Here is a 56849-nt window from a genome sequence, read left to right on the forward strand (position 1 = left end):
CCGCGGGCCCGCGCCGAGGTCGCCTCGGTGTGGGGTCTGCCGGAGCTGCCGCACCGCTTCGGCCGCGACACCGGCCAGATCGTCGAGGCCGCCGCCGCGGGCGAGCTGGCGGCCCTGGTCGTCGGCGGCGTCGAGGTCGCGGACCTGCCGGACCCGGCCCGCGCCCGCGAGGCGCTGGACGCGGTCGGCTTCCTGGTCAGCCTGGAGCAGCGGCCCAGCGAGGTCACCGACCGCGCCGACGTCGTCCTCCCGGTCGCCGCGGTCGCCGAGAAGACCGGCACCTTCCTCAACTGGGAGGGCAGGGCCCGGATGTTCGACGCGGCCATCAAGCCCGACCAGGCCACCAACCGGCACCAGCTCCCGGACGCCCGCGTCCTGACGATGCTGGCCGACGCGCTCGACGTCCGGCTCGGCCTGGCCGACGTGCGGGGCGCGCGCTCCGAACTCGACCGGCTCGCCGGGTGGGACGGCCCCTGGGGCAGCTCGCCGCTGGAGTCCGCCGGATCGCTGCCCCGCCCCGAGGCGGGCCAGGCGCTGCTGGCCGGACACCGGCTGCTGCTCGACCAGGGCCGCCTCCAGGACGGGGACGACGCGCTGGCCGGCACCCGGCACGCGGCCGTCGCCCGGCTGTCGGCCGCCACCGCCGCCGAGGCCGGTGTCACCGACGGCGACCCGCTGACGGTGACCGGGCCCGCGGGCGCGGTCACGCTGCCGCTGGTCGTCACCGCGATGCCCGACCGGGTGGTGTGGCTGCCGCTGAACTCCGCGGGCAACGGCGTCGCCTCCGACACCGGTGCCCGTACGGGCCAGGTCGTCTCCGTCGGCAGCGCCGCCGCGGTCACGCAAGAGGAGGGCACCCGATGAGCGCGCCACTGACCCAGCTCGCCGCCACCACGGAGAATCTCTCCTGGTTCGGCAACGACATCTGGTGGCTGATCATCCTCAAGGCGGTCTTCTGCTTCGCCTTCGCGATGCTGACCGTGCTCGTCGCCATCGTGTGGGAGCGCAAGGTCGTCGCGTGGATGCAGTTGCGCATCGGCCCGAACCGGCACGGCCCCTGGGGCATGCTCCAATCCCTCGCCGACGGCATCAAGCTGATGCTGAAGGAGGACATCGTCGTCAAGCGGGCCGACAAGGTGGTGTTCATCCTCGCGCCCGTCGTGGCGGCCATCCCGGCCTTCATGGCGTTCGCGGTGATCCCCTTCGGCCCGGCCGACAACGAGGTGTCGATCTTCGGCCAGCGCACCGCGCTCCAGCTCACCGACCTCCCGATCGGCCTGCTGTTCATCCTGGCCACCGCGTCGGTCGGCATCTACGGCATCGTCCTGGCGGGCTGGTCGTCCGGATCGACGTACCCGCTGCTCGGCGGCCTGCGCGCGTCCGCGCAGATGATCTCGTACGAGATCGCGATGGGCCTGTCCTTCGCGGCGATCTTCCTCTACTCCGGCTCCATGTCGACGTCGACGATCGTCGAGGCGCAGCACGACCGCTGGTACGCGATCCTGCTGCCCGTCTCGCTGATCATCTACATCATCGCGATGGTCGGCGAGACCAACCGCGCGCCGTTCGACATGCCGGAGTCCGAGGGCGACCTGGTCGGCGGCTTCAACACCGAGTACAGCTCGATCAAGTTCGCGCTGTTCATGCTCGCCGAGTACGTGAACATGGTGACGGTCTCCGCGGTCGCGACGACGCTCTTCCTCGGCGGCTGGCGCGCCCCCTGGCCGATCAGCACGGTCTGGATCGGCGCGAACCACGGCTGGTGGCCGATGCTCTGGTTCATCGTCAAGGTCCAGTTGCTGCTGTTCTTCTTCATCTGGCTGCGCGGCACCCTGCCCCGGGTCCGCTACGACCAGTTCATGAAGCTGGGCTGGAAGGTCCTCATCCCGGTCTCCATGGTCTGGCTGATGCTGGTCGCCGCGGTCCGCGCGATGCGCAACGAGGACTACGACTTCACGAAGATCGTCCTGTACATCGGCGGTGTGGTGATCGCGCTGCTGCTGATCTCGCTCATCGCGGACGTCTTCAGGGACCGCGAGGAGAAGAAGGCCGCCGTCCGCGGCGGCGGCGCGCTCGCGCCACCGGACCGCTTCGACCCGATGGCGGGCGGCTATCCCGTACCGCCGCTGCCGGGTCAGGAGGCGGAGCGGGTGCCGCGGCGCCCCAGCCGGGCGGCACAGCCCCAACTCGTGGGTGCCGCCAGCGCGTCCGGCGTGTCCGGCGCGGCGGAACCGGACGTCCAGGATGCCCCCGAGCAGGAGAAGAAGGAGGACGGCGATGCCTGAGTTCCTCGGCCCGGTCGCAGGCTTCGGCGTGACCTTCAAGGCCATGTTCAAGAAGCGGCTGACCGAGCAGTACCCCGAGTACAAGAAGCCCACCGCCCCGCGTTTCCACGGTCGCCACCAGCTCAACCGGCACCCGGACGGCCTGGAGAAGTGCGTCGGCTGCGAGCTGTGCGCGTGGGCCTGCCCGGCGGACGCCATCTACGTGGAGGGCGCGGACAACACCGAGGAGGAGCGCTACTCACCCGGTGAGCGCTACGGCCGCGTCTACCAGATCAACTACGCCCGCTGCATCCTGTGCGGCCTGTGCATCGAGGCGTGCCCGACGCGCGCGCTGACGATGACCAACGAGTACGAACTGGCCGACCGGACCCGCGAGTCGCTGATCTTCACCAAGGAACAGCTCCTGTCCGGTCTCGAGGAGGGCATGGTCGACTCGCCGCACTCGATCTTCCCCGGCATGGACGAGGGCGACTACTACCGCGGCGCGGTCACCGAGGCCGCGCCCGGCACCGTACGGCAGGTCGCGGTCTCCAAGGGCGAGAAGCCGGACGAGACGGTGCGGACCGACGGCGCCACCGCGGCGGACGCGCCCGACGCCCCCGAGACGGGCTTCACCAGGACCGACGCCGAGGGCGCCGCGGTCGCGCCCGCCCCCGGCGGCGGCACGCCCGCGGGAACGGGGGACGAGGCATGATCGCCGCGACCTCCCAGCTCGCCACCTCCCAGCTCGCCGCCGCCGCGTCGCAGACCTCCACCGGCGAGGCCGTCCAGTTCTGGATTCTGGGCACGGTCGCCGTGCTCGGCGCGCTCGGCACCGTCCTGATGAAGAAGTCCGTGCACAGCGCGCTGTCGCTGGCCGGGACGATGATCGTGCTCGCGATCTTCTACCTGGCGCAGGGCGCGTACTTCCTGGGCGTCGTGCAGATCGTCGTCTACACCGGCGCGATCATGATGCTCTTCCTCTTCGTCGTCATGCTGGTCGGCATCACCGCCGCCGACTCGCTGAAGGAGACGCTCAAGGGCCAGCGCTGGATGGCCGCGGCCTGCGGTCTCGGCTTCGGCATCCTGCTGATCGCCGGGATCGGCAACGCCTCGCTCGACACCTTCGCCGGTGTCGGCCAGGCCAACTCCGCGGGCAACGTGCCGGGTCTGGCCCGGCTGATCTTCACCAAGTACGTGTGGTCCTTCGAGATCACCGGCGCGCTGCTGATCACCGCGGCCATCGGCGCGATGGTGCTCACGCACCGCGAGCGCACCGAGGAGCGGCGCACCCAGCGCGAGCTGTCCGAGGCGCGCGTGCGCGGCGGCGTACAGGTCACCCCGCTGCCCGCGCCCGGCACCTACGCCCGGCACAACGCGGTGGACATCCCCGCGCTGCTGCCCGACGGTTCCATCTCGGAGCTGTCGGTCAGCGCCACGCTGCGGGCCCGCGGCCAGATCCGTGACGTGTCCGCCGACGCCCTGCACCGGCTCGCCGAGCTGGACCAGCGCACCGAGGAGTACCTGGAGCGCGAGCCGGAGCGTACGGCGGTGGAGCGCAAGGCCGAACGGGCCGAGCGCGAGACCGTACGCGAGGCCGACCGGGAAGCCGCACGAGAGGCCGACCGGGCTTCCGACCGGGCCGAGGAGGGTGCCAAGTGAATCCGGCCAACTACCTGTACCTGTCGGCGCTGCTGTTCACCATCGGCGCGGCGGGCGTACTGATCCGGCGCAACGCGATCGTGGTCTTCATGTGCATCGAGCTGATGCTGAACGCCTGCAACCTGGCGTTCGTCACCTTCTCGCGGCTGCACGGCAACCTCGACGGCCAGGTGATCGCGTTCTTCACGATGGTGGTCGCCGCCGCGGAAGTCGTGGTCGGCCTGGCGATCATCGTGTCGATCTTCCGCTCCCGCCACTCGGCTTCGGTCGACGACGCCAATCTCATGAAGCTGTAGAGGGGCTGCGACAGTGGAGAACCTGATCGGACTGCTCGTCGCGGCGCCGCTGCTGGGCGCGGGCATCCTGCTGACCGGAGGCCGGCGGCTCGACCGCTTCGGCCACCTGCTCGGCACGCTGCTCGCCCTGGCGTCGTTCGCGCTCGGCGTGGTGCTGTTCGCCAACATGCTGGGCAAGGACGCCGACGCGCGTGGCCTGCACTCGCACCTGTTCACCTGGGTGCCGGTCGGCGGTTTCCGCGCCGATGTCGGCTTCCAGCTCGACCAGTTGTCGATGACGTTCGTGCTGCTGATCACCGGTGTGGGCACGCTGATCCACATCTACTCGATCGGCTACATGGAGCACGACGAGCGCCGCCGCCGCTTCTTCGGCTACCTCAACCTGTTCCTCGCGGCGATGCTGCTGCTGGTGCTGGCCGACAACTACTTCCTGCTGTACGCCGGTTGGGAGGGCGTCGGCCTCGCCTCGTACCTGCTGATCGGTTTCTGGCAGCACAAGCCGAGCGCGGCGACCGCGGCGAAGAAGGCGTTCCTGGTCAACCGGGTCGGCGACATCGGCCTGTCGGTGGCCATCATGCTGATGTTCACCACCTTCGGCTCGTTCGCCTTCGCGGACATCCTGCCGCGGGCCGCCGACGCCTCGACCACGCAGCACGCCACGATCACCGGCATCGGCTTCATGCTGCTGCTGGCCGCGTGCGGCAAGTCGGCCCAGGTGCCGCTCCAGTCCTGGCTCGGCGACGCGATGGAGGGCCCGACCCCGGTCTCGGCCCTGATCCACGCCGCGACCATGGTGACCGCGGGCGTCTACCTGATCACCCGCTCCGGCGCGATCTTCAACGCGGCGCCCGACGCGCAGACCGCCGTCGTCACCGTCGGCGCGGTCACGCTGCTGTTCGGTGCGATCGTCGGTTGCGCGAAGGACGACATCAAGAAGGCGCTCGCCGGATCGACGATGTCGCAGATCGGCTACATGATCATGGCGGCCGGGCTCGGCCCGATCGGCTACGTCTTCGCGATCATGCACCTGGTCACGCACGGCTTCTTCAAGGCCGGGCTGTTCCTGGGCGCCGGTTCGGTCATGCACGGCATGAACGACGAGGTCGACATGCGGCGTTACGGCGGCCTGCGCACGTACATGCCGGTCACCTTCGTCACCTTCGGTCTCGGCTACCTGGCGATCATCGGCTTCCCCGGCCTGTCCGGCTTCTTCTCCAAGGACAAGATCATCGAGGCGGCCTTCGCCAAGGGCGGCGCCGAGGGCTGGATTCTCGGCTGCTGCGCCCTGCTGGGCGCCGCGATCACGGCCTTCTACATGACGCGCGTGATGCTGATGACCTTCTTCGGCGAGAAGCGCTGGGTGCCGGACGCCGAGGGCCACGAGCCGCACCCGCACGAGTCGCCCAAGTCGATGACCATCCCGATGATCATCCTGGCCTTCGGCTCGGTCCTGGCCGGTGGCCTGTTCAGCATCAACTCCTCCTTCGTGAAGTGGCTGGAGCCGGTCACCGGGCACGCCGAGGGCGACTCGCCGATCAGCGCGGGCACCGTCACCGGCGGCACGATGGTGGCGCTGGTCATCGGCGTCGGCATCGCCTGGATGCTGTACGGCCGCAGGTCCGTCCCCGCCGTCGCGCCGCGCGGCTCGCTGCTGACCCGGGCGGCCCGCCGCGACCTGCTCCAGGACGACTTCAACCACGTCGTCCTCGTCCGCGGCGGCGAGCACCTCACCCGCTCGCTGGTCTACCTCGACCACTCCCTGGTCGACGGCGTCGTCAACGGCACGGCCGCCTCGGTCGGCGGCCTCTCCGGCCGCCTCCGCAAGCTCCAGAACGGCTACGTACGGTCGTACGCCGTCTCGATGCTCGGCGGCTCCGCGGTGCTGGTCGCCGCGACTCTTCTCATGAGGGCGGTCTGATAGCTCATGTCCTTTCCCCTCCTCACGGTCACCGCCGCGCTGCCCGCGGTAGGCGCTGTCGTCACCGCGGCCGTGCCCGCGGCGAAGAGGACCGCCGCCAAGTACACGGCGCTGGTCTTCTCGCTGGGCACGCTCGGTCTGGCCATCGCCGCGCTGGTCCGCTTCGATCCGGGCGGCGACCGCTATCAGCTCACCGAGTCGCACGCCTGGATCAAGAACTTCGGGCTCCGCTACGACCTGGGCGTGGACGGCATCGCCGTCGCCCTGATCGCCCTGACCGCGCTGCTGATCCCCTTCGTGATGCTGGCCGGCTGGCACGACGCCGAGCCTCTGGAGACCGCGGCTCCCAGCGGCTCCGCCGCGGGCAACCCCCACCTCAAGTGGCGTCCCACGCAGGGCTTCTTCGCGCTGATCCTGCTGGTCGAGGCCATGGTGGTGCTCTCCTTCGAGGCCACCGACGTCTTCCTCTTCTACATCTTCTTCGAAGCCATGCTCATCCCGATGTACTTCCTCATCGGCGGCTTCGGCGACCGGGCGCACGCGGCCGGTGAGGAAGAGGCGGCACGGCAGCGGTCGTACGCGGCGGTCAAGTTCCTGCTGTACAACCTGGCGGGCGGCCTGATCATGCTCGCCGCGGTGATCGGCCTGTACGCGGTCACCGCCAAGCAGCTCGGCACCGGCACCTTCTCGCTCCAGGAGATCCTGGCCGCGCGCGGTTCCGGGAAGCTGCACATCGAGACGTCCACCGAGCGCTGGCTGTTCCTCGGCTTCTTCTTCGCCTTCGCGGTGAAGGCGCCGCTGTGGCCGCTGCACACCTGGCTGCCGAACGCGATGGGCGAGTCCACCGCGCCGGTCGCCGTACTGATCACCGCGGTCGTTGACAAGGTCGGCACCTTCGCGATGCTGCGCTACTGCCTCCAGCTCTTCCCCGAGGCGTCCAAGTGGGCGACCCCGGTGATCCTGGTCCTGGCCGTGATCGGCATCGTCTACGGCGCGCTGCTCGCCGTCGGCCAGCGGGACATCAAGCGGCTGATCGCGTACGCCTCGATCTCGCACTTCGGCTTCATCATCCTGGGCATCTTCGCGATGACCACCCAGGGGCAGAGCGGCGCCGCGCTGTACATGGTCAACCACGGCATCTCGACGGCCGCGCTGATGCTGGTCGCGGGCTTCCTGATCACCCGGCGCGGCTCGCGGCTCATCGCCGACTTCGGCGGTGTGCAGAAGGTGGCGCCGGTACTGGCGGGCACCTTCCTGATCGGCGGCCTCGCCACCTTGTCGCTGCCGGGCCTGGCGCCCTTCGTCAGCGAATTCCTCGTACTGGTCGGCACGTTCAGCCGCTACCCGGTGCTCGGCATCATCGCCACGCTGGGCATCGTGCTCGCCGCGCTGTACGTGCTGGTGCTCTACCAGCGCACGATGACCGGCCCGGTCAAGGCCGGGATCGAGGGCATGTCCGACCTGAAGGTACGTGAACTGGTCGTCGTGGCACCGCTGATCGCGCTGCTGCTCTTCCTGGGCGTGTACCCGAAGCCGGTGACCGACATCCTCAACCCGTCGGTCAAGCACACGCTCTCCGACGTGCACAAGACCGATCCCAAGCCCGCGCTGGAGGCGAAGAAGTGAGCGCAGCAGACAAGGGAGCCGTAGGTGTGGGCGCCGTCCACAGCTTGTGGACGACGGCCGCTCCGGTCGCCGACAAGATCCCGAAGCCGGACATCGAGTACGCCCAGCTCTCGCCGGTGCTGATCGTCTTCGGCGTGGCGATGGTGGGCATCCTCCTTGAGGCGTTCCTGCCGCGCCGCTCCCGTTACACCGCGCAGCTCGTCCTCGCCGTGGTCGGTCTCGCGGCGGCCTTCGCCGCCGTGGTCGCGCTCGCCGAGAAGGGGTACGGCACCACGAAGGCGCATGTCGCCGCGATGGGCGCGGTCGCCGTGGACGGTCCCGCGCTCTTCCTCCAGGGCACGATCCTGCTGGTGGCGATCGTGGCCGTCTTCACCTTCGCCGAACGGCGCCTGGACCCGAAGGCGCACGGCAACAACGTCGACTCCTTCGCGGCCCAGGGCTCCGCCGTCCCCGGCGGCGAGCAGGAGAAGGCCGCGGTCAAGGCCGGTTTCACCACCACCGAGGTCTTCCCGCTGCTGCTCTTCGCGGTCGGCGGCATGCTGGTCTTCCCGGCGGCGAACGACCTGCTGACGCTCTTCGTCGCCCTCGAGGTCTTCTCGCTGCCGCTGTACATCCTGTGCGCGCTGGCCCGCCGCAACCGCCTGCTGTCGCAGGAAGCCGCCGTCAAGTACTTCCTGCTCGGCGCCTTCTCCTCGGCCTTCCTGCTCTTCGGGATCGCCCTGCTCTACGGCTACTCGGGCACGGTCACCTACGGCGGCATCGCCTCGGTCATCGACGGCACCGCCCCGATGACCCCGGCGCTCGCCAACAGCACCGGCAATGACGCGCTGCTCCTGATCGGCTTCGCGATGGTCGCGGTCGGCCTGCTCTTCAAGGTCGGCGCCGTCCCGTTCCACATGTGGACCCCGGACGTCTACCAGGGCGCGCCGACCCCGGTCACCGGCTTCATGGCCGCCGCCACCAAGGTCGCCGCCTTCGGCGCGCTGCTGCGGCTGCTGTACGTCGTCCTGCCCGGACTGCGCTGGGACTGGCGGCCCGTCATGTGGGGCGTCGCCATCCTCACGATGCTGGCGGGCGCGATCATCGCCGTCACCCAGACCGATGTGAAGCGGCTGCTGGCCTACTCCTCGGTCGCCCACGCCGGGTTCATCCTGGCGGGCGTGATCGCCACCGACAAGGAGGGCGTCTCCTCCGTCCTGTTCTACCTCGCCGCGTACTCCTTCGTGACCCTCGGCGCCTTCGCCGTCGTCACGCTGGTGCGCGACGCGGGCGGCGAGGCCACGCACCTGTCGCGGTGGGCCGGTCTCGGGCGGCGCTCGCCGCTGGTCGCGGCCGTCTTCGCCGTGTTCCTGCTGGCCTTCGCGGGCATCCCGCTGACGTCCGGTTTCGCGGGGAAGTTCGCGGTGTTCAAGGCCGCGGCGCAGGGCGGTGCGATGCCGCTGGTCATCGTCGGCGTCATCTCGTCGGCCATCGCGGCCTTCTTCTACATCCGCGTGATCGTGCTGATGTTCTTCAGCGAGCCGAAGGCGGACGGTCCGTCCGTCGCGGTGCCGAGCCCGCTGACGTCCACCGCCATCGCCATAGGGGTGGCCGTCACGATCGTGCTGGGTCTGGCCCCCCAGTACTTCCTGGATCTCGCCGACAAGGCGGGCGTGTTCGTCCGCTGACCGTCTCCTCGCCGCCGCCGCGCCCCCGGGTGCCCCCTCAAGGGGCCCCGGGGGCGCGGCGCGTGGGGGGCGTGAGGGCGCGGCGCGTGCGCGGCGGGCGGCCGTGACGGGGCACGTCGGCGACGGCCAGCACGGCGGTGTGGGGGAGGGCCAGGAGCCCCTCGGGGGTCGTGAACTCCGCGGCCAGGCGGTCGAATTCGGCGCGGACGGCCGCGACGACGGACGGCGGCTGGGCGGTGAGGAGCTGGCCGACCGAGGCGATGCCCGCGGCGGGCCCCGACCACCAGGTGTCGGGGTCGACGCGGTGGTCCCAGGCGAGCGTGCGGGCCGTCGCGCCCGGGAGGCGGGCGTCGGCGAAGAGCCCGGCCAGGCCCGCTGCGGTGCTGGGGAAGTCCTCGTCGGGCGCGAGCGTGGGGAAGTCGGGCGGCCGGGGGACCCCGGCGGCGGCCACGGCGCGGCCGAGCAGGGACTGGCCGGGCGCGGGCGGGTAGCCCCAGACGGTGACCGCGATACGGCCGCCGGGGCGGGTGACGCGGCGCAGTTCGGCCAGGGCGGCGCGTGGCCGCCCCACGTGGTTGAGGACGAAGTTGCCGATGACCGCGTCGAATTCCCCGTCGGGGAAGGGGAGTTGCGGCAGCGTGGCGAGCCGTACGTCCGCTCCCGGCAGCGCCCGCGCGGCGGCGGCCACCATGGAGGGCTCGGCGTCCACCGCCGTGACCTCGGCCCCGCGAGCCAGGGCCGCCGCCGCGACCGTCCCCGTACCGGCGCCCACGTCGAGCACCCGGCCCCCGGCCGTTGCCCCGGTGGCGTCCAGGGCGATGTCCAGGGCGGCGTCCAGCAACTCCGGCACCGGGTGGGCGCACAGCAGGCCGAAGCTGCGCGCGTAGGCGTCGGCCTTCCCGCCCCAGGCCCGGCGCTCGGAGGCGTCGAAGGAGCCGGAGGGGGCGGGGGTGTCGGAGGAGGCTGGGGTGCCGGACGGGCCGGGCGAGCCCTGAGCCTGCGTCACGTCCACTCCTCCCGGTCCACCAGCGCGGTGGCCAACTGCCGTACGCCCGCCGCGACCCGCTCCCCTTCGCCCGACTCCAGCAGCCGCAGGACGGGGACGCCGCTGAAGCAGGAGAGCAGGAGGTGGGCCAGGAGACCGGGATCGAAGGCGGGGGGAGCGTCGGGGCGGGCCTCGCGCAGGAGCGCGCTGAGGTGGGCGTGCCAGAAGCCGTAGACGGGGTGCGCGTCGCCCACTTCCGCCTCCGACTCGCACTGCCCGCCGCGCGGGGCGACGGCCGCCGCGTGGCCGAGGGCGGCCATGAGGCCCTTGTTGCGGGCGATGACGGCGGAGACGGCGTCCAGGAAGGCCAGCAGGCGCTCGCGGGGCGGCGCGCCGGGGCCGAGCGGCGGCGGCCCCGAGGTCACGTCCTCGTGCAGCGCGAGCGCGCGGTCCTCCATCAGGGCCCGCATGAGCCCGGCGCGGTTGCCGAAGCGGTGGAAGACGGTGCCCTTGCCGACGCCGGCCGCCTCCGCGACCCGCTCCATGGAGATCTCCTCCGGCCGGTGCGCGGCCAGCAGTTCCTCGGTGGCCCGCAGGATCGCGCGCCGGTTGCGGGCCGCGTCGGCCCGTTCGGGACGCGGCGCGGGCGGCTGGCCCTCTGTCATGGCACGGCTCCGTCCGGCATAGGCAAGGCGTAGGGCAGGGGCAAGACAGGCATGGACAATTGGACCGACGGTCCAGTACGGTCGCATCAACTTGACCGGCGGTCCACTTTAGTCGGGTGCCGAGTCGATCCCTGAGGAGATCCATCATGCGACGTGTCCGGTATCACGAGTACGGCGGCCCCGACGTTCTCACGCTGGAGGAGGCCGAGACCCCGGTGCCCGGCCCCGGCGAGGTGCTGATCAGGGCCGAGGCGATCGGCGCGAATTTCATCGACACCCGATTCCGGCGCGGCGCCCCCGAGGGCTCGATCTTCCACCGCCCGCTGCCCGGCGTCCTCACCGGCGACGTCGTCGGCACGGTCGAGGCCGTGGGCCCCGGCGCCGACCCCGGCCTGCTCGGCCGCCGCGTCGCCGCCCTGGCCGAGGACGCCTTCGCCGACTACGTGACCGCCGACGCCGCCTGGCTCGTGCCCGTCCCCCCCGGCCTCGCCCCCGGCCCCGCCAGCATGCTCCCGCTGGCCGTCCCGGTCGCCCTCGGCGCGCTGCGTGCGGGCCGCCTCGCGGCGGGCGAGACCGTCCTCGTCCACGCCGCCGCGGGCGGCATCGGGCACATCGCCGTACAACTCGCCAGGTTCCTCGGCGCGGGCACCGTCATCGGCACGGCGGGCGGCCCCGCCAAACTGGACTTCGTCCGCGACCACGGCGCCGACGCCGCCGTCGACTACACCGCCCCCGACTGGCCGGACCAGGTCAGGAAAGCGGCCCCCAACGGCGCCGTCGACGTCGTCCTGGACTCCGTCGGCGGCGACACCCTGCGCCGCGGCATCGACCTCCTGGCCCCCTACGGCCGGGCCGTCGTCTACGGCGCGGCCGGCGGCGAGCTGAACGCCGTCCCGGTCACCGACCTGTTCGCCCTCAAGTCCGTCACCGGCTTCTCACTCCTCGCCTGGCGCGCCGCCGACCCCGCCGCCGCCGAGGCCGACCTCCACGAGGCCGCCGCCCTCGCCGCCTCCGGCCGCCTCCGCACCGCCGTCCACGCCACCTTCCCCCTCTCCGAGGCCCCCGCCGCCCACCACACCCTCGACACCCGCACCAACCTCGGCCGCGTCCTCCTCCTGCCGTAGCGGAAGGCGCGCGTCCCGTGCAGACCGGCCGCCTTGAGCAGTCGGCCCCCGGGGCCCGCGGTGGTCCGGGGGACCCGGGGGACGGGGCGGGGTCAGTTGGGGACGGCGAGGAGGAGGGCGAAGCGGGACTGGGGGTCGGTCCACCAGTGGCGGACGGTGAAGCCGCCTTCGTGGAGTTCGGCCGTGAGGGAGTCGCGGCGGAATTTGCAGGAGATCTCGGTGCGCAGGTGCTCGCCGGGGGTGAAGCCGGTGGTGAGGTCGAGGTCGGGGATCTTGACGGTCTGGGCGGTACGGGAGCGCAGGTGCATCTCGATCCGCTCGTGGTCGGTGTTCCACAGGGCGACGTGGTCGAAGGCGTCGGGGTCGAAGTCGGCGCCGAGTTCGCGGTTGAGCACGTGCAGGACGTTCTTGTTGAACTCGGCGGTGATGCCCTGCGAGTCGTCGTAGGCGCGGACCAGGACGTCCGGGTCCTTGACCAGGTCGGCGCCGAGGAGCAGGACGTCGTCGCTGGTGAGGGAGAGGGACAGCGTCCGGTAGAAGGCGCGGCGCTGGGCCGCGTCGAAGTTGCCGATGGTGCTGCCGAGGAAGGCCAGCAGGCGCGGGCCCGGCTCGTCGGACAGCGCGAGACCGCTCTCGAAGTCGGCGACGGTCGCGGCGACGCGCAGCCCCGGGTAGTCGCGGACGATCGCCTCACCGGCCTCTTCGAGCGCGGACGCGCTGACGTCCAGCGGCGCGTAGCGCGACAGCGTGCCGCCCGAGGTCAGCGCGTCGAGCAGCAGCCGCGTCTTGCGGGAGGAGCCCGAGCCCAGCTCGATCAGGGTCGCGGCCCGGGTGAGCTGCGCGATCTCGGGGGCCCTGCGGGTCAGGATCTCCTGCTCGGCGCGCGTCGGGTAGTACTCCGGCAGCCGCGTGATCTGCTCGAAGAGATCGCTGCCGCGCTTGTCGTAGAACCACTTGGGCGGCAGGGTGCGCGGCGCGGTGGTGAGCCCGCCGAGCACGTCGGCGCGCAGTGAGGTCGTGAAGTAGTCGGCGGGCAGCCGGTCGTCGAGGGTGAAGCGGCTGCCACCCGTGCGGCTCTCGTCCATGCTGCTCTCCTCCATAAGGTGCGGGTGCGGGTCCTCGCGTGTGCGGTCCTTGCCCCGGGCGTCCTCGCGGTCGGTACGGACAGGGGTCGGCGGGCGCAGCGGGATGATCCGTACGCCCTCGGTGGTCGCCAACAGCAGCGACCGGTCCGGGACTTCGTGCCAGTCGCCCGGAGCGTCGTCCGGCTCCGAGGCGACGAGCACGGACCCCCCGGAGGCCACGGCCTCCGCGGACCCCGGCACATCGCGGCCGGTACGGAACCACAGCGTGTCCCCGTACGCCGTGGCCGCGATCGTCCGGCCGTCCGTGAGCAGCAGATTGAGCCGCGCGGTCGGCCGGGCGGCGGCGACCTCACGGACGACGGAGGCGAGCGCCCCGCCCGGCGGCTGGCCCTGCCGCAGCCGCCGGGTGAGCAGCGCCCACACCAGCGCCGAGTCGCTGTGGGACGCGAGGCCCAGCAGTTCGGCGGAGGTCAGATCGGTGGGCAGCCGCTCCCAGTCGGCGACGGCGCCGTTGTGGCTGAACAGCCAGCGGCCGTCACGGAAGGGCGCGGCGGCCGACTCGTCCTGCGTGGTGCCCGCGGTCGCGGACCGTACCGCCGCCAGGACGGCGCCGGCCCGGATCGTCCGGGCCAGCTCGGTGAAGTTGGCGTCCGACCAGACGGGTACGGCCCGCCGGTAACGGGCGGGGAGCGGAAAGCCCTCGTCACCCTCCTCGGGCGAGGGCTCCAGCGGGTACCAACCCACGCCGAAACCATCCGCGTTCACCGTGCCGTGCCGTTGGAGCCGCGGCTGCCACGACTGCTCGTACAGTCCGCGCGACGGCTCGGTGAGCAGCCGGGCCAGCGTCAACGGCGGCCCGACGTACGCGAGATGACGGCACATCAGCCGCGCCCGGCTTCCGGGGACGCGGACGCGGACGGGGACGCGGACGGAGACGTGGACGCCGACCCGGACGCCGACCCGGACCCTGCCCCGGCCCCCGGCCCCGAGCCGTCCCGCGCCGTCCTGAACCCGGAGAAGATCTGCCGCCGGATCGGATAGTCCCAGTTGCGGAACGTCCCGCGCGCCGCCACCTGGTCCGCGCCGAACGACCCGCCGCGCAGCACCTTGTAGTCGGGACCGAAGAAGACGTCGGAATACTCCTTGTACGGGAACGCCTCGAAGCCCGGGTACGGCGCGAAGTCCGAGGACGTCCACTCCCATACGTCGCCCAGGAGTTGACGCGCGCCGCAGGGCGCCGCACCGGCCGGGTAACTGCCCGCGGGCGCGGGCCGCAGGTGCGTCTGGCCGAGATTGGCGTGCTCGGGACCGGGATCGGCGTCACCCCACGGGTAGCGCAGCGAGCGCCCGGTCGCCGGGTCGTGCCGCGCCGCCTTCTCCCACTCCTCCTCGGTCGGCAGCCGCCGCCCCGCCCAGCGGGCGTACGCGTCGGCCTCGTACCAACACACGTGCACGACCGGCTCGTTGACCCGTACGGGCTCGGTCCGGCCGAAGACGCGCCGGGTCCAGACGGAGGCGCCGTCGTCGTACGACCAGAAGAGCGGCGCTTCGAGGCCCGCGTCCTGGACGTGCCGCCAGCCCTCCTCGGTCCACCAGCGGGCGTCCTGGTAGCCGCCCGCCGCGATGAAGGCGAGGTAGTCGCCGTTGGTGACCGGCACGGTGTCCAGCCAGAAGGCGGCGACGTCCACGGTGTGCTGGGGGCGCTCGTTGTCCAGCGCCCACGGCTCGGTGCTGGTGCCCATCGTGAACGGGCCGCCGGGGACGAGGACTTCGGCGGGCAGCACGGCCGCGTCCGCGGGCGCCTGCGGAGGCTCGGGGGCCTCCAGGACGGCCGGGCCGCTGCGGAGCTGATGGGTGGCGAGCATCGTCTCGTCGTGCTGCTGCTCGTGCTGGGCGAGCATCCCGAAGACGAAGCCGTCCGCGAGCAGCCGTTCCGCCCGCTCCCGCTTCAGGGACGGCGAGTCGTTGGGCGAGGTGTCGACGGCGTCCAGTACGTCGACGGTCTCGGCGCGTACCTCCGCCACGTACGCCCTGGCCTCGTCGGGGCCGAGCAGCGGCAGCGCGGGACGGTCGGCGCGCGGGTGCTGGAAGGCGTCGTAGAGCTGGTCGAGGTCGGGCCGCAGGCCCGGCCTGCCGCCGGCCTCACGGACCAGCCACAGCTCTTCCTGGTTGCCGATGTGCGCCAGGTCCCAGACCAGCGGGGACATCAGCGGGGAGTGCTGCGCGGCCAGATCCGCGTCGTCCACGCAGTCGGTGAGGGCCATGGTCCTGCGCCGGGCGGTCTCCAGCGCGGCGAGCGCCCGCGCCTTGACATCAAAGCCGCCGGAGCCGCCGGAGCCGCCGGAGCCGCCGGAGCCACCGGAGCCACCGGAAGTCCCGGACCCGCCGGAAGCCCCGGACCCACCGGACCCGTCAGCACCGCCCGAAGCACGCGCAGCGCCCGCAGCGCCCGATGCAGAGCCAGGCGTGGCGGAAGCGGCCGAAGTGCTGGATGCGCCAGAAGTGAGGGAAGTGCCGGGTGAGGCACTGTTTTCGGCCGTGTTCCGGCCGTCGGTACGAGGGTTTGTCACGACATGCCTTCCGGAGGGTCAGACGCGGCGCAGCGCGTCCAACTGGTCGTGGGCGGGACATCGTCCGCGTTCTGGATAGCGTTCGGCGAAGTCGGCGACGGCCAGCCGCAGGGCCGCCGGGGCGTCGGTACGCGCCAGCGCACCGGCCGCGGCGTCGAAACAGGCCCGTACGGCCTCGCCGATGACGGGGTCGGCGGGGCCGACCCGCGCGGCGCGCCGCCACATCTCCTCGGACGGCATCGGATCGCCGTCCTCGCAGAGCGGCTCGGTGGCCGCGTGGGCGGCCTCGGCGGCGACGGGGTCGTCCAGCAGTGTCGCCGTCAGCACGGTCGGGACGATCCAGTCGTCGCCGTCCTGCGCGTCGGTCATCCGCAGCTCCAGCCAGCCGCGCGGGCGGACCGGCGGGAAGAGCGTGCTGAGGTGGTAGTCGAGGTCGTCCACGGTCGGCGCCCGCACGCCCGGCGCGCCCCGCAGCCATGCGCGGAAGGTCAGGTCGCCCGGCACCGACCAGTCGGGCTGGGCGGCGTCCCAGACGCCGCTGCTGTCGGTGGGCCCCTCGCGTACGCACAGCAGGCGCGCGTCGAGGGCGTACCGCGTCCACGCGGTACGGGGGTCCTCGTCGTGCCCCGGCTGCCGGGTGCGGCTGGGGTCCATCCGGCTCCAGACCGCCTGCCGGGTGGAGACCCAGCCGGTCGGCTTACCGCCCTGGACCGGCGAATTCGCGAAGGCCGCGACCAGGACCGGGCCGATCCGGTGCGCCAGCTCCCAGCGGAAGCGGTAGCCGGAGGTGCCCGCGGAGTCGTCGCCCGCGTCGAGGTTCACCTGAAGGGCGGCGGTGCGCCGCATCATCGTGCGGCCCCACGGGCCGTCGCGGTCGAAGAAGCTCTCCATGGCCCGGTAGCGGGGATGGTCGAGCACGCGGGGAGGGTCGCGGAACGGGTCGAGCCCGCGTCCCACGAGGACGAGTCCCGCCTCGTCGGTCGCCTGTCGCAGTGCCGCGAGATCGGCGGCCATGGAGTCGACGCAGGCGGCGAGGGTGTCGGCGGGCCGGGAGCTGAGCTCCACCTGGCCGCCCGGCTCACGGGTGAGCCTGCTGCCGCTGGGCAGCCCGCCCGGCTGTTCGACGGGCGCGAGGGCCGCGTCCAGCCGGTCGACGGATATCAGGGACAGCGGATCGGAGCGGTCGTGGACCAGCCACTCCAATTCCACACCGGTGCGTGCGGGCGGACCCGTTTTGAAGCAGACCCCGCGCACGTGGGCCTCCGCCTCGTCTTCCCGCAGGTCGGCTGCCATCGATCCACCTCCTCTCTTTCCTTGGGGGGTTTCCCCGGGGATTACCCGTGGGGTCTACCCCGAAGCGAGGACATGTCACCTGTTGCTGCCGCGAGTGTAGTTGACCATGTTGCGGGACCGTCTTACGTAATGGTGAACGTTCTTCGGTCAACCGCCCGAATCGGCCATCATCCCTTCCGGGCGGTCTTTACGTCGCTAAAACCGGCATTACGGATCATAACCGGCCCGGTCGGAGACGGCCTGGTGTAGTGCCGGAGCGGGGGTAGCCGAGGGGCAGGGACGGGGAAAGCCGAGGGGCAGAGCGGGGGAAGCCGCGCCGCCGGAGTGAGGAATCGGTGCGGCCGGAGCGGGGAACCCGTGAGGAAGCCGCGGCGAATACGGGGCGAATCCGGGGGGAATTCCGGAACCTCGCTTCCGGTACGCCGCGACCCCGCTTCCAGGGCGATGCCCCGGCGGTGATCCACAGCCGACCGGCTACGCTGCCCGTGTAGACAGTGCCGCCCCTCAGACCCCGCCAGAAGCCAGATCAGCGACAGGAGTACCCCTCGTGACCGTCGTCGGGCCCTTCGGGCTGAGCGTGTGGGACGAGGCCCTCGAGGCCGACGTCCAGGCCGGTCTCTCGGCCGTCGAAGAGGGCCTGCTGGAGGCCACCAAGAGTGATGTCCCGTTCATCACCGACGCCGCGCGCCACCTCCTCAAGGCGGGAGGCAAGCGCTTCCGGCCACTCCTGGTGATGCTCGGGGCCCAGTTCGGCGACCCGCACGCGCCCCGGGTGGTCCCCGCGGCCGTCGTGGTCGAGCTGACCCACCTGGCCACGCTCTACCACGACGACATCATGGACGAGGCCGAGGTGCGCCGCGGCGTGCCCAGCGCCAACGCCCGCTGGGGCAACTCCGTCGCCATCCTGACCGGCGACTTCCTCTTCTCCCGCGCCTCGCACATCCTGGCCGACCTCGGCCCCGAGGCCGTACGCGTCCAGGCGGAGTCCTTCGAGCGGCTGGTCACCGGCCAGATCCTGGAGACGGTCGGACCGCGCGACGGCCGCGACCCGATCGACCACTACCTGGACGTCCTCGCGGGCAAGACCAGTTCGCTGATGGCCGTGTCCGGGCGGTTCGGCGCGATGATGTCCGGCGCGGACGAGACGGTCGTGCACACCCTCACCCAGTACGGCGAGCGGATCGGCCTGGCCTTCCAGCTCGCCGACGACCTCCTCGACATCACCAGCGACAGCCACGAGTCCGGCAAGACCCCGGGCACCGACCTGCGCGAGGGCATCGCCACGCTGCCGATCCTGCACGTACGCCGTCTGTACCAGCAGGCCGCGGGCGGCGTCTCGGCCACCGACCGCCGCCTCAACCAGCTCCTCGACGGCGACCTCACCGACGACGCCCTGCACGGCGAGGCCCTGAGCCTCCTGCGCGGCCACCCCGCGCTCGAACAGGCCCGCCGTGACACCCTCCGGTACGCCGACGAGGCGCGCGCCGCCCTCGCGCCGCTGCCGGAGTGCACGGCGAAGCTGGCGCTGGCGGCGCTGTGCGACATCGTGGTGCACCGGGCGGGCTAGCCCCCGCGTCGGGCTCCCGCGTGGGGCCCCGGCGTCGGGCCCCCGCGTCGGGCTGCATCGGCGACGTGTACCGGCCGGTGAGGTCGGTATCGCCGGCGTCCCCTAGGTGGCGCCCTGCGCCGACCCGAGTACGGCGTCGGGGTCTGTCATCCCGGGGACGTACACAGGGTTGCATCCGTCGGCTGATGTGGCGGGTTGGCCGTTTTGGTGTGATGGAGACGTCCACTTCACGGCGGACCGGGCGACAATGGCCCGGGGAGCGGACGAGTGCGAGGCAGTGAACCGCCGCGACGACGGAGGTAGAGACGCGATGGCACGGATCCAACCGGCACAGTTTCCGGAGCACCCGGAATCGGACGAGCCCGGCAGGGGGCGGGGACGCAAGGCCATGCGGTACGCGGTGCCCGTCGCGGTGGCGGGGGTGGCGGCGGCGACCATCAGCCTCGTACCCGCGCTCGCGGACACCGGCAGCCCGTCGCTGCCCACGCTGACGGCGGAGCAGTTGCTCACGAAGATCGCGGCGTCCGACACCCAGACGGTGTCGGGCTCGGTGAAGGTCAGTACGGACCTCGGGCTGCCCGACGTCCTGTCCGGCGGCGCGGCGAGCAGCCTGTTCGGCGGCGCCGCGAGCGCCGCGGGCCCGTCCGGCAAGGACGGCAAGGACGGGAAGGGCTCGGCCGCGGCCCCGCAGGCCCAGCTCACCCAGCTCCTGGCCGGTTCGCACACCCTGCACGTGGCGGCGGACGGCCCCGACCGGCAGAAGGTCTCGATCATCGAGCCCACCGCCGAGTACAGCCTGATCCACAACGGCACCGAGGTCTGGGGCTACGACAGCGGGTCCAACGAGGCGTATCACGCGACCGCCCCGGCCGACCCCAAGGGCGGCGCCGACAGCAGGGCCCGGTCCCAGGACTTCCCGGCCACCCCGCAGGCCGCCGCCCAGCAGGTGCTCAAGGCCGCCGACGGTACGGCCTCGGTCACCGTGGACGGCACCGCGCGCGTCGCGGGCCACAGCGCGTACCAACTCCTGGTCACCCCGCAGCACGCGGACAAGACCACGGTCGGCGCGATCCGTATCGCCGTCGACTCCAAGACCGGCGTCCCGCTGAAGTTCACGCTCTCGCCCAAGGGCGGCGGCAAGGCCATCGTGGACATCGGCTTCACGAAGGTGAGCTTCGGCAAGCCGTCCGCGTCGACCTTCACCTTCACCCCGCCCAAGGGCACGAAGGTCACCGAGGCCGGCAAGGAGTCCGACGCCGTCGCCAAGGGCCAGAAGGGGTTTGACGGTGTCACCGGCCTGCCCGGCTTCGACGGTGTCAACGGCACCGGTCACACCTCCGGCGCCGAGCCCACCGTCATCGGCAAGGGCTGGGACTCCATCGCCGTCATCACGTCGCCCGGCGGCCTGCCCTCCGGCGCCGACAAGAACGCGCACGGCAAGGGCGGCGGCGACGCCCAGTCCCTGCTCAACAGCTTCGGCCGGCACGTCACCGGTGACTTCGGCTCCGGCACCGTCTTCCACACCCGCCTGGTCAACGCCCTCCTGACCGACAAGGGCACCCTGTACGTCGGCGCGGTGACGCAGTCCGCGCTGACGGACGCGGCGAACGCGTCGAACGCGGCGAAGTAGCGTCGCTCGCACGCCAGTCGGTGGGTGCCCGTCCCTGTCCGGGGGGGCACCCACCGGGCGCGGGCGGAAGCGGGTCCGGGCTCAGGCCCGGAGCCGGGAGTTCCGGCCGGGCGCGGCGTGCGCCGTACACTTCCCAGTCCCCGTCGCAGAGGAGCGCGATGCAGCAGCCGCAGGCCGCCGGGCCGAACGGGCCGAACGGGTCGAGCGCGTACGACGCGGTGACCGTGCCCGCGGCGGACGCCGCCGACGTGGTGATCGAGACGCGCGGCCTCGCGAAGCGGTACCGCGGCACGCTCGCCGTGGACGGCCTGGACCTGCGGGTGCCGCGTGGCAGCGTCTTCGGTTTCCTGGGCCCCAACGGCTCGGGGAAGACGACGACGATCCGGATGCTGATGGGCCTGATCGCGCCGACGGCGGGCACGGCGCGGGTGCTGGGCCGCCCGATGCCGGGCGCACAGCGCACGGTGCTGCCCAAGGTGGGCGCGCTGATCGAGGGCCCGGCCCTCTACGGCTTCCTGTCCGGCCGGGACAATCTGCTGCGGTACGACGCGGCCGACCCGACGGCCGACCCGCGTACGCGCCGGGCCAGGGTGGGCTCCGCGCTGGACCGGGTCGGGCTCACGGCGGCGGGCCCGAAGAAGGCGAAGGCGTACTCGCTGGGCATGAAGCAGCGGCTCGGACTGGCCGCCGCCCTGCTCCAGCCGCGCGAGCTGCTGGTCCTCGACGAGCCCACGAACGGGCTCGATCCGCAGGGCATGCGCGAAATCCGCTCCCTGGTAAGGGAGCTGGCCGCCGACGGCACCACCGTCTTCCTCTCCTCGCACCTGCTGGACGAGATCGAGCAGGTCTGTACGCACGCGGCCGTCATGGCGCGCGGCCGGCTCCTCACGCAGGGGCCGGTGGCCGACCTCGCGGCCGGTACGCGCGGGCGGCTCGTCGTCACCACACCGGACCCGGCGGAGGCGGCCCGCGTACTCACCGACCAGGGCGTCGGCGCCCTCCTCACCGACGGCCAACGCGTCAGCGGCGAACTGCCCCCCGACCCGCCGGACCTCGCCGACCTCAACGCCGCGCTGGTCGCCGCGGGCGTCCGCGTGCGCGGCTTCGGCCTCGAACGCGCCTCCCTGGAGGACGCGTTCGTCGCCCTGACAGGAGAGGGCTTCGATGTCGCGGGCTGAAACGGAGCCGGCCGCTTCGAGCGCCGACCAGAACCGGCCTGCGGCCGGGCCGCTACCTGAGCCGACCCCCGCCCCGGGCCCGGCCGCCCCGGAGGCCGCATCGCCCCCGGAGCCCGCCGCCCGGCCCTCCGGGCCCGCCACCGATCCCCCCGGGACCGAAGCCGGAGCCGCCGCGGGCACCGTGGCCACCGAGCCGCCGTCCGGGCCGCGTACGCCCCGGCTGCTCTGGAGCTTCGGGCTGTTCCGGTCGGAGCTGGTCACCGTGTTCCGGCGGTGGCGGACGCTGGCGCTGTTCGCGGTGCTGGCGGGGGTGCCGCTGCTGGTCGGCGTGGCGGTGCGGATCGAGACGCGTAACGGGGGGTCGCTCGGCGGGGGCGGGGGGCCGGACGGGAACGGCAACGGCCCGGCGTTCATCGAGCAGGTGAGCAACAACGGCCTGTTCCTGACGTTCGCCGCCCTGGCGGCCACGCTCCCGTTCTTCCTCCCGATGGCGATCGGGGTGATCGCGGGCGACTCGATCGCGGGCGAGGCCAGCGGCGGCACGCTGCGCTATCTGCTGGTGGCCCCGGCGGGCCGCACCCGCCTGCTGCTCGCCAAGTACGCGTCCGTGCTGGCCTTCTGCCTGGCGGCCACCCTGGTGGTCGCCGTCTCGGCGCTGATCGTCGGCTTCGCGCTCTTCCCGGTCGGAGACGTCACGCTGCTGTCGGGCACGACGATCTCCCTCTCGGACGGCATGCTGCGCTGCCTGCTGATCGCGGTCCTGGTCGCGGCCTCCCTGGTCGGCATCGGCGCGCTGGGCCTGTTCATCTCGACCCTCACCGACAGCGGCATCGGCGCCATGGCCGCCACCGTCGGCCTGCTCATCACCGTCCAGATCATCGACAACATCCCCCAGCTCCACGCCTTCCAGCCCTACCTCTTCCCCCACTACTGGCTCAGCTTCGCCGACATCCTCCGCGACCCCGTCACCTGGACCGGCATCGCCAAGAACCTCGGCCTCCAGGCCCTCTACGCCGCCGTCTTCGGCTCGGCCGCCTGGGCCCGCTTCACCACCCGCGACGTGACGGCCTAGGACAGGCCCCTAGCGCCCGTCAGGCGGGCGTACGCTGCCGGTATGGAGACCGGGGTCGGCGGGGGGCTGGGGGAAGGCGTGGACGTGCTGGCCGGGTTCCTGGCCGGGCGGCCGGCCGTGGTGCTCAGCGGGGCGGGGCTGTCGACGGAGTCGGGGATTCCGGACTACCGCGGGGTGACGGGGCGGCGGCGGACGTCGGCGCCGATGACGTATCAGGAGTTCGTCGGGGAAGAGGCGGCCAGGCGCCGGTACTGGGCGCGCAGCCACCTCGGGTGGCGGACGATCGCGCGGGCGCTGCCGAACGACGGGCACCGGGCGGTGGCGCGGCTCGTGCGGGCGGGCGCGGTGACCGGGGTGATCACGCAGAATGTGGACGGGCTGCACGCGGCGGCCGGTACGGCGGAGGCGATCGACCTGCACGGCAGGCTGGACCGGGTGGTGTGCCTGGACTGCGGCGACCTCAGCGACCGTACGCGGCTGGACGAGCGCCTGGACGCGGCGAACCCCGGCTTCCGCGCCACCGCCGTCGCCCACGCCAACGCGGACGGCGACGCCGAACTCCCGGCGGGGAGCACCGAGCGGTTCCGGCTCGTGCCCTGCGAGGTCTGCGGCACCGGCACGCTCAAGCCGGACGTGGTCTTCTTCGGCGAGAACGTGCCGCCCGAGCGGGTCCACCGCGCCTTCGCCCTGGTCGACGCCGCCCCCGCCCTGCTCGTCCTGGGCTCGTCCCTCACCGTGATGTCGGGGCTGCGCTTCGTCCGCCGCGCCGCCCGCCAGGGCACCCCGGTGGCGATCGTCAACCAGGGCCCCACCAGGGGCGACGACCTGGCCGCGCTCACCCTCGACCTGCCCCTCGGCCCCACCCTCAGCGCCCTGACGGAGGCGCTGGGCGCGGCGGCCGTCTGAGCGGCGGGAGAAGGACATGGGCACCTGGCACGTCGGTCCCTTCGACAACGACACCGCGTGGGACCTCAGCGACACCCTCGACGAGGCGAGCCCCGACGCGCGCCCCGGCATCGTCCGCGACGCCCTCGTCCGCGTGATCGACACGACGGGCGACCTCGACGCGGACATCTCCGAAGAGGCCGTGGCCGCCGCCGCTCTGGTCGCCGCCCAGTGCCCCGGCGGTGAGCCCATCGACCCCGACTACGGGCCGAAGCAGCCGCTCGCGGACCTCACACCGCTGCGCGCCACGGCCCTCAGGGCCCTGGACCGGGTCGTCACCGACCCCTCCGAACTGCTGGAGCTCTGGGACGAGCCCCCTGACGGCCCCTGGCGGGCGACCATCACCCGCCTCCAGCACACGCTCACCCCTCAAGCGCCCACCTGATGCCGCAACCCGGCCCGCTCAGCGGCCCCCAGTGCTGGTCATCGACACCGACGGCTCGGGCACCGACCCGGCCGACCGGGGCCACCGCCTCCTGGGAGCCCTGCCAGGGGAACAGCGGTGACCACCCATCTGCGGGCGCCCGCAGCCCCGTTGGTGACGGCGCACGCCAAACGCGTCGTCGCCGATACCGGGGTCCTGAACCATCCGTACTTCCGCACGCTGGTCGACGGCAGCATGCCGTTGGCCCGCCGACATGGCGAAGGCCCCCGGTGGCGACTCCGGGGGCCTTCGCGTGGCGCGTGGTGCCTTAGTGAGCGAACTCGCCGTTTCGCGTACCCGCGAGGAAGGCGGTCCACTCGGTGGGCGTGAAGTAGAGGCTCGGACCGGCCGGGTCCTTGCTGTCCCGCACGGCCCGCCCTCCGCCGGCCGTGGCGGCGACCTCCACGCAGTTGTTTTCCGCCCCGGAGTACGAGGACTTCCGGAAGGGCCCTATTACCTTAGGGGTCACTTTGTGTCGTCCTTGCTTCTCTGTAGTGCGCCTCGGATGAGCCGCGCGCTTGCATCCGGGGCCAGTGCTGCCGATCGTAGTTGATCAAATGCGAGAGCGTAAGCGGTCAAATCCTCGGCGGCTTCCAGGATGGAGGCCCCCCGGAGATTGTCCAACGTGACTGCCTCGACCACGGGTTCGCTGTCGAAGGAGAAGCTCGAAAACGCGGCGGGCATTGACGCCTTGACTCCGGCTGAAATCGATAGCACCTGTAGCGTCACGTTCTGCCTTTGGCCGACCTCAAGAATATGGGCCAATTGCTGTTGGTAGACCTCGGGTTTGACGATCGAGTGGATGATCACCGGTTCCCAGATGATGACCGTGTAGTTCGCCGAGCCCTCGACCTCGTCGATTTTTACCTGACGGTCCTGCCGCACCTTGACGAGCTGCGAGACCCGCTCCGGGTCGATGAAGTGCGGAGCACTTGTGATCACCGCCTCCGCGTACGCGGGGACTTGGAGCAGTCCGGGGATCAGGTTGGGCTGCCACTCGCGGATGTACGTCGCGTCATCCTCAAGCGAGATGTGGTCCAAGTAGTCCGCGCGTAGGTGCGCAGCATGCTCCAGCCACCAACCGCGCCGGTTCGACCCCTTGGCCAACTCTTCGAGCCGAGAACGCACTTCGGGATCGGTCACGCCGTACGCGTCGAGGAGCAGGCGCAGTTCGATGACGCGGGTGCTGATGTGGCCGGTTTCGATGCGGCTGATCTTGCTGGCGCTGACCGCGATCACCTCGGCGGCCTGTGGTTGATCGAGCTGAGCTGCGGTTCTGTACTTTTTCAGGGCCGACCCGAGTCGCCTGCTGCGCACGGTCGGCCGTCCCCCTGCGGGCATGGGTCGGCTCCCTCCTCGGCACGCCCGGTCACGTACCGGGCACAACTCTAGGGCCACGCGACGCCGTTGACGCACCGGATTGCACGCGTGCGCCTGTTCTGGTTGCGGCGCAGCCAATTCCGCGCCTACTCTCGTACTACGCGCTACTTCGCACCGCGATGCGGCGCGGTGCTTGGCGCTGCCAAGTACGTACCGATTCCCGTCGCGTGGGTGCCGCGCCCCGCGACGGGTGGCGAGGACCCCCGTGCGGCGCCACTCCCCGTGGGCGCCCGGGTGAGTCCTCCGTCGGGGCCCCCGACGTGGCGACAAGGGGGCCCCGACGTCAATGGGATTCGGCGACGAGGGAAGGCACGGCCATGCACCGAGAACCACCTGGACAGTCCGACGAATCGGCGGGCGAGCCGCCCGGTGCCGAATCCCGAACGGTCGCCCGGTTGTGGCCGCGTACGCCGCGTTCGGTGGGGCGGGCGCGGCACGAACTGGAAACGGCCCTCAAGGGCTGGGGACTGGAAGACCTCACGGATTCCGCCGTGTTGATCCTGTCGGAGTTATTCACGAACGCCGTCGTGCACGCGCGGGTCGCCGGGCGCGATGTGCAGACGCGGTACGTGCGGACGCCGGGCGGTGTGCGGATCGAGGTGCACGACGCGGGGGACGGGCGGCCCGAGCCACGGGTCGCGGCGGAGAGCGACGAGGACGGGCGCGGGCTCGCGCTGGTCAACGCGGTCGCGGGACCCGGGCATTGGGGCGTCGGGGAGCGGGACGGCGTCGGGAAGATGGTCTGGGCGGAGTGCGGCCTCGGGCGGTGACGCGCGGGTGAACGTGACCGCGCCCGCCGGGAACCGTACCGGCGGGCGCGGAGCCGTACACGAAGGCAGGGGTCAGCGGCGGCGCTTCCGCGCGCGGGTGGCGGTCACCGCGAGGGCCCCGGCGGCGACGAGGCCGCCCGCGACCATGGCGAGGGGACCGTCGGCGCCCGAGGCGGCCAGTTCGGGGCCGGTCTGCTGCGGCTGCGGGTGGTTGGCCGGGGGAGCGGGGTGCGGCCTGGGCGGCGTGGGCGTCGGCTTCGGCCTGGTGACGTCCACGCTCACCTTCACGAACTTCGGCTGCCCGTCCTTCGCCGTCACCTTGTAGATGAAGGAGTCCTTGCCCGTGTAGCCCTTGCCGGGCGTGTAGACGAGGTGGTCTCCCTCGACCGCGACCTTTCCGTGGTCCGGCGGCTCGGGGACGGTGACCGGGGTGTGGGGCGCGCGGTCGGGGGTGACCGGGACCCGGACCGGGCCGCCGTTCCCGGGGACGGTCACCGGCGGCGCGGGCTCGGGCGTACAGCCGATCCGGAAGTCGGCGCCGCGCACGTCACCGCCCGAGGTGTCGGCGTTACGGCTGGTCGCGCCGGTCGCCGTGTACCCAGCGGGCGCCGGCAGCACGACCCGGAAGCGGCCGGTGGCCACGCCGGAGAAGGAGTACGCGCCGTCGGCGTCGACGGCCGCCGCCACCGGCTGGCCCGCGCTGTCGAGCACGGCGGCGCCGGTCGCGGTGCGCAGCCGTACCGACGTGCCGGGCGGGATGCCGCAGTCCGAGGCGACCGTGCCGCTGATGTCGGCGTCCGGGGCGGCCATCCAGATCTGGTAGACCGGCGATCCGCTGAGCACGCTGTAGGTGAAGGAGACCGAGGTCACCGGGGCCGTCGGGCGGAACCAGCCGGAGGCGCCGTTGGTGTCGAGCACGTTGCCGCGCAGCGTCGAGGTCGCGGGGTCCCAGGTGGGCACGTCGGTGTTCGGGCCGGAGCCGCACGAGGACGGCTTCGGCGTGCCCACGCAGTAGTTGAAGGTCGACTGGAAGCCGAGCTGCGCCGCCGTCAGCCGTACACCGCCCGCGCCGGTCGCGCTGATCCGCACCTGGTCGGCGTCGATGTCGCCGAGGGTGAAGCCCCAGCCGACCGGGGTGGCGGCGGCGAAGGTGACGGTGGTGAGGGACGGCCGGCCGTTGGTGCCGCCGGTCGAGGGGCGCAGGGCGAGGTAGTTCTGCCCGCGCGAGCTGCCGTACTCGGCGCCGAAGGGGGTGGAGCCGTTGAGGAAGGTCGAGGTGCCGCCGGGGGTGGACGGCGAGCTGCTGTCGGTGCTGAAGGTGGCGTCGGGGAAGCCGGTCACGGGCACGTGCAGCACCTCGGGACTCCAGCTCCCGTAGGCGGAGCCCGCCGCCACGGCCGGGCTCGCGGCCAGCGGGATCATGACGGCGGCCGTGGCCGCCGCGGCCAGCCCCCGGGCCGTTCTCGTGGTGAGTCTGTTGGCCGGCATGCGCACGACGCGTTCTCCTGCACTTCGGGCGGCCCGGCGCCTGACCGCCGGACGAGTACGTCCTTCGCATGACCGATCGTCAGATCACCCAATCGGCGGCGGTGTCCGTGTCACCCGAGTGGATGTCGGCGCTCGCCCGTACGGCTCAGCCGGGCAGCGGGGAGTCGGTCGCCTCCGGGGACTCCACGACCGCCGGGACCTGGCGCGCTGCGCGCGCTTCCGTACGCCCGCGGTGTGCGCCCCTGATCGCGTCCCAGGTGAGCAGGACGAGCGCCGCCCACACCATCAGGAAACCGGCCCAGCGCTCGGGGGGCATCTCCTCGTGGAAGTGGAGCACGCCGATCAGGAACTGGAAGACCGGCGTCAGATACTGCATGAGGCCGATGGTGGACAGCGGGAGCCGGGTCGCCGCCATGCCGAAACAGACCAGCGGCCCCGCCGTGACCAGACCGCAGGCGGCCAGCAGGGCGGCGTGGCCGGGGCCGTGGTGGGTGAAGGTCGAGTCGCCGCGCGCGCCGAGCACGACGAGGAAGACCAGCGCGGGCAGGAACTGCACCGAGGTCTCGGCGGCCAGCGACTCCAGGCCGCCCATGTTGATCTGCTTCTTCGCCAGGCCGTAGACGCCGAAGGAGAAGGCGAGCGAGAGGGCGATCCACGGCAGCCGCCCGTATCCGACGGTGAGGACGACGACGGCCAGCGCGCCGACGCCGACCGCCGCCCACTGCACCGGGCGCAGCCGCTCGTGCAGGACGAGGACGCCGAGCGCGATGGTGACCAGCGGGTTGATGAAGTAGCCGAGTGAAGCCTCCACCACATGGCCCGCGTTGACGGCCCAGATGTACAGGCCCCAGTTGACGGAGACGAAGACGGCGGCGACGGCGATCAGGCCGAGCCGCCCGGGCTGCCTGACCAGTTCGGATATCCACGCCCAGCGGCGCATCGCCAGCAGGATCACGGCGACCACCACCAGCGCCCACACCATCCGGTGGGCCAGGATCTCCAGCGCTCCCGCCGGTTCGAGCAGCGGCCAGAACAGCGGGAACAGGCCCCACATGCCGTAGGCCGCGAAGCCGTAGACCAGTCCCGCGCGCCGCTCGTTCATCCCGACCCCTTCCCGTACCGCCCCGGCCGTACGACCCGCCGTCGGCGCGCGACGTGACGACGGTAGCGGCAGCCGCCCCGACCTGTCATGTCCGTTCCGCTCCACGGTCATGACAGGCCGGTGGCCGGGGCCGGGCGGCACCGCCTTACGGCAGGAGGGCGGTGAGGCGGCGGCCGAGGACCGGGGCCAGCGCGTCGGCGTACGTCTCGGACATGTGGCTGTCGTCGCGGTAGACCAGGGTGTCGCCCGCGAGCACCGGGCAGGTGCCGTCCGTGGCGCACAGCCAGGGCGCGGGGTCGATCACGGCGGCCCCGGCCGCCGTCGCCGCCGCCCGTACCGCGCCCTGCCGCGCCGGGTCCCGGAGCGCGTCGGGCAGCCGGCTCGCGCAGTGGCCGAGCCGCAGCGGGTGGGCCGCCGCGCACTCGACGGCGTCGGAGGCGGGCCAGGGGGTGTCGAGCAGGGCGGCGACCCGCGCGCCCGAGGCCGAGAGCGCGGTGAAGGTGGCGCGGAAGCCGTCCGTCCACTGCTGTACGGGATCGGCGGCCGGGTGCAGCGGGCGGCCCGCGTCCGAGGACGAGACGAGGACGAGACCGGGGCGGAGCGCGGCGATCCGGGCGACCGCCGCGCGGCGCCAGGTGTCGCAGACGGCGGGGCCGCCCTGGTAAACGGTCGTCACCGTCGCGGCGTTGCACGACGCCTTCGTCAACGACACCAGTTTCCAGTGCCGTTCGCGCGCCAGCCGGTCGAGCGCGGGGAACCACTGGGCGGCGTGCGAGTCGCCGAAGAGGACGACGGTGGTGGCCGCGGACGGGTCGCCGTAGACGCACGGGGGTGTGCTCGTACGCGCGTAGCCCGCGTGGCAGCCGTCCCGGTAGACCGCCGAGCGCACCGGCTTGACCTCGGCCAGGGGCGGGGTGAGATTGCTCGGCAGGCTCGGACCCGAGGTCCGCAGGAGCTGCCCGAGCCGCAGCGCGGGGTCGCGCGCCGCCGTCAGCTCCCGCCGCAGGTCGGGCGCGGGTCTGCCGGAGTCGACCGCGGGCGGGAAGTGGGCGGCGGTCAGCACGGCCACCGCGGCGCCCGCCGACAGGCCGCCGCCGAGCCGCAGCGCCAGGGCCGGACGGCGGCGGAAGGCGGCGTGGAACCGTATCGGGTTCTCCACCAGCCGCAGCGTCGCCCAGGCCAGTGCCAGCGCGACCGCGCACAGGGCCAGGGCGAGACCGGTGGAGGGCGCGGTGTTCAGCGCCGCGGGTCCGATGACCAGCAGGGGCCAGTGCCACAGGTACCAGCCGTAGGAGAGGCCGCCGAGCCGGGCGACCGGCCGCCGGGCGAGCAGGAGTCGGGCGCCGTAGCGGGCGGGGGAGGGGGTGTGGGTGCGGGTCCGGGAGCGGTCGGGGGCGTGGGCCGGGGAGGGGCCGGGGGATCGGCCGCCCGCGAGGACGAGGAGGGTGCCGACGACCGGCAGGAGCGCGTAACGGCCGGGGAAGGGCGTGGCGTCGTCGTACGTCAGCGCGGCCACGACGATGCCGGTCAGGCCCGCCCAGCTCAGGGCCGCCGCGAGGGGGGCTCGGATGTCCAGCCGGTGCGCGCCCAGGGCGAGCAGCGCGCCCGCGCCCAGCTCCCAGAAGCGGGCGGGGGAGCCGAAGTAGGCCCAGGAGGGGGAGGAGCGGGTGAGGGCGAGACTCAGCGCGAAGGAGGCCGCGCAGAGGGCGGTGAGGGCCAGGGCCGCCGGGAGCGCGGGGCGGCGGCGCCACCGCAGGCACAGGACGAGCAGCAGCGGCCAGAGCAGATAGAACTGCTCCTCCACCGCCAGCGACCAGAAGTGCTGGAAGGGGGAGGGCGGCTCGCTCGCGCCGAGGTAGTCCGTACCGGCGGCGGCCAGCCGGAAGTTGACGGCGTAGAGCGCGCTGCCGAGCGCGTCCCCCGCGTACTGCGCGAAGCGGATCTTCGACAGGAAGAGCCGGCAGCCCGCGAGCGTGCCGAGCACGACGAGGGTCGCGGCGGGCAGCAGGCGCACCGCGCGGCGGGCGTAGAAGTCCCTGACCGATATGCGGCCGGTGGCGCGGGACTCGCGGGTCAGCAGCGAGGTGATCAGGAAGCCCGAGACGACGAAGAAGACGTCGACGCCGACGTATCCGCCCGCGACCGCGCCGACGCCCGCGTGCGCGAGGACGACGAGGGTGACCGCGACGGCGCGCAGCCCCTGGATGTCCAGGCGCGGCGGGTCCCGCGGGTGCGGCGGTGCGGTGGCCGTGGTCACGGTGGGGTCCTCGGGGCGCTGCGTCGAGGCCGCCCCGCCGTCTGTTCACGAGGACGCGCCGTCCCGCGAAGACAAGCAACGCTCCGGGGCGGGGGCGTGAACGGGGGAGGTCCCCGGCCGGAACAGCCGGGGACCTCTGTCGTGTGCGGGGGTGGTGCAGGCCGGGGTCAGGTCGTGGTCACGCCGGGTCAGGCCGTGGTCACGCCTTGGGCGTGTCCTTGGGCGTGTCCTTGAGGGTGGCGGCCAGGGTCTCGCGGATCGGGGTCGTGGGGCGGCCGATCAGCCGGGACAGCTCGCCGTTGGTGCGCGCGAGCAGGCCGCGCTCGATGGCGTGGTCCACGTCGACCAGGATGGCCGCGAAGTCCGCCGGGACGCCCGCGCCTTCGAGGATCGACTGGCGCGTCTCGGCCGGGACGTTCTTGTACGTGATCTCCCTGCCGGTCAGCTCGGCGACCAGCGCCGCGTACTCGGCGAAGCTCCACGCCGTGTCGCCGCTCAGCTCGTACGCCGTGTTCTCGTGGCCCTCACCGGTCAGGACGGCGGCGGCCGCGGCGGCGTAGTCGGCGCGGGCCGCGCTCGCGACCCGGCCGTCGCCCGCGTTGCCGATGACGGCGCCGTGCTCCAGGACCGGGGCCAGATTCTCGGTCTGGACCTCGCTGTACCAGCCGTTGCGCAGGAACACGTAGGGCAGGCCCGAGGCCAGGATGTACGTCTCGGTCGCCTTGTGCTCGTCCGCCAGCTTCAGGTCGGCGTCCGGGCCGCCGAGGATGCCGGTGTACGCCAGCAGCGCCACGCCCGAGGCCGCCGCCGCGTCCACGACGGCGCTGTGCTGCGCGATGCGGCGGCCGACCTCGCTGCCCGAGATCAGCAGGACCTTGTCGCCCGCGTGGAAGGCGTCCTTCAGCGTCTCGGGGTGGTTGTAGTCCGCGATCCGCAGCTCCACGCCGCGCTCCGCCAGGTCGGCGGCCTTGGCCTCGTCCCGCACGACGGCGGCCACGTCCGTGGCCGGGACCTGCTTGAGCAGCTCGTCGATGACGAGGTGGCCGAGGTGCCCGGTGGCTCCTGTGACGACGATGCTCATGTCTTTTTGCTCCCTGTTTGCGGTGGTCCGGTGTCTTCGGCTCCACCGTACGCCGGGCACTAACTCTTGGAAAGTACCCACCTTGAAGTAAGGTACCGACATGGACGTAAGTTGCCCCGAGCGGCTCATTCTCGAACACGTCACCTCCCGGTGGGGGGTTCTTGTCCTGTGCGAGCTGCTCGACGGGGCGGTGCTGCGCTTCAGTGAGCTGCGGCGGGCCGTCGGCGGGGTCAGCGAGAAGATGCTCACCCAGACGCTGCGCACGCTGGAGCGGGACGGCTTCGTCCTTCGCCGGGCTCTGCCCGTCATCCCGCCGCACGTCACCTACTCCCTCACCCCTCTCGGCCGTGAGGCCGCCGGTCAGGTCCGCGCCCTCTCCGTCTGGACGGCTGCCGCCGTCCCCGCCGTCCTCTCCGCCCGCACCGCCTACGACGCCGCCCACTCCCCGGTCGGCTCGCCGACCCTCTAAGACTCGCCGGGGCCCTGCCCGGCCCGCCCCCCACCGGGCTTTCAGCCCGAACACAACCGCGTCTGCCCCGCTGGGGCCGGTTTTTTGGCGGTGCCACGGTCGTGGCTGGTCGCGCAGTTCCCCGCGCCCCTGAAGACGGGCCCTTGCGTGGCGTGAACGCACCGGGGGGGGTGGGCCGGTTTTTTGGCGGTGCCACCGTCGTGGCTGGTCGCGCAGTTCCCCGCGCCCCTGAAGTCGGGCCCTTGCGTGGGGTGAACGCACCGGGGGGGGTGGGCCGGTTTTTTGGCGGTGCCACCGTCGTGGCTGAGCGCGCAGTTCCCCGCGCCCCTGAAGACGGGCCCTTGGGTGGGGGGTGGTGTCACGTGGTGCCAGGGTGGTGTCAGGGAGGGGGTTGCGGGTGGTGCCATGATGGTGCCACTATGGCGTCATGGACCTGACGCCGTATGTCGAGAATCTGCGCCGCGAGCTGGCGGTGGCCGCCGAAGCCGGAGGCGAAGAAGCGAGGGAGCTGGCGGAGCGCCTGACGGCACCGCTGGAGTCGGCGACGCGGTTGACGATGCTGAATGTGCTGTCGGCGGCGATGGACGAGATCACGCGGGACCTGGCACCGGGCTCGGTGGACGTCCGGCTCCGGGGCCTGGACCCGGACTTCGTGGTGACGCGGCCGTACGCGCAGGAGGAGGCCCCGGCACAGGCGCAGGCCCCGGCGCCGCCCGCGCCGGTCGAGGGTGACGACGGCAGCACCGCCAGGGTGAATCTGCGACTGCCGGGCCACCTCAAGGCGCGGGCCGAGGAGGCCGCGACCAGGGAGGGCCTGTCGGTCAACGCCTGGCTGGTGCGAGCCGTCTCGGCGGCGGTCGGCGACGGCGGCGGCCAGCCGCGTACGACGGAGAAGACCCGTACCACCAGAACCGTCGGACAGAGCTTCAAGGGCTGGGTCCGCTAGCCGCGAAGCGCGAAAAGCACGAGAAGCCCACCGCCTCCCACCTGCGGAGACGTCACAACGACCCAAGAGGACGGGACAACCATGCCTTCTTTCACCCCCTTCGACACCCCGGAACCCATCTCGGTGACGAGCACCGTGGAAGCCGGATCGATCCAGTTCACGGCCGAGGACCGCCTCGACACCCTCGTGGAGGTACGGCCCCGCGACCCGAAGCGGGACCAGGACGTCAAGGCGGCCGAGCAGACCGAAGTGCGCTACTCCGGCGGCCTGTTGACCATCAGGACCCCCAAGGGCCGCCGCCTCATCGGGCCTTCGGGCGCCGTGGACGTGGCGGTCGAACTGCCCACGGGCTCGGCGGTCGAGGTGACCGGCGCGTGGGCCCAGGTGCACGGCGAGGGCAGGCTCGGCGAGGTGCGGGTGAAGGTCTCGGTGGGCGACGTGCGGTTCGACACGACCGGGCCGCTCAATCTGGCCGTGTCGCACGGCAGCGTCACCGTGGACCGGGTCGAGGGCCCGGCCGAGATCGCCACCAGCTCCGGGAGCCTGCGGATCGGCACGGTCGACGGGACCGCCGTGCTGAAGAACTCCAACGGCACCACGACCCTCGCCGCCGTCACCGGCGAACTGCGGGTCAGCGGCACCAACGGCGGCATCGACATCGCCCGCGCCGAGGCGTCGGTCACCGGCACCACGTCCAACGGCCACCTGCGCGTCGCCGAAGTCGTACGCGGCGAGGTCCAGTTGGAGACCTCCAACGGCCCCATCGAGGTCGGCGTCCGCGAGGGCACCGCCGCCTGGCTCGACGTCAGCTCCAGCCACGGGCAGGTGCGCAACAGGCTCCCCGCCTCCGAGGCCCCCGGCCAGAGCGAGGACACCGTCTCGGTCCGCGCCAGGACCAACTGGGGCAACATCGAGATCCTCCGCGCGCGCGGCTGACCCGCCCGCCCTCCCTCGCCACGTACGGCCCGACGCACCGGGCCACTTCACCGCGCACCGCGCGCCCCCCACCCCGCTCCTCTCACCACGCCCCGAAACGGGAGAGCTCCATGCCTTCTTCTGTCATGCCCATGCCCAGAAATGCTCAGGGTGCCGACCCGCGCCCGCCCGCCGTCTCCACCGCCGACCTGCGCAAGTCCTACGGCGACAAGACCGTCCTCGACGGCATCGACCTGCGCATCCCGGCGGGCACCGTCTTCGCGCTGCTCGGCCCCAACGGCGCGGGCAAGACCACCACCGTGCAGATCCTGTCCACCCTCATCTCCGCCGACGGCGGCCACGCCCAGGTCGCGGGCCACGACGTGGCCGGCTCACCGGACGGCGTCCGCGCCGCGATCGGCGTCACCGGACAGTTCGCCGCGCTCGACAACCTGCTCACCGCCGAGGAGAACCTGCTCCTCATGGCCGACCTGCTGCACCTCGGCAGGGCCGAAGGGCGGGCGCGGGCCCAGGAGTTGCTGGCCCGCTTCGACATCGCCGACGTCGCCAAGCAGCGCGCCGCGCTCTTCTCCGGCGGCATGCGGCGCCGCCTGGACCTGGCCATGACGCTGGTCGGCGACCCGAAGGTGATCTTCCTGGACGAGCCGACGACCGGCCTCGACCCGCGCAGCCGCCGCACGATGTGGGACACCGTGCGGTCACTGGTCGCGAGCGGCGTCACCGTCTTCCTCACCACGCAGTACCTGGAGGAGGCCGACCAGTTGGCCGACCGTGTCGCCGTGCTCGACGGCGGCCGGATCGTCGCCGAGGGCACCCCCGACGAGCTGAAGGCGCGTATCCCCGGCAGCCACGTACGCCTGCGGTTCACCGACCCCGAGGAGTACGAACGGGCCGCCGCCGCCGTCCCCGGCGCGGTCCGCGACGACGGGGAGCTGGCCCTGCGCGTGGCGGGCGACGCCGGACTCGACGCGCTGCGCTCGCTGCTCGACCGGCTCGACGCCGCCGGCGTGCGTACCGCCGACTTCTCCGTGCACACCCCCGACCTGGACGACGTCTTCCTCGCCCTGACCGGCGACGGTTCCGCCCCTCACCCCAAGGAGACCTCGCGATGAGCAGCACCCTCACCTACGCCGTGCGCGACTCGACGACGATGCTGCGGCGCAATCTGAAGCACGCGATCCGCTACCCGGCGGTCGGCTTCGGCACGGCCGCGATGCCCATCCTCATGCTGCTGCTGTTCGTGTACGCCTTCGGCGGGTCGATCGGCGCCGGACTCGGGGCGGGCGGCGGCCGGAGCGTGTACCTGGAGTACCTGACGCCCGGCATCCTGATCATGGCGGTGGCCGCCGGGGCCATGTCCACGTCGATCGCGGTCTGCACCGACATGACCGAGGGCATCATCAACCGCTTCCGCACGATGAACATCTCACGGGCCTCGTTCATGACCGGCCATGTCCTCGGCAGCGTCATCCAGACCATGACCAGCCTCGTGCTGGTCATAGGCGTGGCGCTCGCGGTCGGCTTCCGGCCCGACGCGAGCCCGCTGGAGTGGCTGGCGGCGGCCGGGCTGCTCGCCGCCGTCGCCTTCGCGGTGACCTGGCTGTCGGCGGCGCTCGGCCTGATCTCCAAGACGGTCGAGTCGGCGAGCAACAAGCCGCTGCTCGTCCAGTTCCTGCCGTTCCTGGGCTCGGCCTTCGTACCGGCCGACTCGATGTCCCCCGGTCTGCGCTGGTTCGCCGAGTACCAGCCGTTCACGCCGATGACCGAGACCCTGCGGGGGCTGCTGACCGGCTCGGCGATCGGCCACGACGCCTGGATCTCGCTCGCCTGGTGCGCCGGTATCGGCCTGGCCGGGTACCTCTGGTCGCGCTCGCTGTTCAACAGCGGGACCACGCGGTGAGCACGGGAGAGACGGACGAGGGCGGGGCGCGCACCGATGAGGGTGCGCGCCCCGCCCTTGTGCGGTCCCGTGCCTCAGCCGACGACGGTCCAGGTGTCCCGCCCGGTCAGCAGCCCGGCGAGGTCGCCCTTGCCCTGCTGCACCACGGCCTTTTCGAGCTGGTCCGACATCTCCGTGTCGTACACCGGGCGCGTCACGTCCCGCAGCACACCGATCGGCGTGTGGTGGAGCGTGTCGGCGTCCGCCAGCCGCGACAGCGCGAAAGCGGTCGTCGGGGACTGGGTGTGCGCGTCGTGGACGAGCACTCCCGCGCTGCCCTCCACGGTCACGTCGATCACCTTCAGGTCACCGGTCGCCGGGTCGCGTACGACGCCCTTCGAACCGAGTCCGTCCTCGGCGGGGGCGCCGAAGCGGATCGGCTGCCCCTGCTCCAGCCGGATCACGGCGTCCTGCGCGGTCTCGCGCTCCTTCAGGACGTCGAAGGCGCCGTCGTTGAAGATGTTGCAGTTCTGGTAGATCTCCACCAGCGCCGTGCCCTCGTGCTCGGCCGCCGCCCGCAGCACCGACTGGAGGTGCTTGCGGTCGGAGTCGATCGTGCGGGCCACGAAGGACGCCTCGGCGCCGATCGCCAGCGACACCGGGTTGAAGGGCGCGTCCAGCGAACCCATCGGCGTCGACTTGGTGATCTTGCCGACCTCGGAGGTGGGGCTGTACTGACCCTTGGTGAGCCCGTAGATCCGGTTGTTGAACAGCAGGATCTTCAGGTTCACATTGCGCCGCAGCGCGTGGATCAGGTGATTGCCGCCGATGGAGAGCGCGTCGCCGTCACCGGTGACGACCCACACGCTCAGGTCGCGGCGCGAGGCGGCGAGCCCCGTCGCGATGGCCGGGGCGCGGCCGTGGATGGAGTGCATGCCGTAGGTGTTCATGTAGTACGGGAAGCGGGACGAGCACCCGATCCCGGACACGAACACCACGTTCTCGCGGGCCAGGCCCAGCTCCGGCATGAAGGACTGGACGGCGGCCAGGATCGCGTAGTCCCCGCAGCCCGGGCACCAGCGCACCTCCTGGTCCGACTTGAAGTCCTTCATGGACTGCTTCGCCTCGGCCTTGGGCACCAGCGACAGCGCCTCAATCATTCGCACTCTCCTCCACGAGGGCCTTCGCGAGCTGTTCCGACTTGAACGGCAACCCGGTGACCTGCGTGTACGAACGGGCGTCGACCAGATACTTGGCGCGCAGCAGGTGGGCGAGCTGGCCGAGGTTCATCTCGGGCACCACGACCTTGTCGTACGCCCGCAGGACCTCACCGAGGTTGGCCGGGAAGGGGTTGAGATGGCGCAGATGGGCCTGCGCGATCGTGCCGCCCTCGCGCCGGATGCGGCGCACGGCCGCGGTGATCGGCCCGTACGTCGAACCCCAGCCGATGACCAGGGTCCGCGCGGCGCCCTCCGGGTCGTCCACGATCAGGTCGGGCACCTTGATGCCGTCGACCTTGGCCTGCCGGGTGCGGGTCATGAAGTCGTGGTTGGCCGGGTCGTACGAGATGTTGCCGGTGCCGTCCTGCTTCTCGATGCCGCCGATGCGGTGTTCGAGGCCGGGCGTGCCGGGCACCGCCCACGGGCGGGCCAGCGTCTCCGGGTCGCGCAGATACGGCCAGAAGTCCTCGGTGCCGTCCTCGGCCGTGTGGTTGGGCCCGGTCGCGAATTGCACCCGCAGGTCGGGCAGGTCCTGGACGTCGGGGACCCGCCACGGCTCTGAGCCGTTGGCGAGATAGCCGTCGGAGAGCAGGAAGACCGGGGTGCGGTACGTGACCGCGATCCTGGCCGCCTCCAGCGCCGCGTCGAAGCAGTCCGCCGGGGTGCTGGGCGCCACGATCGGCACCGGCGCCTCGCCGTTGCGCCCGTACATCGCCTGGAGCAGGTCGGACTGCTCGGTCTTGGTGGGCAGCCCGGTCGAGGGGCCGCCGCGCTGGATGTCGATGATCAGCAGCGGCAGCTCCAGGCTGACGGCGAGCCCGATCGTCTCCGACTTCAGCGCCACACCGGGACCCGAGGTGGTGGTGAGCGCCAGCGACCCGCCGAAGGACGCGCCGAGCGCCGCGCCGATCGCGGCGATCTCGTCCTCGGCCTGGAAGGTGCGGACGCCGAAATTCTTGTGCTTGGACAGCTCGTGCAGGATGTCGGAGGCCGGGGTGATCGGGTACGAGCCGAGGAAGAGCGGCAGTTCGCTCTGCCTGCTCGCGGCGATCAGGCCGTACGACAGCGCCAGATTCCCGGAGATGTTGCGGTAGGTGCCCGCGGGGAAGGCGCTGGAGGCGGGCTGCACCTCGTAGTTGACCGCGAAGTCCTCGGTGGTCTCGCCGAAGTTCCAGCCCGCGCGGAAGGCCGTGACATTGGCCTCCGCGATGTCCGGCTTCTTGGCGAACTTCCTGCGGAGGAAGGACTCGGTGCCCTCGGTCGGCCGGTGGTACATCCACGACAGCAGGCCGAGCGCGAACATGTTCTTCGCCCGTTCGGCGTCCTTGCGCGCCAGGCCGCTGTCCTTGAGCGCCTCGACGGTGAGCGTCGTCAGCGGCACCGGGTGGATCGCGTACGCCTCCAGGGACCCGTCGTCCAACGGGTTGGCGGCGTATCCGACCTTCGCCATCGCGCGCTTGGTGAACTCGTCGGTGTTGACGATGATCTCGGCGCCGCGCGGCAGGTCGGCGACGTTCGCCTTCAGCGCGGCCGGGTTCATCGCGACCAGCACGTCGGGCGCGTCGCCGGGCGTGAGGATGTCGTGGTCCGCGAAGTGGAGCTGGAACGACGACACGCCCGGCAGGGTGCCTGCGGGGGCCCGGATCTCGGCCGGGAAGTTCGGCAGCGTCGAGAGATCGTTCCCGAAGGACGCGGTCTCCGAGGTGAAACGGTCCCCGGTGAGCTGCATTCCGTCCCCGGAGTCACCGGCGAACCGGATGATCACCCGGTCGAGGCGTTTCGTCTCTTTCGCCGGTTTGCGCTGTTCGCCCAGGACATCGCCGATCACCGGCGGATGCGCGGGCTGCTCCGTGGGCACGGGGCTGCTGCTGCTGACCTGGCTGGTCACTGAAACGGACCTCCCTAGAGGCGGCGGCTCACCGGTCATCGTACGTCGGTAAGGGTCGCCTTCCCCGTACGTCCCGGAATGTGGATGCGGGAGCGCGGCCCCGACCTGCGGACTGCCGGACATGTGTGTGGCATGTACATGTGACGGCGCGGTGCCCGTGAGGCCCGCGCCGTCAGGCGTCTGCTGTGAGACAGAGTGTCAACAGATCAGGAGTTCAGATAGGTGAGCACTGCCAGGACACGACGGTGATCCCCGTCACTCGGCGCCAGGCCCAGCTTCAGGAAGATGTTGCTGACGTGCTTCTCCACCGCGCCGTCGCTCACCACGAGCTGCTTGGCCACCGCCGAATTCGTCCGGCCCTCCGCCATCAGCCCCAGCACCTCGCGCTCGCGCGGCGTCAGCCCCGCCAGCACGTCCTGCTTGCGGCTGCGGCCCAGGAGCTGCGCGACCACCTCGGGGTCCAGCGCTGTGCCGCCCTCGGCGACCCGCACCACCGCGTCCACGAACTCGCGGACCTCGGCCACCCGGTCCTTGAGCAGATACCCCACCCCGCGGCTGCTGCCCGCCAGCAGCTCGGTCGCGTACTGCTCCTCCACGTACTGCGACAGCACCAGCACGCCCACGCCGGGGTGGTCCCGGCGCAGCTGCACCGCCGCCCGCACCCCCTCGTCGGTGTGCGTCGGCGGCATCCGTACGTCCGCCACCACCACGTCGGGGGCCGCGCCCTCGTCCGCCAGCTCCCGTACGACCTTGATCAGCGCCTCGGCGTCACCGACACCGGCCACCACATCGTGACCGCGATCGGTCAGCAATCGGGTCAGTCCCTCCCGAAGCAGCACCGAATCCTCGGCGATGACCACCCGCACCCTGTCCTCCACCCGTTCCAGCCCCCCACATCCGACCCTGTCTTCCCCAGCATCCCAGCAACGACGCGCTGATGGGGAATACGGTTCCGGTGGGCAAGGTTGCGCCCGGAAGGTCGGCGGGGGTCGCGCGTCAGCGGCTCACAGGCAAGAGGAGAGCGTGTGCGCGCGGTCGGATTCGACGTCAACGGTGGCCCGGAAGTGCTCCGGCCGGTGGAAATCCCCGTCCCGGAACCGGGCCCCGGGCAGGTGCTGATCCAGGTCGCGTACGCGGGCGTCAACCACGGCGAGGTGCTGCACCGGCTCGGCGACTACGGTCCGCCGGACGGGATCGCCGTGCCCGGCCTCGAGGTCTCCGGCGAGATCGCCGCGCTCGGCGCGGGCGTCACCGGGCTCGCCGTCGGCGACCCCGTCGCCGCCTACCTGCCCGACGGCGGCGGATACGCCGAATACGCGGTCGCGCCCGCCGACTTCGCCTTCCCGCTCGACGGGATCTCCCTCCGGGACGGGGGCGGGGCGGCGCTCGTCCTCACCACCGCGTACGGGGTGCTCGCCGGGGCCGCGCGGCTCACCGCGGGGGACACCGTCCTCATCCACGCCGCCGCGGGCGGGGTCGGCTCGGTCGCCGCGCAGATCGCCCGCGCGCTGGGGGCCGCCGCCGTGTACGGGACGGTCCGCACGGCCGAGAAGGCCGAGTACGCGAAACGTTTCGGCTACGACGCGGTGCTGCTGCGTGAGACCTTCGCCGAGGAGCTGGCCGCCGCCCGCACCGAGATCGACGTGCTGCTCGACCCCATCGGCGGGGGGACGCGGCTGGCCGGGCTCTCCCTTCTGGCGCCCTTCGGCCGTCTGGTCGCCTACGGCGAGGCCGCCCGGCAGCCCGACCTCACGCTGCCCGTGCTCCCCTTCTCCGAGCGCAACCGCGCTCTCACCGGCTACTCCATCCGCGACCTCGCGCTCCGCGCCCCGGCCGTTCTGCGCGGGCACGCCCTCGCCGCCCTCTCCCTCCTGGCCTCCGGAGCCATTCGGCTCGACATCACCGCCGAGTTGTCGCTTGCCGCGGCCTTCCAAGCCCATCAGGCCCTCCAGGCCGGCACCAACCGAGGCAAAGTCCTCCTCACCCTGACCTAGCCGCCCCCTGCCGGGGGGACGCCGATCTCTGCGGTTCCTTTGCCGGGGGCGCGGGGGACTGCGCGCTCAGCCCGCGCGGTGGTGCGCCTTTGAGAACCGGCTCCGGTGGGGCAGATGCGGTTGTTTTCGGGCTGACAGCCCGGTGGGGGCGGGCCGCGCAGTTCCCCGCGCCCCTGAAAAGATCGGCGCACCGCCTCTTGGAGGGGCGAGCCGTTTTGGGCGGGGCGCGGGGAGGGGTAAGGGGACCGCGCCGGAGGGGTTAGACGCGCCAGGGGAGTTCGGTGGTGATGTGGGTGGGGCCACCGGGCGGCGAGGCCACGGCGAGGACACCGTCGACGGAGTCGAGCCGCTCGGCGAGCCCGGCGAGCCCGGACCCACCGGACACGGCGGCGCCCCCGCGCCCGTTGTCGGACACCTGCATCATGAGCCGGTCACCGACCCGCCACACCTCCACGGTCGCGCGCGAAGCGCCACTGTGCTTGCTGACGTTCTGCAGCAGCTCGGACACCGTGAAGTAGGCGATGCCCTCAATGGCCGGCACCGGCCGCGCCGGCAAATCGACGGTCACGGCGACCGGCACGGTGCAGCGCGACGCGACCGACGACAGGGCGGCGTCCAGCCCGCGATCGGTGAGGATCGCCGGGTGGATGCCCCGCGCCAGATCCCGCAGCTCCTGAAGCGCGATCTTCACCTCCCCGTGCGCCTCCTCGACCATCACGGCCCCGGCCGACGGATCTTCGAGCAGTTTCTCCTTGGCCAGGCCCAGGTCCATCGCCAGTGCCACCAGCCGCGCCTGCGCGCCGTCGTGCAGGTCGCGCTCGATGCGCCGCAGGTCCGCCGCCGCCGTGTCGACCACGACCCCGCGGTCCGACTCCAGCTCGGTGACCCGCTCCGCCAGCCGCGAAGGCCCGAGCAGACCGCTCACCAGAATCCGGTCCACGTGCGCCATGCCCCGGTAGACCCACGGGCTGCTCAGCACGAGCGCGCCGCCGACCACGACGCACAGCAGCATGTCGGCCGGGGTGTGCAGCCACCAGCCGTGCCCGTGCCCGTCGCCGTACATCTGGAGGCCGTCCTGCCCGAAGTAGACCGGGAAGACCCAGCGCCACAGCGGATACGTCAACAGGCCCCAGCCGTACGTGAAGAAGCTGATGGCGACGGAGAAGGTGAAGATCCCCCACGGGAAGTGGACCAGGGTGTAGGCGGCGTGCCGCCAGTTGACGCCGCTGCCGAGCTGCGCACCGAGCCGGGACAGGAAACCGCCGTTCCTGCCGCGCACCGGCCGCGGGTCCTCCACGTCCAGCCAGAGCAGCGACCGCGCGCGGGCCCGCTCCACGGCGCCGATCGCGCGGCAGCCGCCGAGCGCGAGCACGAGCACCGGCAGTCCGATGAAGGTGACCAGCAGCCCGGCGCCGAGCGAGAACATCGTCACGGTCCAGACGAAGCCGACGATGCACATCGGCAGATTGATCAGCAGGTAGGCGAACTCGCGCCAGGCGCGTGCCTCGACCGGCGCGCGCAGCGCCGTCGGCAGGCGGTGCTCGCGCTCGCGCTCGTGCGCGCGCTCGGCGGGCGGGAAGCCGTAAGCCATGGTCGGTCCGTCCTCTCTGCTTTTCTCTGTGACTCCATGCTGGCTGGTGCGTGCACCCATCCCCATGGTGCGGATCGGCGTCTTGGGGGTGGGGCTAGCCCTACCGCCCCGGCTTCCGCGCTCAGCGCCCCGCTCGGTGCTTGACTCCGCTCAGCGCCTGGCCGCGCTCAGCGCCCCGCTCGGTGCTTGACTCCGCTCAGCGCCTGGCTCCGCTCAACGCCTGGCCCCGGCCTTGCGGAACTCCCGGTCGCGCCACGGCAGTTCGGCCGTGACCACGGTCGGCCCCGCCTCCGGCGAGCTGACCACGAAGAGCCCGTCCACCGACCGCAGCCGTTCGCCGAGCCCGGCCAGACCCGTACCGCCCGACACGTCCGCGCCGCCGCGCCCGTCGTCCCGTACCTGCACCATCAGCCGGTCGTCGGCGCGCCACACGTCCACCGAGGCGTGCCGTGCCCTGCTGTGCTTGCTGACGTTCTGCAACAGCTCGGAGACCGTGAAGTACGCGATCCCCTCGATCGCCTCCGCGGGCCGCGCGGGCAGGTCCACGGTCACCGCGACCGGCACGGTGCAGCGCGACGCGACCGACGACAGGGCCGCGTCCAGGCCGCGGTCGGTGAGGATCGCCGGATGGATGCCGCGCGCCAGATCCCGCAGCTCCTGAAGGGCCACCTTCACCTCGCCGTGCGCCTCGCCCACCATCTTGGCCGCCGCCTCCGGATCCTCCAGCAGCTTCTCCTTGGCCAGGCCCAGGTCCATCGCCAGCGCCACCAGCCGCGCCTGCGCGCCGTCGTGCAGGTCGCGCTCGATCCGCCGCAGGTCCGCCGCCGCCGTGTCGACCACGACCCCGCGGTCCGACTCCAGCTCCTCGATCCGCCGCTCCAGCTCGTCCGACGGCTGGAGCAGCCCGCGGACCATCGCCCGGTCGACCATCGTCAGCCCGCGCGCCAGGAACGGCAGCACCGGCCACAGCACGAACAGCGAGACCAGCGTCAAAGTGAAGGTGAGGATGCCCCACGGCAGCCGGATGCCGTAATAGAGGGCGTGCCGCCACGCCACCGGGTCCTTCAGCGACGCCCACAGCCACGGCAGGAAACCGAAGGTGCCCCGCTTCAGCGGGCGCGGCTCGTCGATGTGCACGCCCAGCAGGTCGCGCGCCCGGCTCCGCTCCACCCGCCCCAGCAAACGGCACCCGGCGAGTCCGTACGCCAGCAGGGGCAACCCGATCACCGTCACCGACAGGCCGAGGCCCACCGTCACGACCGTCACGACGTAGACGAAGCCGATGATCGACACCGGCAGATTCAGCAGCAGATACCCGATCTCCCGCCACGTCACGCGGTCGTACGCGAAGCGCACGGGTGGCAGCGGGGCGGGGGCGGCGGGCTGACGGGACGCGGGCGAGGTGTTCATGAGTCCAGCCTGCCGGGGAAGCGGCGGGGCGCGCCATGGGGTGCGTAGGTCAGGCGGCGGTGGGGTTATCCCCCGGTACGGGCGAGGGCGTGCGACGGGGCCGCCGCCGATGCGCGCACCGGTGCCCGCACGGGGGGCGTGCGCCTGTGAGGCCAGGGCCTAGACTCCCTCCCGTATAGATCGTCTAAAGAGATCCACAAGGATCGCTGGACACCACCGGTCAACGAGTGAACGAGGGGCGGACGGACGTGGACTACTTCCACGGCTACTCGGTCGTCGGCCTGGTCGCGGTCGTCGGTGTGCTCTTCGTGACCGTCGCCTTCGCGTCCGGCCGCCTGCTGCGGCCCGTCGTGCCGACGCGCGAGAAGATGCTCACGTACGAGTGCGGGGTCGACCCGGTCGGCGAGGGCTGGGCGCACACCCAGGTCAAGTACTACGTGTACTCCTTCCTCTACGTCATCTTCGCGGTCGACGCGATCTTCCTGTTCCCGTGGGCCACGGTCTTCGCCGCGCCCGGCTTCGGCGCGACGACGCTGGTGGAGATGTTCGTCTTCATCGGCTTCCTCGCGATCGGGCTGCTCTACGCATGGAAGAAGGGCGTCCTCGAATGGACGTGAACCCGCAGGCGATTCCCGAGACCCCTGCGCAGGACCTTCCCGAGCCGCGCCGTCTCGGCGTGCTGTCCCGGCTGGCGCCGGAGCCGATGAAGGTGGTGCTCAACTGGGGCCGCCGCTACAGCCTGTGGGTCTTCAACTTCGGCCTCGCCTGCTGCGCCATCGAGTTCATCGCCGCGTCGATGTCCCGGCACGACTTCATCCGGCTGGGCGTCATCCCCTTCGCGCCGGGACCGCGCCAGGCCGACCTCATGGTCGTCTCCGGCACCGTCACCGACAAGATGGCGCCCGCCGTCAAGCGCCTGTACGAGCAGATGCCCGAGCCGAAGTACGTCATCTCCTTCGGCGCGTGCTCCAACTGCGGCGGCCCCTACTGGGACTCGTACTCCGTCACCAAGGGCGTCGACCAGATCATCCCCGTCGACGTCTACGTGCCCGGCTGCCCGCCGCGCCCCGAAGCGCTCCTCCAGGGCGTCCTCAAGCTCCAGGAGAAGATCGCGCGCGAGTCGCTGGCGGAGCGGTACGGCTCCGCCGCGGGCCCGCGCCCTTCCGTCGCCGCCTTGACGAGCGGCCTCGTCACTCCGCCGGAGGGGCCGAGGTGACCGGTTGGCTGCCGCGGGAGGCCGCGGAGATCTTCGGCGAGGGCGCCGTCGCGCAGGAGGCGTACGACCTCCTGACCGTCGATGTGCCGACCGGTGAGTGGGTCGCCTCGCTCACGGCCGCGCGGGACGCCCTCGGCTGCACGTACTTCGACTGGCTGAGCGCCGTCGACGAGCCCGGCACCGGCTTCCAGGTCTGCGCGCACGTCGTCGCGCTGGACGGCGGCGTCCGGCGGCTGCTGCTGCGGACGACCGTGCCGCACGACGCGCCCGTCCTCGCCACCGCCACCGGCGTCTACGCGGGCGCGGCGTGGCACGAACGCGAGACCCACGAGATGTTCGGCGTCGACTTCACCGGGCACCCGGGCCTCGCGCCCCTCCTGCTCCCCGACGAGTTCGAGGGGCACCCCCTCCGCAAGGACTTCGTCCTCGCCGCCCGCGTCGCCAAGGCGTGGCCCGGTGCCAAGGAGCCCGGCGAGTCCCACGACGGCGGCCCCAAGCGCCGCCAGATGCAGCCCCCCGGCGTCCCCGACCCCAACGACTGGGGCCCCCAAAAAGGCCAACTCCCCCCACCCCCCGCCCGCCCCGCCCGCGGCCCCCGCCCAACGGCCTCCCCGGCCGACCGCCCGGCGCGTACAACCCCGTCGGCCGACCGCCCGGCCCGCCGCACCCGCAGCGTGACCGAAGGCTCCACCAGCCAAACCCCTGCCGGTAGCCCCGCCAACCAACCCCCTGCCGGGGCCCCCTCCGGCGACACCCCCGCGCCCCCACGCAAGCGCGTCCCCGACGCCCCATGGGAACAACCCCCGGGCGCCACCCCCGCGGGGCGCGGCGACGCTGTACCGACCAAGAAGCCCGCCGCAAGCGAACCGCCCGCCCCAGGCGGCACCCCTGCTGCGGTCAGCGAGCCCGCCGCTGGCGGCAGTTCCGCCAGTGGCGGCGAGCCCGCGCCCTCTGAGACGCCCGCTGCGAGCGAACCGCCTGCCGCAGGCGAGAGGCCCACCGCAGGTGGCACCCCTGCCGGGGGTGGCGAGCCCGCGCCGTCAAAGAAGCCCGCAGCAGGAGGCAGTTCGGCCGGGGGCGGCGAGCCTGCTGCGAGCGAGCCGTCCGCCGCAGACGAGGGGCCCGCCGCAGGTGGCACCGGGGGTGGCGGCCCCGCGTCGTCCGACAAGCCCGCCGCAGGCGAGGGGCCCACCGCAGGTGGCACCCCAGGCCGGGGTAGCGAGCCCGCGTCGTCCGACGAGCCCGCCGCAGGCGAACCGCCCGCTGCGAGCGAACCGCCTGCCGCAGGCGAGAAGCCCACCGCAGGTGGAACCCCCGCTCGGGGTGGTGAGCCCGTGTCGTCCGACGAGGCCGCCGCAGGCGAGACGCCCGCTGCAAGCGAACCGCCCGCTGCGAGCAAGAAGCCCACCGCAGGTGGAACCCCCGGTCGGGGTGGTGGGTCCGCGTCGTCTGACGAGCGCGCCGCAGGCGAAGACGGTGGGCGGGGAGGTGAGGGGCGTGGGTGACGTGGTGGACGTCGGGCTGCGGCTTGTGGGCGTGCTCGTTGTGTTCCTGGTGTTTCCGCTGGTGGTGGGGCAGGCGGAGCACAAGGTGATGGCGCATATGCAGGGCCGATTGGGGCCGATGTATGCGGGCGGGTTCCACGGGTGGGCCCAACTGGTGGCGGACGGAGTCAAGTTCGCGCAGAAGGAAGACGTGGTTCCGGCCGACGCGGACCGGCGGATCTTCCAACTCGCCCCCGCCGTCGCGCTCCTGCCCTACCTCGTCGTGCTGATCGCGATCCCGGTGGGACCGCACGGCTTCGTCGGCCAGGCGCTGGACGCGGGCCTGATCTTCGTCCTGGCCATGATGGGCATCGGCGTGCTCGGCTCGCTGATGGCGGGTTGGGCGTCGGCGAACAAGTTCTCCCTGCTCGGCGGCCTGCGCACGGCGGCGCAACTGATGGCGTACGAGCTGCCGATGCTGCTCACCGCCGCGTCGGTCGCGATGGCGGCGGGCACGCTGTCACTGCCGGGCATCGTGGGGGAGTACCACTGGTGGTGGACCCCCTGGCAGCTCATCGGCGGCCTCGTGTTCTTCACGGCGGGCCTCGCCGAGCTGCAACGGCCCCCGTTCGACATGCCGGTGGCCGACTCCGAGATCATCTTCGGCGCGTACACCGAATACACCGGCCTGCGCTTCGCCCTGTTCCTGCTCGCCGAGTACGCGGGCATCGTCGTGCTGTGCGCCCTGACCACGGTGCTGTTCCTCGGCGGCTGGCACGGCCCCTGGTCCGGCAGCGTCGGCTGGCTGTGGACGCTGGTCAAGACCGGCCTGCTGGCCTTCGTCGTGATCTGGCTGCGGGTCAGCTACCCGCGCCTTCGCGAGGACCAGCTCCAGAAACTCGCCTGGACCGTACTCATCCCGCTCGCCCTCGCCCAGATCGCCCTGACCGGCGTCGTCAAGGTGGTGATCTCCTAGCATGGCCATCCCCGGAACCGGCCTCGCCAAGGGCCTGGCCGTCACCCTGCGGACGATGACGAAGCGTTCCGTCACCGACCAGTACCCGGACGCGCTGCCCGCACTCCCGCCGCGCTCGCGCGGTGTGATCGCGCTGTTCGAGGAGAACTGCACGGTCTGCATGCTGTGCGCCCGCGAGTGCCCCGACTGGTGCATCTACATCGACTCCCACAAGGAGACGACACCGGCCGCCGCCCCCGGCGGGCGCGAGCGCAGCCGCAATGTGCTGGACCGCTTCGCCATCGACTTCTCGCTGTGCATGTACTGCGGCATCTGCATCGAGGTGTGCCCCTTCGACGCGCTGTTCTGGTCGCCGGAGTTCGAGTACGCCGAGACCGACATCCTCGAACTCACCCACGAGCGCGACAAGCTGCGCGACTGGATGTGGACGGTGCCCGCGCCTCCCGCGCTCGACCCGGCCGCCGAGGAACCCAAGGAGATCGCCGCCGCCCGCAAGGCCGCCGACAAGCTCATCGCTGCCCAGGCCCAGGCCCAGGCAGAAGCCCAGGCCCAGGCCCCGACGGCGACCGACCCGGCGACCGACCCGGCGGCCGAACGACCCTCCGCGCCGGGGGAGGGCGACTCGTGATCGTCCACGAAACCATCCACAGCCAGGGCGGCTTCCTCTCGCCCACCGGCGTCGAGATCGCCTTCCTCCTCATCGGCCTCGTCACTCTCGGCGCGGCCGTCCTGACCGTCACCACCCGGCAGCTCGTGCACGCGGCCCTGTGGCTGGTCGTCGCCCTCGGCGGCCTCGCCGTCGAATACCTGCTGCTCACGGCCGAGTTCATCGCCTGGGTGCAGGTGCTGATCTACGTCGGCTCCGTCGTCGTCCTCCTGCTGTTTGGACTGATGCTGACCAGAGCGCCCATCGGCCGCTCGCCGGACGCCGACTCCGAGAACCGCTGGGTCGCCCTCGGGGTCGCCGTCGCCGCCGCGGTCACCCTGGTGTGGGTGGTCGTGGACGCCTTCCGCTCGACCTGGATCGACCTGCACGGCGTGGTCCAGGGCTCCTCGCACGCCACCGGGCAGACCCTGTTCCGCTTCTGGGTGCTGCCCTTCGAGGCGCTGTCGGTGCTGCTGCTCGCCGCCCTCGTCGGCGCGATCGTCCTCTCCCGCCGCGAGACCGCCGAGGACCGCGCGGGCACCGGGGCCGCGAAGGGCACCGGGACCGGCACGGGCGGCCGCACCCCCACCGGCAGCCCCAGCGGCACCCCCACCGGCCAGGGCAAGGAGAACTGATGCACCTCGTCTACCCGGCCGTCCTCGCCGCCCTCCTCTTCTGCGTCGGTGTCTACGGCGTCCTCGCCCGCCGCAACGCGATCCTCGTCCTGATGTCCGTCGAGCTGATGCTCAACGCCGTCAATCTCAACCTGGTCGCCTTCGACGTGTGGCTGCGCGACACCCTCCACTCCGGCCAGGCCCTCACCCTGTTCACCATCACGATCGCCGCCGCCGAGATCGGTCTCGGCCTGGCGATCGTGCTGCTCGTGTACCGCAACCGCGGCAGCTCCGACATCGACCGGCTCACCGACCTCGCCGAGCCGCCCGAGCACGCGTCGTCCGAGCACGCGTCAGCCGAGCACGCGTCGTCCGAGCACACCGCGTCCGACCCGGACGGCACGGCCGCCGACAAGAAGGCCGAGGCCGCCGCGTGACCCTGACCGCCCTTGCCGCGCTCGTCCCCCTCCTGCCCTTCCTCGGCGCGGTCACCGGACTCCTGCTCGGCCGGCGCGCACCCGGCTTCGTACGCCCGCTGGCCGTACTGCCCACCGCCACCGCCTTCGTCCTGGCCGCGGTCGTCGCCGCCCGCCAGGGCACCGGCGCGCCGACCGACGCCGTCCACAAGCTCACCGACACCGGCTCCGCGCCCGTCTACCTCGCCCTGCACCTGGACGGCTTCGCGGTCCTGATCGCCGTCCTCGTCGGCCTCGTCGCCACCTGCGTCCAGCTCTACTCCACCGCCTATCTGCGCGACGACCCGCGCTATCCCTCGTACGCCGCCCTCGTCTCGCTGTTCACCGCCGCCATGTTCCTCGTCGTCTACTCGGGCGACCTGATGGTGCTGCTGGTCGGCTGGGAGATCATGGGCATCTGCTCGTACTTCCTGGTCGGGCACTACTGGGAGACCGAGGCCGCCAGGACGGCGTCGATCAAGGCGTTCCTGGTCACCAAGCTCGGCGACGTCCCCTTCCTCATCGGGGTGTTCGCGCTCGCCGCCGACGCCGGGACCTTCCGGATCAGCGGCATCCTCTCCGCCGCGGCGGACGGCCGGCTCCACCACCCCACGGTGATCGCGCTGCTGCTGCTCGCCGGGGTCGCGGGCAAGTCCGCGCAGTTCCCGCTGCACACCTGGCTGCCCGACGCGATGGCCGGTCCCACCCCGGTCTCCGCGCTGATCCACGCCGCCACCATGGTCGCCGCCGGCATCTATCTCGTGGCCAGGCTGCTGCCGGTGTTCACCGCGTCCGCCGCCGCGCTGGCCGTCCTCGCCGTGATGGCCGCCGTCACCATGATCGGCTCGGGCCTGGCCGCCCTCGCCCAGGACGACATCAAACGCGTGCTGGCGTACTCCACCATCGGCCAGCTCGGCTACATGGCGGGCGCCCTGGCCGTCGCCGACCGCGACGCCGCCGTCTTCCACCTCCTGTCGCACGGCGCCTTCAAGGCGCTGCTCTTCCTCGGCGCGGGCGTCGTCATCCACGCGGCGGGCACCAACTCGCTCACCGCGATGTCCCGCATGGGCTCGCTCGCCAAGCGCGTCCCCGACGCCATGTGGACGATGGGCATCGCCCTCGCCGCCCTCGCGGCCCTCCCTCCGCTGTCCGGCTTCTTCTCCAAGGAGTCCGTGCTGCGCGCCGCCGAGCACGCCTCGGCCGGGCACACCGCGCACGTCCCCTCGGCCGTCGGCTGGACCGTCTTCGTCGCGGGACTGACCGCCGCCGTCCTGACCGCCGGATACGCCACCCGGCTGTTCCTGCTGGCTTTCCGCGGCAGCGGCCCCGAGGCCCCCGACCACGGCAGGCAGCCGGTCGTGATGACCTCCGTGCTGTGGGTGCTGGCCGTCCCCACCATCGCCTTCGGCGGCCTCGCCTACCGCGAGCTGCCCGACTGGTTCGGCGGCGCCCCGCTCGGCCCCACCCTGATCACCTCCGTCCTCGGCACCGGCCTGGCCCTGGTCGGCGTCCTGATCACCTACGGCGCCTGGAAGGCGGCCACCGCCACCCGCCTCGCCGTCCCCGTCGGAGCCGTCGTCACCGCCGACGGCGACCCCGGCGCGGAACCCGCCCTCGTCGAGGCCGAGGCCACCGCCACCCACGAGGCGATCTACGGCGACATCGCGTCCGCCGACGACCCGGGCGACCCCGGCCGTCTGCTGCTGGGCAGGCTGCACCGCCACGCGGCCCACGGCTTCCACCTCGACGCCCTCTACACCGCGCTGTTCGTGCGCCCCGTGCTGGCCGCCGCGCAACTCGTCCGCTTCCTGGACCGCGAGGTCATCGAGACCTACGTCCGCGGCGCGGGCGGCACCCCCCGGCTGCTCGGCGCGGCCGTCCGCAAGGCCCAGACCGGAAACGTCCAGACCTACCTCAGCGCGCTGCTGGCCGGTGCGGTCGTCCTCGCCGTCCTCGTCGCCGTCGGAGGCTGAGCCCGAAGTGAACGACACCGCCCTCCAGTACGTCCTCGCGGCACTCCTCGTGCTGCCGCTGCTCGGCGCGGTCGGCGCCCTGCTCCCGCCGCCGCCCGGCCTGAAGGGCCGTGACCCCGGCCAGGCCGTCCTGCGGCACGGCGTCACCGTCACCGGCGCCGTACTCGTCCTGGCGATCGTCCTCGCGGCCGGCTTCGACCACGACCACCCCGCCAGGACCCAGGCCACCACCGACCTCAACTGGATCCCCGCGCTCAAGATCCATCTCCACCTCGGCGTCGACGGCATCTCGCTCCCCCTCCTCGTCCTGACCGCGCTGCTGACCTTCCTCTGCGCGCTCTACAGCTACTTCAAAATGCCCGCGGGCCCCGGCCCCAAGGCGTTCGTCGCCCTGCTGCTGCTCCTGGAAGCGGGCACGCTGGCGACCTTCGCCGTGCTCGACCTGATGCTGTTCTTCCTCGCCTTCGAGACGGTCCTCATCCCGATGTACTTCCTCATCGCCCGCTGGGGCGGCGGGGACCGCGAGCGATCCGCACTGCGCTTCATCGTCTACACCCTCCTCGGCTCCGTGATCATGCTGCTCGGCCTGCTCCTCATCGGCGTGAAGGCGGGCACATTCGACATGGTGGCACTCGCCACTGACAACGGGTCATCGCTCAGTCACTCCACGCAACTGATCGCGGTCCTCGCGATCGGCCTCGGCCTGGCCGTGAAGGCCCCGATGTGGCCGCTGCACAGCTGGCTGCCCGACGCCCACACCGCCGCCCCCACCGTCGGATCGGTGCTGCTCGCGGGCGTGCTGCTGAAGATGGGCACCTACGGCCTGGTCCGGATCGTCCTGCCGATGACCCCCGACGGCATCCACACCTTCGCCCCCTACCTGGCCGCCTTCGCCGTCGTCGGCATCGTCTACGGCTCGCTCGCCTGCCTCGCGCTGGCCCGCCGGGGCAACGGCGGCGACCTCAAACGGCTGATCGCGTACTCCTCCGTCGGCCACATGGGTTTCGTCCTGCTCGGCATCGCCTCCCTGACCCCCACCGGCGTCAACGGCGCGCTCTTCGCCAACATCGCCCACGGCCTCATCACCGGCCTGCTGTTCTTCCTGGTCGGCGCCCTGAAGGACCGATACGGCTCCAGCGACCTCGACACCCTCGCAGGCGCCACGGGAGCCGCGCTCTACGGCAAGGCGCCGCGCCTGGGCGGCCTGGTCGCCTTCGCCGCCGTCGCCTCCCTCGGACTGCCGGGCCTGGCCGGATTCTGGGGCGAGATGCTGTCGATGTTCGGCGCCTTCAAACCCGCCGCGGGCCTCAGCCGCCCCGCCTATCTGACCTTCACCGCCGTCGCCGCCTTCGGCACCCTGCTCACCGCCGCCTACCTGCTGGTCGTGGTCCGCCGGGTCTGCATGGGCGACCGCGAGACCGTCGACGCGCAGCCCGCGCTCGCCGACGTCCAGGCGTACGAATTCGCCGCCTGGACGCCGCTCGCCGCGCTCACCGTCCTGGCCGGACTGTGGCCCGCCGTCCTGCTCGGCCTCACCGATCCGGCCGTGCACACCCTCCTCGGAGGCAACTGATGCCGTCCCTCGTGCAGTCCGTCGACTGGACGGCGCTCGCCCCCGCCGCCATCCCGGCGGTCCTCGCCCTCGTCGTCCTGGTCGCCGACCTCTTCCTGCCCAAGGCCCGCAAGGAACTGCTGGCCTGGATCACCGTCGCGGGACTCGTCCTGGCCGCACTGGCCCTGATCCCGCTGCGGGCGGGCCGCCACGCCACCTTCTGCGTGACGGTCGTGCACCCCGGCACCGCCGCCGACCTCCCCGCGGGCGGCGGCGGGTGCTCGTACGCGGCCGACCACTTCACCCTGGTCATCCAGGCCCTGGTGCTCGGCGGCGCGCTGCTCACGGCCCTGCTCTCGGTCAACACCCAGGACGACCTCCCGGCGGGCGAGTACTGGTTCCTGCTGCTCGCCTCCGCCTCCGGTGCCGCGCTGCTGCCCGCCTCCCGCGACCTGGCGACCCTGATCGTCGCCCTCGAGGTCGCCACCCTGCCCGCCTTCGCGCTGGTCGGCCTGCGGCGCGGCGACAAGCTGTCCAGCGAGGCCGCGCTCAAGTTCTTCCTGTCCTCGGTGACCGCGACCGCCGTCTCACTGCTCGGCATCAGCTTCGTCTACGCGGCCACCGGCACCATGCACCTGGCCGCCGTCGCCGACGGCCTCACGCACGCGCCCGCGCAACTCGTCACCATGGCGAAGGTCGGCGCGGCCCTCACTCTGGTGGGGTTCGCCTTCAAACTCGCCGCGGCCCCCTTTCACTTCTGGGTGCCCGACACCTACGCGGGCGCGCCGCTGCCGGTCGCCGCGTATCTGTCGGTGGTCGGCAAGGCCGCCGGTTTCTCCGGCCTGATCCTGGTGTCGGTCATCGCCTTCAAGCCCTACCACGACGTGTGGGGCCCGGCCTTCGGCGTACTGGCCGCGCTCACCATGACCGTCGGGAACGTCGGCGCGCTCCGGCAGCGGCCCGGCGTGCCGCGCGGCGCCGTACGCCTGCTGGCCTGGTCGTCCATCGGCCAGGCGGGTTATCTGCTGGTGCCGCTGGCCGCCGCGTCCTCCGCCGCCGACCCGGCGCACGAGATCGGCACCACCGTCGCGTACGCCCTGATGTACGCGGTGGTGAACCTCGGCGCCTTCGCCGTGGCCGCCCTCGTCTCGCGCACCGCCCCGCAGGGCCGGCTCAGCGACTACCGGGGCCTGTACGCGACCCGCCCGCTGGCCGCCCTCGCGCTCGGCTTCTTCCTGCTGTGCCTGGCCGGACTGCCGCCCGGCGTCATCGGCCTGTTCGCCAAGGTCGCCGTCTTCTCCTCCGCCGTCGGCACCCAGCACGGCTGGCTCGCGGTGATCATGGCCGTCAACGTCGTCATCGCGCTCGTGTACTACCTGCGCTGGACGGCGCTGCTCTTCACCCGCCCCGAGGGCGCCCCCGAGCAATCCCCGAGCGCGGTCACGACCGGCGGAGCGACCGGCGGCGCGAGCGGCGTCACGACCGGCGGCGCGCTCGCGGCCGTACCCGTCGCCCGTACGCCCGTCGGCCTCGTCGCCGCCATCACGCTGACCGCGCTGGCCGGGGTCGCACTGTCCGGCGCGCCGCAGCTCGTCCTGCGGTACGCGCAGGGCTCGCTGTTCTGACCGGGCCCTCCCTCCGCCCCTCTGACCAGCACGTCCGTCCCCGGCCCCGACCGGCCGGGGGCCGTATCCGTACGCCCCGCGCCGGTAGCGCTGCGTGCGCATAAGGGAACTAGCGGCGCTCGGGTGGCGTTGTTGTGGGCAGGAGGTTCTCCTAGGGGGAGAGGTTCCCCCCGACGCACACTTTGGAGGGCGCACCGTGCACCGCCGGCACAACGGGTTGAAGACCGCCGTACTCCTCGGCGGTCTGTCGGCCCTCATCCTGGTCATCGGCAGCTTCTTCGGCCGGACCGGACTCATCGTGGCCCTGGTCATCGCGGTGGGGACGAACGCGTACGCGTACTGGAACAGCGACAAGCTGGCTCTACGCGCGATGCGCGCCCGCCCCGTCAGCGAATTCGAGGCGCCCGAGCTGTACCGGATCGTGCGCGAGCTCTCGACCACCGCCCGCGAGCCCATGCCCCGGCTGTACATCTCGCCCACCGAGGCGCCGAACGCCTTCGCGACCGGCCGCAATCCGCGCAACGCGGCGGTCTGCTGCACCCAGGGCATCCTGGCCATCCTCGACGAGCGCGAGCTGCGCGGCGTCCTCGGCCACGAGCTGAGCCACGTCTACAACCGCGACATCCTCATCTCCTCGATCGCGGGCGCGCTCGCCTCCGTGGTGATGTTCCTGGTCAACTTCGCGTGGCTGGTCCCGATCGGCCGCTCCGACGACGACGAGGGCCCCGGCATCCTCGGCATGCTGCTGCTGATGATCCTCGGCCCGCTGGCCGCCTCGGTCATCCAGTTGGCCGTCTCCCGCTCGCGGGAGTACGAGGCCGACGCCTCGGGCGCGCGCCTGACCGGCGACCCGCTGGCCCTGGCCTCCGCGCTGCGCAAGCTCGAAACGGGCACACAGCAGCGGCCCCTCGCGCCCGAACCGCGCCTGGAGACCGCCAGCCATATGATGATCGCCAGTCCATTCCGCGCGGGCGACGTCTCCAAGCTCTTCTCGACCCATCCCCCGATGGCAGAACGCATCTCCCGCCTCGAAGACATGGCAGGCCACCGGTGAAGACCATCCTGAACGTCATCTGGCTCATCCTCTGCGGTGTGTGGATGTTCCTCGGCTACGTCCTGGCAGGGGCACTCCTCTGCGTCACGATCATCGGCATCCCGTTCGGCATCGCCGCCTTCCGCATCGGCGTCTACGCGCTCTGGCCGTTCGGCTACACCGCGGTCGAGCGCCGGGACGCGGGCACGGGCTCCTTCGTCGGCAATGTGCTGTGGGTGATCCTCGCGGGCTGGTGGCTGGCCCTCGGCCACATCGTCACCGGCGTGCTGCTCTGCGTCACGATCATCGGCATCCCGTTCGGCATCGCCAACTTCAAGCTGATCCCGCTGTCGCTCATGCCCCTGGGCAAGGAGATCGTGCCGACCGACCGGCCGTTCGCCTCGCGCTGAGCGCCTCCCGGCCGTCCGCCGCGCCGAGCGCCTTCGGGCCGCCCCTCGGGCCGAGTGCCTTCGGGCCGAGCGCCTTCCGGCCGTCCGCCGTACCTGACGGCCGGTCAGGTGGCCGTCCCTGCTACCCTCACCTGCGGAGGTGCCGGGTGGACGACTACGCGCTCAGTGTCGAGACGGCGGACGCCGAACTGCCGCCCGCCCTCGCCGTCTACGCGGCGCATCTTCTGCGCCGCGCACACATCCGCGCCAACCGGGTCGCCGATCACCTCGCCCCGGAATTCGGCGTCGCGGCGGGCCAAGGCGCCTCAGGCGCGCGCGACTTCCAGATACTCGACGCGCTCGACGCCCCCGTCACGTACTCCCAGCAGGATCTCGGCGAGCGGCTCGGCATCAACCGCACCACCATGGTCAAGCTGATCGACCGGCTGGAGCAGGCGGGCCAGGTCACCCGCGCCCGCAACCCCGGCGACCGCCGCTCGTACG

General features: G+C 72.3%; 51 protein-coding genes and 1 pseudogene (2 of these 52 only partly in view). 35 read left to right on the plus strand and 17 right to left on the minus strand.

The features are described 5' to 3' along the window. The 8 genes in view from ACIOC1_RS18745 to nuoN are tightly spaced (at most 13 nt apart) and all read left to right on the plus strand, a layout consistent with a single transcriptional unit that may run on beyond the window. Positions 1-864, plus strand: the end of a protein-coding gene (locus tag ACIOC1_RS18745; RefSeq protein WP_355340444.1) for an NADH-quinone oxidoreductase subunit G. The gene continues 1635 nt to the left of window position 1, outside the view; only the last 864 of its 2499 coding nucleotides appear in the window; its start codon lies beyond the left edge, outside the window; its stop codon occupies positions 862-864. Continuing rightward, complete coding sequence (nuoH, locus tag ACIOC1_RS18750; RefSeq protein ID WP_401855447.1) at positions 861-2285, plus strand: NADH-quinone oxidoreductase subunit NuoH; 1425 nt, start codon at positions 861-863, stop codon at positions 2283-2285. The genes ACIOC1_RS18745 and nuoH overlap by 4 nt, the downstream gene beginning before the upstream one ends. Next, entirely contained in the window at positions 2278-2979 is a 702-nt protein-coding gene (gene nuoI, locus ACIOC1_RS18755; RefSeq protein WP_355340438.1) for an NADH-quinone oxidoreductase subunit NuoI, read from the plus strand. The genes nuoH and nuoI overlap by 8 nt, the downstream gene beginning before the upstream one ends. Next, entirely contained in the window at positions 2976-3926 is a 951-nt protein-coding gene (locus ACIOC1_RS18760) for an NADH-quinone oxidoreductase subunit J (RefSeq protein WP_391050388.1), read from the plus strand. Before nuoI ends, ACIOC1_RS18760 begins: the two co-directional genes overlap by 4 nt. Then, positions 3923-4222, plus strand: a complete 300-nt coding sequence (nuoK, locus tag ACIOC1_RS18765; RefSeq protein ID WP_355340432.1) for an NADH-quinone oxidoreductase subunit NuoK — start codon at positions 3923-3925, stop codon at positions 4220-4222. The genes ACIOC1_RS18760 and nuoK (ACIOC1_RS18765) overlap by 4 nt, the downstream gene beginning before the upstream one ends. Positions 4223-4235: 13 nt before the next feature. Continuing rightward, positions 4236-6140, plus strand: a complete 1905-nt coding sequence (gene nuoL, locus ACIOC1_RS18770; RefSeq protein ID WP_355340429.1) for an NADH-quinone oxidoreductase subunit L — start codon at positions 4236-4238, stop codon at positions 6138-6140. Between the two features lie 6 nt (positions 6141-6146). Further along, positions 6147-7766 carry an NADH-quinone oxidoreductase subunit M gene (locus tag ACIOC1_RS18775; protein ID WP_401855451.1) on the plus strand — a complete coding sequence of 540 codons (1620 nt, stop codon included), beginning with the start codon at positions 6147-6149 and terminating at the stop codon, positions 7764-7766. Further along, positions 7763-9433, plus strand: a complete 1671-nt coding sequence (gene nuoN, locus ACIOC1_RS18780; protein ID WP_355340423.1) for an NADH-quinone oxidoreductase subunit NuoN — start codon at positions 7763-7765, stop codon at positions 9431-9433. The genes ACIOC1_RS18775 and nuoN overlap by 4 nt, the downstream gene beginning before the upstream one ends. Positions 9434-9470: 37 nt before the next feature. On the opposite strand, the gene ACIOC1_RS18785 is transcribed toward nuoN, so the two are convergent. Next, positions 9471-10439 carry a class I SAM-dependent methyltransferase gene (locus ACIOC1_RS18785; protein ID WP_401855454.1) on the minus strand — a complete coding sequence of 323 codons (969 nt, stop codon included), beginning with the start codon at positions 10437-10439 and terminating at the stop codon, positions 9471-9473. Next, on the minus strand, positions 10436-11083 hold the full coding sequence (locus tag ACIOC1_RS18790; protein ID WP_391163496.1) for a TetR family transcriptional regulator: 648 nt from the start codon (positions 11081-11083) through the stop codon (positions 10436-10438). Before ACIOC1_RS18790 ends, ACIOC1_RS18785 begins: the two co-directional genes overlap by 4 nt. A gap of 146 nt (positions 11084-11229) precedes the next feature. Between ACIOC1_RS18790 and ACIOC1_RS18795 the strand changes: the two genes are divergently transcribed. Beyond that, a complete protein-coding gene (locus ACIOC1_RS18795) occupies positions 11230-12207 on the plus strand; it encodes a zinc-binding alcohol dehydrogenase family protein (protein WP_401855456.1) in 978 nt (325 codons plus the stop codon). Between the two features lie 92 nt (positions 12208-12299). Here ACIOC1_RS18795 and egtD read toward each other — a convergent pair whose 3' ends face one another. The 4 genes and pseudogenes from egtD to egtA all read right to left on the minus strand — a co-directional run bounded on the left by egtD (position 12300) and on the right by egtA (position 17155). Continuing rightward, positions 12300-13292, minus strand: coding sequence for an L-histidine N(alpha)-methyltransferase (egtD, locus tag ACIOC1_RS18800; protein WP_391050443.1), 993 nt, complete (start codon positions 13290-13292; stop codon positions 12300-12302). A 108-nt stretch (positions 13293-13400) separates the two neighbouring features. Next, positions 13401-14174: pseudogene (egtC, locus tag ACIOC1_RS18805) on the minus strand (ergothioneine biosynthesis protein EgtC); the annotation flags it as partial. Next, positions 14174-15556 (minus strand): ergothioneine biosynthesis protein EgtB, encoded by a 1383-nt coding sequence (egtB, locus tag ACIOC1_RS18810; protein WP_401855457.1) that lies wholly within the window; start codon positions 15554-15556, stop codon positions 14174-14176. The pseudogene egtC and the gene egtB, both read right to left, overlap by 1 nt. Positions 15557-15880: 324 nt before the next feature. Further along, positions 15881-17155: an ergothioneine biosynthesis glutamate--cysteine ligase EgtA gene (gene egtA, locus ACIOC1_RS18815; RefSeq protein ID WP_401855460.1), complete on the minus strand. Its 1275-nt coding sequence runs from the start codon at positions 17153-17155 to the stop codon at positions 15881-15883. 547 nt (positions 17156-17702) lie between these two features. Here egtA and ACIOC1_RS18820 point away from each other — a divergent pair. From ACIOC1_RS18820 to ACIOC1_RS18845, 6 genes are all read left to right on the plus strand, one after another. Further along, a complete protein-coding gene (locus tag ACIOC1_RS18820; RefSeq protein ID WP_355340417.1) occupies positions 17703-18722 on the plus strand; it encodes a polyprenyl synthetase family protein in 1020 nt (339 codons plus the stop codon). Positions 18723-19032: 310 nt separating this feature from the next. Beyond that, positions 19033-20352 (plus strand): outer membrane lipoprotein carrier protein LolA, encoded by a 1320-nt coding sequence (locus tag ACIOC1_RS18825; RefSeq protein ID WP_401855463.1) that lies wholly within the window; start codon positions 19033-19035, stop codon positions 20350-20352. 158 nt (positions 20353-20510) lie between these two features. Beyond that, the gene (locus tag ACIOC1_RS18830; protein ID WP_401855466.1) at positions 20511-21530 is read left to right on the plus strand and encodes an ABC transporter ATP-binding protein; all 1020 of its coding nucleotides are present in this window, start codon (positions 20511-20513) and stop codon (positions 21528-21530) included. A 181-nt stretch (positions 21531-21711) separates the two neighbouring features. Continuing rightward, positions 21712-22602: an ABC transporter permease subunit gene (locus tag ACIOC1_RS18835; RefSeq protein WP_355340408.1), complete on the plus strand. Its 891-nt coding sequence runs from the start codon at positions 21712-21714 to the stop codon at positions 22600-22602. A 42-nt stretch (positions 22603-22644) separates the two neighbouring features. Beyond that, positions 22645-23508 (plus strand): NAD-dependent protein deacetylase, encoded by an 864-nt coding sequence (locus ACIOC1_RS18840; protein ID WP_401855469.1) that lies wholly within the window; start codon positions 22645-22647, stop codon positions 23506-23508. Positions 23509-23524: 16 nt separating this feature from the next. After that, a complete protein-coding gene (locus ACIOC1_RS18845) occupies positions 23525-23932 on the plus strand; it encodes a DUF4259 domain-containing protein (RefSeq protein ID WP_401855471.1) in 408 nt (135 codons plus the stop codon). Positions 23933-24239: 307 nt separating this feature from the next. Here ACIOC1_RS18845 and ACIOC1_RS18850 read toward each other — a convergent pair whose 3' ends face one another. Next, positions 24240-24440: a DUF397 domain-containing protein gene (locus tag ACIOC1_RS18850; protein WP_355340402.1), complete on the minus strand. Its 201-nt coding sequence runs from the start codon at positions 24438-24440 to the stop codon at positions 24240-24242. Then, entirely contained in the window at positions 24437-25312 is an 876-nt protein-coding gene (locus ACIOC1_RS18855) for a helix-turn-helix transcriptional regulator (RefSeq protein WP_355340399.1), read from the minus strand. The genes ACIOC1_RS18850 and ACIOC1_RS18855 overlap by 4 nt, the downstream gene beginning before the upstream one ends. A gap of 356 nt (positions 25313-25668) precedes the next feature. On the opposite strand from ACIOC1_RS18855, the gene ACIOC1_RS18860 reads away from it, so the two are divergent. Next, entirely contained in the window at positions 25669-26121 is a 453-nt protein-coding gene (locus ACIOC1_RS18860) for an ATP-binding protein (RefSeq protein ID WP_355340396.1), read from the plus strand. Positions 26122-26193: 72 nt separating this feature from the next. On the opposite strand, the gene ACIOC1_RS18865 is transcribed toward ACIOC1_RS18860, so the two are convergent. The 4 genes from ACIOC1_RS18865 to ACIOC1_RS18880 all read right to left on the minus strand — a co-directional run bounded on the left by ACIOC1_RS18865 (position 26194) and on the right by ACIOC1_RS18880 (position 32049). Continuing rightward, complete coding sequence (locus ACIOC1_RS18865) at positions 26194-27609, minus strand: Ig-like domain-containing protein (protein WP_401855476.1); 1416 nt, start codon at positions 27607-27609, stop codon at positions 26194-26196. 145 nt (positions 27610-27754) lie between these two features. Next, the gene (gene rarD / locus ACIOC1_RS18870; RefSeq protein ID WP_401855478.1) at positions 27755-28711 is read right to left on the minus strand and encodes an EamA family transporter RarD; all 957 of its coding nucleotides are present in this window, start codon (positions 28709-28711) and stop codon (positions 27755-27757) included. Between the two features lie 145 nt (positions 28712-28856). Further along, a complete protein-coding gene (locus ACIOC1_RS18875) occupies positions 28857-30968 on the minus strand; it encodes an acyltransferase family protein (RefSeq protein WP_401855481.1) in 2112 nt (703 codons plus the stop codon). A 199-nt stretch (positions 30969-31167) separates the two neighbouring features. After that, a complete protein-coding gene (locus ACIOC1_RS18880; protein WP_355340384.1) occupies positions 31168-32049 on the minus strand; it encodes an NAD(P)H-binding protein in 882 nt (293 codons plus the stop codon). A 100-nt stretch (positions 32050-32149) separates the two neighbouring features. Here ACIOC1_RS18880 and ACIOC1_RS18885 point away from each other — a divergent pair, with 100 nt between their 5' ends. The 5 genes from ACIOC1_RS18885 to ACIOC1_RS18905 all read left to right on the plus strand — a co-directional run bounded on the left by ACIOC1_RS18885 (position 32150) and on the right by ACIOC1_RS18905 (position 36300). Beyond that, the gene (locus tag ACIOC1_RS18885) at positions 32150-32518 is read left to right on the plus strand and encodes a winged helix-turn-helix transcriptional regulator (RefSeq protein ID WP_391050399.1); all 369 of its coding nucleotides are present in this window, start codon (positions 32150-32152) and stop codon (positions 32516-32518) included. 427 nt (positions 32519-32945) lie between these two features. Next, positions 32946-33464: a toxin-antitoxin system HicB family antitoxin gene (locus tag ACIOC1_RS18890; RefSeq protein ID WP_355340378.1), complete on the plus strand. Its 519-nt coding sequence runs from the start codon at positions 32946-32948 to the stop codon at positions 33462-33464. An 81-nt stretch (positions 33465-33545) separates the two neighbouring features. After that, on the plus strand, positions 33546-34400 hold the full coding sequence (locus ACIOC1_RS18895; protein ID WP_355340375.1) for a DUF4097 family beta strand repeat-containing protein: 855 nt from the start codon (positions 33546-33548) through the stop codon (positions 34398-34400). 125 nt (positions 34401-34525) lie between these two features. Then, positions 34526-35512, plus strand: a complete 987-nt coding sequence (locus ACIOC1_RS18900) for an ATP-binding cassette domain-containing protein (protein ID WP_401855786.1) — start codon at positions 34526-34528, stop codon at positions 35510-35512. Then, positions 35509-36300, plus strand: a complete 792-nt coding sequence (locus ACIOC1_RS18905; protein ID WP_401855484.1) for an ABC transporter permease — start codon at positions 35509-35511, stop codon at positions 36298-36300. Before ACIOC1_RS18900 ends, ACIOC1_RS18905 begins: the two co-directional genes overlap by 4 nt. Positions 36301-36374: 74 nt before the next feature. Here ACIOC1_RS18905 and ACIOC1_RS18910 read toward each other — a convergent pair whose 3' ends face one another. The 3 genes from ACIOC1_RS18910 to ACIOC1_RS18920 all read right to left on the minus strand — a co-directional run bounded on the left by ACIOC1_RS18910 (position 36375) and on the right by ACIOC1_RS18920 (position 40253). Further along, positions 36375-37439, minus strand: a complete 1065-nt coding sequence (locus tag ACIOC1_RS18910; RefSeq protein WP_355340369.1) for a 2-oxoacid:ferredoxin oxidoreductase subunit beta — start codon at positions 37437-37439, stop codon at positions 36375-36377. After that, a complete protein-coding gene (locus ACIOC1_RS18915; RefSeq protein ID WP_391050402.1) occupies positions 37432-39387 on the minus strand; it encodes a 2-oxoacid:acceptor oxidoreductase subunit alpha in 1956 nt (651 codons plus the stop codon). Before ACIOC1_RS18915 ends, ACIOC1_RS18910 begins: the two co-directional genes overlap by 8 nt. 206 nt (positions 39388-39593) lie before the next feature. Continuing rightward, positions 39594-40253, minus strand: a complete 660-nt coding sequence (locus ACIOC1_RS18920) for a response regulator transcription factor (protein ID WP_355340363.1) — start codon at positions 40251-40253, stop codon at positions 39594-39596. Positions 40254-40412: 159 nt separating this feature from the next. On the opposite strand from ACIOC1_RS18920, the gene ACIOC1_RS18925 reads away from it, so the two are divergent. Further along, positions 40413-41381 carry a zinc-binding dehydrogenase gene (locus ACIOC1_RS18925; protein ID WP_391050403.1) on the plus strand — a complete coding sequence of 323 codons (969 nt, stop codon included), beginning with the start codon at positions 40413-40415 and terminating at the stop codon, positions 41379-41381. A gap of 259 nt (positions 41382-41640) precedes the next feature. On the opposite strand, the gene ACIOC1_RS18930 is transcribed toward ACIOC1_RS18925, so the two are convergent. Further along, positions 41641-42972: a sensor domain-containing protein gene (locus ACIOC1_RS18930; RefSeq protein ID WP_391050404.1), complete on the minus strand. Its 1332-nt coding sequence runs from the start codon at positions 42970-42972 to the stop codon at positions 41641-41643. Between the two features lie 213 nt (positions 42973-43185). Next, positions 43186-44382, minus strand: a complete 1197-nt coding sequence (locus ACIOC1_RS18935; RefSeq protein WP_355340354.1) for a sensor domain-containing protein — start codon at positions 44380-44382, stop codon at positions 43186-43188. Positions 44383-44609: 227 nt separating this feature from the next. Between ACIOC1_RS18935 and ACIOC1_RS18940 the strand changes: the two genes are divergently transcribed. From ACIOC1_RS18940 to ACIOC1_RS19000, 13 genes are all read left to right on the plus strand, one after another. Beyond that, positions 44610-44999 carry an NADH-quinone oxidoreductase subunit A gene (locus ACIOC1_RS18940; protein ID WP_188283994.1) on the plus strand — a complete coding sequence of 130 codons (390 nt, stop codon included), beginning with the start codon at positions 44610-44612 and terminating at the stop codon, positions 44997-44999. Beyond that, positions 44990-45598 (plus strand): NADH-quinone oxidoreductase subunit B, encoded by a 609-nt coding sequence (locus ACIOC1_RS18945; RefSeq protein WP_401855488.1) that lies wholly within the window; start codon positions 44990-44992, stop codon positions 45596-45598. The genes ACIOC1_RS18940 and ACIOC1_RS18945 overlap by 10 nt, the downstream gene beginning before the upstream one ends. Continuing rightward, positions 45595-47103, plus strand: a complete 1509-nt coding sequence (locus tag ACIOC1_RS18950; RefSeq protein WP_401855490.1) for an NADH-quinone oxidoreductase subunit C — start codon at positions 45595-45597, stop codon at positions 47101-47103. Before ACIOC1_RS18945 ends, ACIOC1_RS18950 begins: the two co-directional genes overlap by 4 nt. Then, positions 47096-48058 (plus strand): complex I subunit 1 family protein, encoded by a 963-nt coding sequence (locus ACIOC1_RS18955; protein WP_355340345.1) that lies wholly within the window; start codon positions 47096-47098, stop codon positions 48056-48058. The genes ACIOC1_RS18950 and ACIOC1_RS18955 overlap by 8 nt, the downstream gene beginning before the upstream one ends. A 1-nt stretch (position 48059) precedes the next feature. Beyond that, a complete protein-coding gene (locus tag ACIOC1_RS18960) occupies positions 48060-48686 on the plus strand; it encodes a NuoI/complex I 23 kDa subunit family protein (RefSeq protein ID WP_401855493.1) in 627 nt (208 codons plus the stop codon). Beyond that, positions 48683-49339 (plus strand): NADH-quinone oxidoreductase subunit J, encoded by a 657-nt coding sequence (locus ACIOC1_RS18965; RefSeq protein ID WP_401855495.1) that lies wholly within the window; start codon positions 48683-48685, stop codon positions 49337-49339. Before ACIOC1_RS18960 ends, ACIOC1_RS18965 begins: the two co-directional genes overlap by 4 nt. Continuing rightward, entirely contained in the window at positions 49339-49755 is a 417-nt protein-coding gene (gene nuoK, locus ACIOC1_RS18970; RefSeq protein ID WP_401723313.1) for an NADH-quinone oxidoreductase subunit NuoK, read from the plus strand. The genes ACIOC1_RS18965 and nuoK (ACIOC1_RS18970) overlap by 1 nt, the downstream gene beginning before the upstream one ends. Continuing rightward, the gene (locus tag ACIOC1_RS18975) at positions 49752-51746 is read left to right on the plus strand and encodes an NADH-quinone oxidoreductase subunit L (RefSeq protein WP_401309127.1); all 1995 of its coding nucleotides are present in this window, start codon (positions 49752-49754) and stop codon (positions 51744-51746) included. Before nuoK (ACIOC1_RS18970) ends, ACIOC1_RS18975 begins: the two co-directional genes overlap by 4 nt. A gap of 7 nt (positions 51747-51753) precedes the next feature. Continuing rightward, the gene (locus tag ACIOC1_RS18980; RefSeq protein WP_401855497.1) at positions 51754-53319 is read left to right on the plus strand and encodes a NuoM family protein; all 1566 of its coding nucleotides are present in this window, start codon (positions 51754-51756) and stop codon (positions 53317-53319) included. Beyond that, the gene (locus tag ACIOC1_RS18985) at positions 53319-54923 is read left to right on the plus strand and encodes an NADH-quinone oxidoreductase subunit N (RefSeq protein ID WP_401855499.1); all 1605 of its coding nucleotides are present in this window, start codon (positions 53319-53321) and stop codon (positions 54921-54923) included. The genes ACIOC1_RS18980 and ACIOC1_RS18985 overlap by 1 nt, the downstream gene beginning before the upstream one ends. A 196-nt stretch (positions 54924-55119) precedes the next feature. Beyond that, a complete protein-coding gene (gene htpX / locus ACIOC1_RS18990) occupies positions 55120-55977 on the plus strand; it encodes a zinc metalloprotease HtpX (protein ID WP_401855500.1) in 858 nt (285 codons plus the stop codon). Beyond that, the gene (locus ACIOC1_RS18995; protein WP_355340322.1) at positions 55974-56366 is read left to right on the plus strand and encodes a YccF domain-containing protein; all 393 of its coding nucleotides are present in this window, start codon (positions 55974-55976) and stop codon (positions 56364-56366) included. Before htpX ends, ACIOC1_RS18995 begins: the two co-directional genes overlap by 4 nt. 146 nt (positions 56367-56512) lie before the next feature. Then, positions 56513-56849: the 5' portion of a MarR family transcriptional regulator gene (locus ACIOC1_RS19000; RefSeq protein ID WP_355340319.1), read on the plus strand. 569 nt of this gene lie beyond the right edge of the window; 337 of the gene's 906 nt are visible here — the first part of the coding sequence; the start codon lies at positions 56513-56515; its stop codon lies beyond the right edge, outside the window.

Source organism: Streptomyces sp. NPDC088197 (assembly GCF_044741185.1).
In the GTDB taxonomy this organism is placed as follows: Bacteria; Actinomycetota; Actinomycetes; order Streptomycetales; family Streptomycetaceae; genus Actinacidiphila.

Bases quoted from the DNA above. Each gene is read 5' to 3' on its own strand.
- egtD (WP_391050443.1), bottom strand. From the start codon at position 13,292: ATGGACGAGAGCCGCACGGGTGGCAGCCGCTTCACCCTCGACGACCGG.
- ACIOC1_RS18905 (WP_401855484.1), top strand. From the start codon at position 35,509: ATGAGCAGCACCCTCACCTACGCCGTGCGCGACTCGACGACGATGCTG.
- ACIOC1_RS18845 (WP_401855471.1), top strand. From the start codon at position 23,525: ATGGGCACCTGGCACGTCGGTCCCTTCGACAACGACACCGCGTGGGAC.
- rarD (WP_401855478.1), bottom strand. From the start codon at position 28,711: ATGAACGAGCGGCGCGCGGGACTGGTCTACGGCTTCGCGGCCTACGGC.
- nuoI (WP_355340438.1), top strand. From the start codon at position 2,278: ATGCCTGAGTTCCTCGGCCCGGTCGCAGGCTTCGGCGTGACCTTCAAG.
- ACIOC1_RS18895 (WP_355340375.1), top strand. From the start codon at position 33,546: ATGCCTTCTTTCACCCCCTTCGACACCCCGGAACCCATCTCGGTGACG.
- ACIOC1_RS18855 (WP_355340399.1), bottom strand. From the start codon at position 25,312: ATGCCCGCAGGGGGACGGCCGACCGTGCGCAGCAGGCGACTCGGGTCG.
- ACIOC1_RS18960 (WP_401855493.1), top strand. From the start codon at position 48,060: ATGGCCATCCCCGGAACCGGCCTCGCCAAGGGCCTGGCCGTCACCCTG.
- ACIOC1_RS18935 (WP_355340354.1), bottom strand. From the start codon at position 44,382: ATGAACACCTCGCCCGCGTCCCGTCAGCCCGCCGCCCCCGCCCCGCTG.
- ACIOC1_RS18880 (WP_355340384.1), bottom strand. From the start codon at position 32,049: ATGAGCATCGTCGTCACAGGAGCCACCGGGCACCTCGGCCACCTCGTC.
- ACIOC1_RS18900 (WP_401855786.1), top strand. From the start codon at position 34,526: ATGCCCATGCCCAGAAATGCTCAGGGTGCCGACCCGCGCCCGCCCGCC.
- ACIOC1_RS18840 (WP_401855469.1), top strand. From the start codon at position 22,645: ATGGAGACCGGGGTCGGCGGGGGGCTGGGGGAAGGCGTGGACGTGCTG.
- ACIOC1_RS18890 (WP_355340378.1), top strand. From the start codon at position 32,946: ATGGACCTGACGCCGTATGTCGAGAATCTGCGCCGCGAGCTGGCGGTG.
- ACIOC1_RS18860 (WP_355340396.1), top strand. From the start codon at position 25,669: ATGCACCGAGAACCACCTGGACAGTCCGACGAATCGGCGGGCGAGCCG.
- egtB (WP_401855457.1), bottom strand. From the start codon at position 15,556: ATGGCCCTCACCGACTGCGTGGACGACGCGGATCTGGCCGCGCAGCAC.
- ACIOC1_RS18985 (WP_401855499.1), top strand. From the start codon at position 53,319: ATGCCGTCCCTCGTGCAGTCCGTCGACTGGACGGCGCTCGCCCCCGCC.
- ACIOC1_RS18865 (WP_401855476.1), bottom strand. From the start codon at position 27,609: ATGCCGGCCAACAGACTCACCACGAGAACGGCCCGGGGGCTGGCCGCG.
- nuoK (WP_401723313.1), top strand. From the start codon at position 49,339: ATGCACCTCGTCTACCCGGCCGTCCTCGCCGCCCTCCTCTTCTGCGTC.
- ACIOC1_RS18945 (WP_401855488.1), top strand. From the start codon at position 44,990: ATGGACGTGAACCCGCAGGCGATTCCCGAGACCCCTGCGCAGGACCTT.
- ACIOC1_RS18795 (WP_401855456.1), top strand. From the start codon at position 11,230: ATGCGACGTGTCCGGTATCACGAGTACGGCGGCCCCGACGTTCTCACG.
- ACIOC1_RS18775 (WP_401855451.1), top strand. From the start codon at position 6,147: ATGTCCTTTCCCCTCCTCACGGTCACCGCCGCGCTGCCCGCGGTAGGC.
- ACIOC1_RS18790 (WP_391163496.1), bottom strand. From the start codon at position 11,083: ATGACAGAGGGCCAGCCGCCCGCGCCGCGTCCCGAACGGGCCGACGCG.
- ACIOC1_RS18885 (WP_391050399.1), top strand. From the start codon at position 32,150: ATGGACGTAAGTTGCCCCGAGCGGCTCATTCTCGAACACGTCACCTCC.
- ACIOC1_RS18830 (WP_401855466.1), top strand. From the start codon at position 20,511: ATGCAGCAGCCGCAGGCCGCCGGGCCGAACGGGCCGAACGGGTCGAGC.
- nuoH (WP_401855447.1), top strand. From the start codon at position 861: ATGAGCGCGCCACTGACCCAGCTCGCCGCCACCACGGAGAATCTCTCC.
- ACIOC1_RS18910 (WP_355340369.1), bottom strand. From the start codon at position 37,439: ATGATTGAGGCGCTGTCGCTGGTGCCCAAGGCCGAGGCGAAGCAGTCC.
- ACIOC1_RS18930 (WP_391050404.1), bottom strand. From the start codon at position 42,972: ATGGCTTACGGCTTCCCGCCCGCCGAGCGCGCGCACGAGCGCGAGCGC.
- ACIOC1_RS18760 (WP_391050388.1), top strand. From the start codon at position 2,976: ATGATCGCCGCGACCTCCCAGCTCGCCACCTCCCAGCTCGCCGCCGCC.
- ACIOC1_RS18825 (WP_401855463.1), top strand. From the start codon at position 19,033: ATGGCACGGATCCAACCGGCACAGTTTCCGGAGCACCCGGAATCGGAC.
- egtA (WP_401855460.1), bottom strand. From the start codon at position 17,155: ATGGCAGCCGACCTGCGGGAAGACGAGGCGGAGGCCCACGTGCGCGGG.